The 57,671-nt window shown below is 36.4% G+C and carries 32 protein-coding genes (2 of these 32 only partly in view); 1 reads left to right on the top strand and 31 read right to left on the bottom strand.

Annotation, left to right across the window (positions count from 1 at the left end):
* From CLV33_RS08965 to CLV33_RS08835, 27 genes are all read right to left on the bottom strand, one after another.
* Positions 1 to 904 carry the 5' portion of a dihydrolipoyl dehydrogenase family protein gene (locus tag CLV33_RS08965; RefSeq protein WP_105473622.1) on the bottom strand. The gene continues 446 nt to the left of window position 1, outside the view, so the window shows 904 of its 1,350 coding nt (coding positions 1–904); the start codon lies at positions 902 to 904; its stop codon lies off the left edge, out of view.
* A 200-nt stretch (positions 905 to 1,104) separates the two neighbouring features.
* Entirely contained in the window at positions 1,105 to 1,638 is a 534-nt protein-coding gene (locus CLV33_RS08960; protein WP_105473621.1) for a lipid-binding SYLF domain-containing protein, read from the bottom strand.
* 124 nt (positions 1,639 to 1,762) lie between these two features.
* Positions 1,763 to 2,296: a DUF421 domain-containing protein gene (locus tag CLV33_RS08955; protein WP_042245916.1), complete on the bottom strand. Its 534-nt coding sequence runs from the start codon at positions 2,294 to 2,296 to the stop codon at positions 1,763 to 1,765.
* A gap of 144 nt (positions 2,297 to 2,440) precedes the next feature.
* Positions 2,441 to 3,649, bottom strand: coding sequence for a mannose-6-phosphate isomerase, class I (gene manA, locus CLV33_RS08950; RefSeq protein WP_105473620.1), 1,209 nt, complete (start codon positions 3,647 to 3,649; stop codon positions 2,441 to 2,443).
* Between the two features lie 42 nt (positions 3,650 to 3,691).
* Positions 3,692 to 6,061: a glycoside hydrolase family 3 N-terminal domain-containing protein gene (locus tag CLV33_RS08945; protein WP_211297552.1), complete on the bottom strand. Its 2,370-nt coding sequence runs from the start codon at positions 6,059 to 6,061 to the stop codon at positions 3,692 to 3,694.
* 54 nt (positions 6,062 to 6,115) lie between these two features.
* The gene (locus CLV33_RS08940; protein WP_146109728.1) at positions 6,116 to 6,865 is read right to left on the bottom strand and encodes a DUF6250 domain-containing protein; all 750 of its coding nucleotides are present in this window, start codon (positions 6,863 to 6,865) and stop codon (positions 6,116 to 6,118) included.
* A gap of 14 nt (positions 6,866 to 6,879) precedes the next feature.
* Complete coding sequence (locus tag CLV33_RS08935) at positions 6,880 to 8,526, bottom strand: GH39 family glycosyl hydrolase (protein WP_105473617.1); 1,647 nt, start codon at positions 8,524 to 8,526, stop codon at positions 6,880 to 6,882.
* Positions 8,527 to 8,544: 18 nt separating this feature from the next.
* Complete coding sequence (locus tag CLV33_RS08930) at positions 8,545 to 9,975, bottom strand: glycoside hydrolase family 30 protein (RefSeq protein WP_105473616.1); 1,431 nt, start codon at positions 9,973 to 9,975, stop codon at positions 8,545 to 8,547.
* A gap of 40 nt (positions 9,976 to 10,015) precedes the next feature.
* On the bottom strand, positions 10,016 to 11,611 hold the full coding sequence (locus CLV33_RS08925; RefSeq protein WP_105473615.1) for a sialate O-acetylesterase: 1,596 nt from the start codon (positions 11,609 to 11,611) through the stop codon (positions 10,016 to 10,018).
* Between the two features lie 267 nt (positions 11,612 to 11,878).
* Positions 11,879 to 13,039, bottom strand: a complete 1,161-nt coding sequence (locus CLV33_RS08920; protein WP_105473614.1) for a leucine-rich repeat domain-containing protein — start codon at positions 13,037 to 13,039, stop codon at positions 11,879 to 11,881.
* A 203-nt stretch (positions 13,040 to 13,242) separates the two neighbouring features.
* Positions 13,243 to 15,681, bottom strand: coding sequence for a leucine-rich repeat domain-containing protein (locus CLV33_RS08915; protein WP_105473613.1), 2,439 nt, complete (start codon positions 15,679 to 15,681; stop codon positions 13,243 to 13,245).
* A gap of 20 nt (positions 15,682 to 15,701) precedes the next feature.
* Entirely contained in the window at positions 15,702 to 18,764 is a 3,063-nt protein-coding gene (locus CLV33_RS08910; RefSeq protein WP_105473612.1) for a CBM96 family carbohydrate-binding protein, read from the bottom strand.
* Complete coding sequence (locus CLV33_RS08905) at positions 18,761 to 21,349, bottom strand: galactose-binding domain-containing protein (RefSeq protein WP_105473611.1); 2,589 nt, start codon at positions 21,347 to 21,349, stop codon at positions 18,761 to 18,763. Before CLV33_RS08905 ends, CLV33_RS08910 begins: the two co-directional genes overlap by 4 nt.
* A 182-nt stretch (positions 21,350 to 21,531) precedes the next feature.
* Entirely contained in the window at positions 21,532 to 23,049 is a 1,518-nt protein-coding gene (locus CLV33_RS08900; RefSeq protein ID WP_211297551.1) for a sulfatase-like hydrolase/transferase, read from the bottom strand.
* Positions 23,050 to 23,059: 10 nt separating this feature from the next.
* Entirely contained in the window at positions 23,060 to 24,577 is a 1,518-nt protein-coding gene (locus CLV33_RS08895; RefSeq protein WP_211297550.1) for a sulfatase, read from the bottom strand.
* Positions 24,578 to 24,659: 82 nt separating this feature from the next.
* Entirely contained in the window at positions 24,660 to 27,560 is a 2,901-nt protein-coding gene (locus tag CLV33_RS08890; protein ID WP_105473609.1) for a CBM96 family carbohydrate-binding protein, read from the bottom strand.
* Between the two features lie 177 nt (positions 27,561 to 27,737).
* The gene (locus tag CLV33_RS08885; RefSeq protein ID WP_211297549.1) at positions 27,738 to 29,186 is read right to left on the bottom strand and encodes a hypothetical protein; all 1,449 of its coding nucleotides are present in this window, start codon (positions 29,184 to 29,186) and stop codon (positions 27,738 to 27,740) included.
* Positions 29,187 to 29,206: 20 nt separating this feature from the next.
* Positions 29,207 to 30,121, bottom strand: coding sequence for a hypothetical protein (locus CLV33_RS08880; RefSeq protein ID WP_105473608.1), 915 nt, complete (start codon positions 30,119 to 30,121; stop codon positions 29,207 to 29,209).
* Complete coding sequence (locus tag CLV33_RS08875) at positions 30,111 to 31,529, bottom strand: hypothetical protein (RefSeq protein ID WP_105473607.1); 1,419 nt, start codon at positions 31,527 to 31,529, stop codon at positions 30,111 to 30,113. The genes CLV33_RS08880 and CLV33_RS08875 overlap by 11 nt, the downstream gene beginning before the upstream one ends.
* Positions 31,529 to 32,905, bottom strand: a complete 1,377-nt coding sequence (locus tag CLV33_RS08870) for a hypothetical protein (protein ID WP_146109727.1) — start codon at positions 32,903 to 32,905, stop codon at positions 31,529 to 31,531. The genes CLV33_RS08875 and CLV33_RS08870 overlap by 1 nt, the downstream gene beginning before the upstream one ends.
* A 3-nt stretch (positions 32,906 to 32,908) precedes the next feature.
* Positions 32,909 to 34,261, bottom strand: a complete 1,353-nt coding sequence (locus CLV33_RS08865; protein WP_105473605.1) for a hypothetical protein — start codon at positions 34,259 to 34,261, stop codon at positions 32,909 to 32,911.
* A gap of 59 nt (positions 34,262 to 34,320) precedes the next feature.
* Positions 34,321 to 37,074: a GH116 family glycosyl-hydrolase gene (locus CLV33_RS08860; protein WP_105473604.1), complete on the bottom strand. Its 2,754-nt coding sequence runs from the start codon at positions 37,072 to 37,074 to the stop codon at positions 34,321 to 34,323.
* Between the two features lie 20 nt (positions 37,075 to 37,094).
* Complete coding sequence (locus CLV33_RS08855; RefSeq protein WP_105473603.1) at positions 37,095 to 39,752, bottom strand: GH116 family glycosyl-hydrolase; 2,658 nt, start codon at positions 39,750 to 39,752, stop codon at positions 37,095 to 37,097.
* Positions 39,753 to 39,773: 21 nt separating this feature from the next.
* On the bottom strand, positions 39,774 to 41,180 hold the full coding sequence (locus tag CLV33_RS08850; RefSeq protein WP_146109726.1) for a right-handed parallel beta-helix repeat-containing protein: 1,407 nt from the start codon (positions 41,178 to 41,180) through the stop codon (positions 39,774 to 39,776).
* 90 nt (positions 41,181 to 41,270) lie between these two features.
* On the bottom strand, positions 41,271 to 42,797 hold the full coding sequence (locus tag CLV33_RS08845) for a sulfatase-like hydrolase/transferase (protein ID WP_105473601.1): 1,527 nt from the start codon (positions 42,795 to 42,797) through the stop codon (positions 41,271 to 41,273).
* 2 nt (positions 42,798 to 42,799) lie between these two features.
* Positions 42,800 to 45,439: a glycoside hydrolase family 31 protein gene (locus tag CLV33_RS08840; protein ID WP_105473600.1), complete on the bottom strand. Its 2,640-nt coding sequence runs from the start codon at positions 45,437 to 45,439 to the stop codon at positions 42,800 to 42,802.
* 34 nt (positions 45,440 to 45,473) lie between these two features.
* On the bottom strand, positions 45,474 to 47,111 hold the full coding sequence (locus CLV33_RS08835; RefSeq protein WP_105473599.1) for a glycoside hydrolase family 172 protein: 1,638 nt from the start codon (positions 47,109 to 47,111) through the stop codon (positions 45,474 to 45,476).
* A 374-nt stretch (positions 47,112 to 47,485) separates the two neighbouring features.
* Here CLV33_RS08835 and CLV33_RS08830 point away from each other — a divergent pair, with 374 nt between their 5' ends.
* The gene (locus tag CLV33_RS08830) at positions 47,486 to 50,413 is read left to right on the top strand and encodes a carbohydrate-binding protein (protein WP_105473598.1); all 2,928 of its coding nucleotides are present in this window, start codon (positions 47,486 to 47,488) and stop codon (positions 50,411 to 50,413) included.
* A gap of 264 nt (positions 50,414 to 50,677) precedes the next feature.
* On the opposite strand, the gene CLV33_RS08825 is transcribed toward CLV33_RS08830, so the two are convergent.
* The 4 genes in view from CLV33_RS08825 to CLV33_RS08810 are tightly spaced (at most 37 nt apart) and all read right to left on the bottom strand, a layout consistent with a single transcriptional unit that may run on beyond the window.
* Complete coding sequence (locus CLV33_RS08825) at positions 50,678 to 53,203, bottom strand: glycoside hydrolase family 95 protein (RefSeq protein ID WP_105473661.1); 2,526 nt, start codon at positions 53,201 to 53,203, stop codon at positions 50,678 to 50,680.
* 23 nt (positions 53,204 to 53,226) lie between these two features.
* A complete protein-coding gene (locus CLV33_RS08820) occupies positions 53,227 to 54,180 on the bottom strand; it encodes a family 43 glycosylhydrolase (protein WP_105473597.1) in 954 nt (317 codons plus the stop codon).
* An 11-nt stretch (positions 54,181 to 54,191) separates the two neighbouring features.
* Positions 54,192 to 56,648 carry a heparinase II/III domain-containing protein gene (locus tag CLV33_RS08815; protein WP_170063999.1) on the bottom strand — a complete coding sequence of 819 codons (2,457 nt, stop codon included), beginning with the start codon at positions 56,646 to 56,648 and terminating at the stop codon, positions 54,192 to 54,194.
* Between the two features lie 37 nt (positions 56,649 to 56,685).
* A protein-coding gene (locus tag CLV33_RS08810) for a glycosyl hydrolase family 28 protein (protein WP_105473595.1) crosses the window boundary here: on the bottom strand, positions 56,686 to 57,671 show its 3' portion. 553 nt of this gene lie beyond the right edge of the window; only the last 986 of its 1,539 coding nucleotides appear in the window; its start codon lies beyond the right edge, outside the window; its stop codon occupies positions 56,686 to 56,688.

The following is a 57,671-nucleotide window of genomic DNA, read 5'->3' as shown; positions in this document are numbered from 1 at the left end:
AGGAATAAACATTTTTATTCAATGGGTTTTGCATAAAGTGATTATAACTAATACCCGCGTTAGTATAGGCTACATTTCCTTTTTCTAAATTAAGAGTAGCTATGGCTGGAACCCTTCCAGATGTATTAATTACCATTTGGGCTTTAATAGCTATTTTTTTATCGGCTTTAATATATTGTACCTTAAAATTCTTTTTCAGCTTTTTAACCTTTACAACTTCGGCATTAAAAACGAACTTGATTCCTAATTGTTTCGAAATATCAATTAATTCTGAAACCAAATCGTCATCAAACTGATTTAAAACGGTAGCGTTATGGTCTAGCATAGTAACCTTACTTCCGCACCGTGCAGCCATATGTGCAAACTCCATAGCTATATAGCCTGTACCAATAAATATAATGTGTTTGGGTAGTTTTTTTAGGTTAAGAAAATCGTCGCTTGTTTTAAGCAAGCTATTGCCCTTAAAGTCTAATTTTCTTGGAATATTGCCTGTTGCTATAACAATTTTTTTTGCGCTTACTGTTTTTCCTTCAACAGTTAAAGTGGTCTCATCTATAAATTTGGGAGATTGATGATACAGCTCAATACCTAATTCTTCTAAATTGTCTTCAACAGCTTTGGGTATAAACTCTGTAAAAGTTCTTTTAAATTTCTGTAATGCTTTCCAATTTAATGTAGGGAGAGACACAATACCTTTTCCTTTTAAATTTTTGGAGAGCTCTAAAACTTCTGTAGGACCTAAAATAACTTTTTTAGGATCGCAGCCTCTATTTGCGCATGTGCCTCCAAACGCTCTATTATCGGCTATGGCTACTTTTAATTGTTGTTTTGCACATTTTTCCGCAACCAATCGTCCCGCTACACCACTACCAATTACAAAAACATCAAACTCTTTTTTATCCATATTTAAATGTAAAATTATGGTTGGTTTTAGGATGACTTAAACGCTATAAATGTTAACACTATACGCTGTTCAATTTTTATATAATGCCTATTACATATTAAGTAATTGCATAAAAAAAGCCATCTAAAAAAAGTATAGTTTACAATGAAACTATACTTTTTTTAAACGACTTTAATCTGTTTTTTTTAAACTACTCTATTCTATTTAAAAGCGTCGTATTCAAATTTTTGTCCGCCCACAGATATATCTGCCATAAATCCAGCCTTTGGAAGTGCAAAAACTAGTACACCGTCATCGTAATCTACATTTTTCGATTTACCTTCATCTGCAACAACTGCAGACACTTGAGCAGAAAATTCATAATTACCTTCCTTAAATTTTGCTAGAGCAGCATCGGTTTCGAAGAAAATAACTTCTATTACAGCTTGTCCACCGGCTTGAAGACCAATATTTACTTTTTTAAGACTTGTCATCCCTACAGCACCTCCGTTTTCATAAACTACACCATTGCCACTGGCTCCACCAATAATTAATCCGCCTTTACCAACATTTGGAAAAATAGCATAGCCTGATGAATTCTCGAAAAATTTTTCGATTCCAGCATCTTTTTCTATCAAGGTTGCTTTGGCTTTTTCGGCATCTGCCATTATTTTTTTGTCTTTCTCATTTTGGGCTGCTACCATAACCGTTATAAATAGTAAACATGTAGCCCACACTATTTTTAAATTTTTCATAATACTTTGTTTTAATGTTATATTTAAAAATAGCCATACATTGTGCTAAGAACTAACTCAATTAGTAAAACAATTAGCGCTATAAACCTTGTTAACAACAACTTAACACAGGTGTGAAGAAATATTAAACATTTTCTTTATTAAAAAATAGGCTTTGTGTGTTTACATCTTTAAGCAATTGTGGTTCTACCTTTTTGTTTTCATTATTATGAATCACGGAAACATCGCCAGTACTTTCAAAAATTACTGCTTTTACCTCATTAAAATCATGAACATTTGCCTCTCTTAACTTAGCTATTAAATCTGCTTCACCAACATTGCAGCGCTTCATTTTTTTATGAAGCATCTTTCCATTCCACATAATAATTTGGGGCTTATTCGTAAAAAGTTTCTGTAAGATTTTAACTTTTCTAATTAAAAATGAAAATAATGTTTGAAAGCCTATAATTGTACCTAGTGCAACACCGCCTTTTACAAGAGAATAATTGGTATTTAAAATTACCGATGCCATTACAGAGCCTACGGCAATTGTGGATGCAAAATCAAAACTAGACATTTTAGCAAACGTACGCAGCCCGAAAATTCGTGTAATGACGATAATAATCGTAAAAATTACAATTATTGATATTATTAACCAAAGTGCCTCTTGAAGATCCATAACCATTAAAGTTTACGGACAAGGTATTTTTCTTCAAGATATTAAATTAATGCTTTTGAATTTATTGCTGACTTATTTAGAAATTATACTATTAAGTATCACTAATTATAAAAACTGTTTTAGATTTTTAATAAAGAAATGGAATTATGCTTCTGGTGTTGTTGCTTTAAAAAGTATAGCTGAAGATTTAGCGGCTATAATATAACTACATTTAGCCAAAATTAAAGCCGATTGCCCTTTGCTTAAATTGATAGAAGCACCTTCTTCTTCAAATAATTCTACTTCGCCTTCAAGCACTATAAGTATTTGCGCACTATGCGAATTTGATTTATAAACATCTTGATTAGTAAGCTTAATTTGGCTCAACTCAAAATCGGGTGCTGGACTTTTATAAATGCGCTCTAAGCCGTCCGATTGTGCTTCACCTTTTAAAATATTTGGTACTGTTGCTTCAAACGTTACATGTTTTAACAGTTCTGGTACATCAACATGCTTAGGCGTTAAACCACCTCGTAATACATTATCAGAATTTGCCATAAGCTCCATATTCTGACCTTCTAAATACGCATGTGGAATTCCTGCATCTTGAAATATAGCTTCGCCTTTTTCAACTTTAACAATATTAAAAAAGTAAATAGAATATATTCCTTTATCTATTACTGAATCATCTCCTGTATCAATAGCTTTTGCTGCCCAATATGCGGGATCGGACTTACTTAATTCTCCTTTTTTATAAAGCGGCAGTATTCTATCTACTAAAGGTTTTAACGTGTTATTTGTTTCTTCTTCAGTTTGTTCCATTACCGTACGATACAAGCCTAAATAGCCTTCTTTTTCGAATATTGGTAACAGATCCGTAAACTCAGGAACTGAACTTAGCACGTTTCTTAATTTATCTTCTGTTAAAAACCCATGTAGCAACCAAAACTCGCTTAATGCCACCATAATTTCAGGCTTATGGTTATCGTCTTTATAATTTCTGTGAGACGCATTTAATGGGATGCCTAACTCATTTTCGCGTTTAAATCCTTTTTCTGCTTCTACTTTAGTAGGATGCACTTGAATAGATAACATATCGTTTACATCAAGTACCTTAAACAAAAACGGTAACCTCCCAAAAACATTAGTTACTTTAGCTCCTAAGCTTTCCTTTAATTGGTTGCTTATAAACGTATCTAGGTTAACCGACCCATTTTCACTCTCAACTACCGATGGTGCGTTAACATGTGCTCCCAACCAATATTCGGCATATGGTTTGTTTTCTGGTGTTATGCCTAATAAACTTGGGATATACTGATTACCACCCCATGCATAATTTTGAATCCTCCCCTTTAGAGCAAAAATCTTTGTCATAATCTTTATTTTCTTTTTAATACTTTGTAATATTTGAATTGATTAATGATCTGCCGCCATTACTTCAAATCGTGTTTTAAGTTTTATATCTTCTGAAGAACTTCCAACCAAAACCTCAAAATAACCGGGTTCAATCGTCCAATTCATATTTTTGTCAAAAATAGCTAAATCGTCTGGCTGAAGCGTAAAATTAATACTTTTTGTTTCACCAGGTTTTAAAGGTACTCTTTCAAATCCTCTTAACACAGATTCGTAGGTAGTAACACTGCTTACTTCGTCTTTTACATATAATTGTACTATTTCATCTCCTGCTCTATCACCTGTGTTTTTCACTTTAAACGACACATTTACATTGGCTTGAGATTTTAGTGTTGTTGGGGTTACCACCAAATCGCTATACTCAAAAGTGGTGTAACTTAAACCATATCCGAAAGGATACAATGGCCCTAAAACACGCGTATTCCCATAACCATTTGGTCCTGCTCCTGGTTGGCCCGCTTGTGAACCCGGTTTAAACGGAAAATTTAATGGAATCTGCCCCACTGATTTTGGAAATGTAACCGATAATTTTCCACCTGGGTTATAGTCTCCAAATAAAGTTTCGGCAATAACCTCGCCCGCGGCTGTACTTGGGAACCACGCTTCTAAAATGGCTGGTAAAAATTTATTTTCCCAATTAATGGTTAATGGTTGTCCATTTATTAATACTAAAACTACAGGTTTTCCGGTTGCATATAAAGCTTGTACCAATTGGAACTGACGCCCAGGCAACCCTAAACTAGTTCTAGATTTTGTTTCGCCAACGCGTTTTTCATCTTCACCTACAACAGCAATAATAACATCAGATTGTTTAGCTTTTTCAACCGCTGCATCAATATCGGCTTGTTCTTTAGCCGATAATGGCGTAGGAATTATTTCGCTCCCTGGCCAATCAGGATCCACAATATCGCATCCTTTCTCAAAGACAACATTTGCTTTATTACCTGCATATTGTTTTATGCCTTCGAATACTGAAACCGAAGGATTAAAGGCAGGACCATAACGACTATATGTAAAACTCACCTCGTTTGCTAATGGCCCTGTAACCAAAATATTATCTAATTTGTTGATGTTTAAAGGTAACGTATTATTCTCGTTTTTAAGCAGTACTAACGACTCTCGATTTATTTGCTTTGAAAAAGCCTCATCTTCAACTGTGTGTACCAATTTATCTGCCTCTTTTGGGTTTTCAACATATGGATTGTCAAACAAACCTAATCTGAATTTTACGCGTAACACATCAGCAACTCTCTCATCAATCGTGTTCATTGATATAGCACCTTCTGCAATTAATTCCCTTAAGGGCTCAATAAACGATTCTGGTGTTCTAAAAGTTGTACGCACATTAAGTCCTGCTTCAATTACCTGACGTACCGCTTCCTTATAATTTTTAGCTACTCTATGTTTTTCTGAAACATATTCCACTGCTTCACTATCAGAAACCACATAACCATTAAAGCCATATTTTTCACGAAGTAAATCGGTTAAAAAATATTTACTCGCTGTTATTGGCACGCCATCGTAATCATTATAACTACTCATTATCCCCATAGGAGCTGCCTCTTTAATTACTTTTTGAAAAGGATATAAATGTAGTTGAAACATTTCGCGAGGCGCCACATGCGGATCGGTTCGTGCATCGCCATCTCTTGCCCCTTTTGGGATACTATAAACGGCAAAATGTTTTAAGGTTGAAGCCACACCTTGGGATTGAATTCCAAGCGTAATTTGTTTTCCCATTTCAGAAATATGAAACGGTTCTTCTCCGTAGCATTCTAAAACGCGTCCCCAACGTTGGTCTCGTGCCACATCTAAAATAGGCGCATACACGTTAGTGTAACCTAGTGCTTTGGCTTCTCTTCCTACAATTTCTCCTGCTTTACGCACCAATACTTTATTCCAAGTGCTACCAATACCAATGGGTGCTGGCAATGGTGTAGCTTTTTCGTGGCACAAACCATGAACACCTTCATTGGTGAAATCTACCGGAATACCTAACCTCGTTTCTTCAACAAACCATTTTTGTACTGTGTTGATGGCTTCGGCGTGTGTGCTATACGGATACGCATATTTGGTATGTGTTTTTTCTTGATTCCAAATGGTATTTAAGTGTTCATCAATATTAGCTATACCATCTTTCCAAACGCGATTTTTCCATTTTTCGTTAGGCATTTCATCTTCTAACACTCTTGCAAACCCGTAAAGTGTGGTTAATTGACAGGTTTTTTCATTCACATTCATTAACGAAATAAGATTCTTTACTCGTGCTTCTAATGGTGCTTTGGCATCTTCATAAACGTCCTTTACGCCGTTTTTATTAAAATCGATCCATCCTTTATGATATATTGATTTTTTTCCTTTGGATAACCCCATGCTCATTAAAACACATAGAGCTAGCAAAGTAATTTTATAATAGTTCTTCAAATCTTATTTACTTAATTTATACACTTTAAAATTATCAACCGTCATATGATTATTTACGGTTCTGAACCCGAAATGACCTGAGGTATAAGGTTCTGGATCGTAAAAATCTACAAGTAATTGGTCGTTTCTGTAATACTTGATGTAGTTGTTGAATGCAATTATTCTAATATGATAGGGCTCATTGGCCGTAAGCAGATATTCGGCATCCGATAAATCGTGCTCGGGCAACAGTGGACGCTCACCATTACCTGTATATCTTCTAAAACGGGTTTTGGTATTAAAATGTCCGCCAACACCCATATAGTATAACCTTAAACTATCATAATTTGAAAATTTACCACCACGTTTATCAGAGTTGGCAAAAAGGTTTTCCATATTCTTAGGGTCTTTAGCCATCCAAAAACAATTAAGATCTGAAACACGATCTTGTGGACCGCCTTTATCGATAACCACTACATCGTATTCTATCATAATAGGACCTTCAAACTCTTGCTTTAACCAAATGGTACATCCTGAAACATCGGTGATTTCTAACTTATTATCAATTATTTCTACTTTACCCCCTTCCATTTGCTCAACAACCCAATCGTCTAAATTTTTATCAAATTTGTTTTGATAAATTAATTCAGCTTCTACTTGAGAATCCTCACTAATTGCTACGTTTTTAATATTTCCGCACCCTTTTAATAACAAGAGCATCATGAATAATATGAAACTATTATACTTTACGAAGTTGGCTAGAATTGTCATCATTTTTATATAGGTCTTTAATTTATTTGCTCAATTAGTATTACATTCCAAGGTGCAATGCTTTGATTAATACTTAAATTTCCGTCGTTATCAGCAGTAGCTATTGTAGTTTTTAAACTATTTGCTACGTTTTTCATAAGCTTAATTTGCTCTCTTGTTGGAGGTTCTGGTTTACCCATTTTTTCCCAGTATGAATGAATATTACCGTGATCTTTATCTAAAATCTCAATTTTAAATTGTGCATTTGGTTTTAAATTAGTGAATTCTAAGTTTAATGCTTTTGTTGTTCCTTTAGAAAGATATTCGTAACTTTTGTATCCTGAAGGTGCGGAATGTTCTGCCTCTTGTGGATAGTTATAAGCCAAAGCTTTAATTTTTCCGTCGCCCGAATCTCTACTTACAAACACAACATCGTTTTTAAATAATTGTTCGTCGCCCAATTGATTCAACATTCGGTAAGCATGGTAAGATGGTTTAACCAATCCTTGAAAGTTTATCATCCCGAAACCGCCGTGAAATATACTTGCGGCACCACCTTTTTCTTCAAAAATATCAGTAAAGGTCCAAAACGATAACGAATTGGTTAAGCCTATACAGTCTAAATTACTACGTACAATATATGCTGCTGCAGGAAGTAAATCGTGCATTTTATCTCTACTGCTTGGGCTTGTGTTCCATTCGGTTAAATGAATTTCTACATCAGGATACGCACTATTTTTTATGGTTTTATTTAACCACTCCAAGTCTAATTTAGTTGATCTTGCAAATCGTGTTAAACCTCTTCCCTTTCCTGTTTCTGGGTTAAAAGCATAATCGGTTGGGTATGGGTGTGTCGTTACAAAATCTACCGGTAACTTCTCTTTATTACAATACGCAAGAAAATCTTCTATCCAAACGCCTTTCCACTGCAAGCTATTAATATCATCGGCATTAAAAACAGCTTCTGACACTTTATCATTTGTAGTTTCGCCTGCAAAACGTTCATCGGGAACAAAATTACTGGTAGAAGGTCCGCCTATTTTTAAATCTTTATGAACCGATTTAACCGCAATGGCCGATTGTTTATACAACTCAAAATATTGCGATTTTGTGGCATCCCAAAAAAATGGATAAAGGTTAGGCTCGTTCCATACTTCAAAATACCAAGTTAATACTTCGTCTAAACCGTATCGGTCAACACAATGTTGTGTAAAGGCTTTTACCAAATCGTGCCATTTCTCAAAAGTATCCGCTTTAGGAGTTATATTGGCTTTCCACCAAAATACAGTTTTAGAATTTTCAGCAGCAAAAGGTTTTGGGAAAAAAGCTAGTTCTACAAATGGCTTTACATTTAAATCTAACATTCTATCAAAAACATCATCAATATATTGCCAGTTGTAAGTTATGTTTCCGTTTTTATCTACAAACACAGGGAACATATCATCATGAAAAAGCCCATGAAAACGCACGTACTCAAATCCGCAGTTTTTTTGTACCACTTCCAATTGTTCCAACCAACCAGCACGTAAGGCTTCGTTAGCTCTACCTGCACCAACACATTTACTCCAAAAACGCTCGTATTTTTCGCCTTTTTGTTGTGCATTAACGGTTATTTTGTTTTGAGCGTTAACAACAAATACACTCCCAAAAATTATACAGCAAACTAGAATTTTTAATGCTCTCATTCTTTAATTATTATAATTTTAATTATTGACTACTATTGAATTTATTGATGTAGGTTGAAGCTCTATACCAAAAGTTGTATTACCAACTTTAAGATTTACCGTTTTTATAGTGGACTCTGGATTGTTCATCAATATTAAAGCGCGTCCATCTTTTAATTTAAATGCTAAATGATTTTTTCCTATTGAAGACTTTAAAACATAATCTCCAGGTTGAACAAAATGTGAAAGGTGTTTAAAAAGATAGAACTCATCGGTATATGTTATGGATTTTGAATTTTTATCGATAACCACCATAGAGTTTTGCGGCCACCCCCAAGCGCTCTTCCCTGTTTCATCTAAAACCATGTTCCAGTACATATAAGAGCCCGCTCCGTTATTGATATAGTGTACCAAATCTTTCCATGATCTTTCAACTGAAGTCCAATCGTTTTCATGTTCTCCACATTTATTTTCGGTTTGCATTAATTTTAAATCAGGATATTCTTTATGGATTGTTGGAATAGATTTTGCGCCTCCCCATTGAAATCCTACGCCTGCAATATACTTTGACGTATCTTTATACTCTAAAACAGTTTTAACATAATTAGGATTGCCGGAATTAACTGTACCCAGCCATATTTCAGTATCAAGTCCATCTGCTTCAAATTGCGGACCTAAAAAACTATTAATAAAATATGCCATGTCTTCTGGTCGCCATGTACAACTAGGCCAGTTGGGTTGATATGCAATCTCATTTTGTGGTTGAATTGAAAACAATTCTATCCCTTCATTTTTATAAGCTTGAACAAATTTTGAAAAGTACAACGCATATGCTTTTAAGTAACGTTCTTGCATTTTAAATGCCGTAGCATTATTTAAAATTTCAGCTTCTGGGTGCATCTTGTTACCTGCTTTAGCATTTTCAAAATCCCCGCTTCTCATAGCGTAGTGTTCGTTTACTTTCATCCAAGCAGGTGGCGACCAAGGTGATGCCCAAATTTGTAAATCTGGATTTACTTTTAAGGCTTCTTTTAAATATGGAATTAGAATATACTTGTCTCTATCTATATTAAAATCACGCATTTCAAAATCTTCAGGTACATCATTACTTGAATAGTAACTTAAGGCATAATCTGAAGCGCCTAAAGGAATTCTACACATAGAAAAATTACAACCTTCTTCTGAAAATAATGCCTTAAAAACTTGGTTTGATGATTCTTTTGGTAGCGCCGAAATTGCTTCCCAACCTATTTCATTAAACGCACCACCAATACCATCAACCTTTTGCAACAAGCTATCTGTGAAAACAATTATATCTGGATGTTTAGGTTGTTTATTTAATTTTACTTTCGATTTTACCCATCGTTGTGTTTTAGAAGTGGTTATTAATTCTACTTTTTGTGCAATAAGCGAATTGATACCCAAAAAAATCATTACTAGAAAAGCAGATTTTGTTTTACTAAAGGTCATGTTTACTATGTATTAAATTTTTAATTATTTGTTTTTGGTGTTATTCTGTAGAAAAAACAGCTGCTGGCAACCCTTCTTTATTGTATAAATTTGCTCCTTCTGGATTACCAGACCAAGCGTATCTTACATGAATTGGGTTAGGCACTTCTGCACTCCATACTTTAATTTTATTATTAGAAATTATTATGGCTTCAGCGGGTTTCCAAATATTGTCTTTACCAGCAATTTCAAACCATTTTAAAGGCTCGTTAATTTCGTAAGCATCATTTAAAAGCACTTTTTTACCAACCATTAAGCCAGAACCTACTTCATTAAACTCAATTTCAATTTTATTTTCATCAATGGTTTTAGATTTGTAAAGAGGTCCGTTAACAGCTGGAATAACCAAGTTGTAATCTTTCTTTAATGCTAAAAGAGCAAGCCTTTTGCCAACATCCATTTTATTATGGGGATGTATGTCTTTAGCCTCCCCAATATCATACAACACAGCCATTCCTGTATTTGGTACTTTTAATGCTCTTCGCATTTGATCGTTTACCGTAGCCCAACCTGTATCTGCTTCTTGGTTTGCTCTTATACAGGAGGCTAACTGCACAAAATAAAAAGGAAAATCGCCCTGATTCCAATCAGCCCTCCAATTTTTTATCATAGAGGTTAAGTAATACTCGTATTCATTGGGTTTAAATACTGCATTACTTTCGCCTTGGTACCAAATGGCGCCTTTAATTTTATATGGAATAACAGACGAAAGCATACCATTGTATAATGTAGCAGGTTGCTGCCTATCGTCCTTTGGGTTAGTTATGGTTGGTTTTGGTTTTCTACCCTTTTGTCCGTTTTTTTTCCAAACCTTTAACTTACGCTCGTAATCCTTATCTACATAATTAGGAGCTTCAATAAGTGCTATTTGGTTTTTTGCCTTAGCTCTACTATCCAGAAAATACGCTTTTAGATTTTCGTCTTCCATATAAGTGGTTTCAGAAAGCCAAGGTTGTATGCGCGATCCGCCCCAGGAACATTCTACCAAGCCTACAGGTACGTTTAATAATTTACGTAACTGTTTTGCAAAAAAATAGCCTGTTGCAGTTATTTTACCTGTTTGTTCTGGGGTTACACTAATCCAATTACCAGTAAAATTATATTTTTTTTCGTGTAACGATGTAGTTTGTGGTACTTCAATATGCCTCAACCAATCATCTTTAGCTGTTGCTATTTCATTTCTTACATATTCCACTAAGGGTTGATATTTTGGTTCTCTAGAGTTATTTACAAATTTAGACATGGCAAAATCCATGTTAGATTGCCCTGTACATAACCAAACCTCACCAGATAACACGTTATTAATGGTAATTGTATTATTCCCTGAAACTACAATTTTATGTGGTCCACCAGCCTGTGGCGTTTTTAGTTTTACTTTCCAAGTTCCATCTGCAGCAGTAACAACATGGGCTTTTTCTCCCCAACTTGCCTCTACATAAATATTTTCGTTAACATCTGCCCAACCCCAAATTGGTATTTCGGTATTGCGCTGTACAACCATATTATCAGAAAAAAGCGCATTTAGCTTTACGTTGGCCTGCAACAACTGTGGTAATACAAAAACTAATGTAACAAATACTGTAACTCGTATTTTCATGTGCTTGTTTCTTAACAATGATTAAACAATTTCTAAGGTTTATTAAAAAATTACCATTTTAATACATGTTATGCAATTTGAAAAAAAAATAGATACAAAACGTATAACTAATTATGCATTCACTATAAATAATAGCTCATTTACACTTAAAAGAGAATAGTGATATTTCCATTAAGTAAATAATACAGCGAAATATTTAAAACAAAAAAGCCGTTTCAAAATAATATTGAAACAGCTTTTTAAAAAACTAGTTACTGATTATAAAAATTATTGTTTTACTATACGTTTTACAAATTCATTACTATCAGACTTTACTTTGAACAGGTAAATGCCATTAGCTAAATCAGAAATATTAATTTCTGACATTGAATTGCTTATATCTTTACTAAATAAAACTCTACCATTAATATCGTAAATAGAAACTTCAGCATTTCTTTCTTGGTTGTTTTTTATTGAAACAATTCCTCTAGTTGGGTTTGGGTACAAACTAAAGCCAAGAGCTTTTGCATCTAATTTATTTACGCTTAAGGTAGGCATAGTACCTTCTATAATATTAGCAGCTGGGAATTTACCCCAAGAAGGGTGAGCTACATAAGCAGATTTAGAACCAACAGGCACATAAATTAACTTAGTAGAATCAACAAAATCATCTCCTTCTATTCCATTTGGAAGCCATTCACCTCTAAAAAATTTAGAATCGTTTGTATGAGAAACCGCAGCTAACTGTGTAGCATCCCAATTAAGTTGAACTTGAACCAAAGCATCATTAAAACCTAAAAATAGATTATCTACATTTTGAAGCGTTGCTGGGATATTAAACTCTTTAACACCATCCATGTTATAGAAAGATCCTGCACCACAAGATTCAACAATTGGCGCATTCAATCCAGTAATGTTGTTACAGTCAAAAAAAGCATAAGCTCCAATATTTTTACAGGCAGGTAAATCTATAATTCCAGTTAACCCATCACAGTTTACAAAGGCATTACTACCCAAATCTTCAATATTTTCAAGATTAATAGATGTAAGGTTAGGATTTTCTCTAAAAAAATGCGCACCATCAAACGCTGTAACCGAAGCTGGTAGAGTTACTGATGTAATATTTTGGTTTTCCACAAAACCAGAACCTCTGTTTGCTGCTGGATTACAGCTAAAAGCGCCATTACCAACAGCTGTTACTGTATAATCAATAGGAAAGAATCCTGTGTAAGTTGCTGTACCTGGCACTACAACATCTACAGGTGCTGTCGGTAAAGTAACCCACCCAGTTATTTTACACTCATCAGGCTCTCCTCCACCTACATCTGTGCTTGTAATTTCATAAGTAAAATTACCGTCATCAAAAGATTCTCCCACGGCTTGCGCATTAATTGTTGTTGCTGTTGCTGTGACTAATAAAGCAACTAATAATTGTAATGTTTTTTTCATAATTAAATAATTTTAGTGGTTATAAATTTTAGTTATGTTGTTATTCGTCTAAAGTATTAAGAGCCATCGATTTGATTGATAAATTATTACTCAAACTATATAAATTAAAGCTCATTTAGGTGAAAGGTCTTTTTTTTAGTTTTAATTTCTTACTTATAACCAAACGCTAGTATTGTAAACTAAGGTTCTAGAGCTATAGAAATTTATTGCTTTACTATGCGTTTTACAAATTGATTGTTTTCTGCTTGTATTTTGAGTAAGTAAATCCCTTTTGATAGGCTAGAAACATCAATCTGAATTTCTGAAGTATCTATTATTTTGTTAAATAAATTACTCCCTCTTACATCATAAATCAAAATAGTAGCGTTTATTGATTGTTTGTTTTTAATATAAACCATTCCCTCCGTTGGATTAGGATATATATTAAAGCCATTTTCTAAAATTGCTTCTTTTGTGCTTAATACACCTTGTTGTATATTAAAATCTGTCCAAATTGGTGCTGCTTCATAATAAGAAACTGTATCAGGTGGTACTAATAAATTTACATTACTTAAAGTCATACCACTAAATAAATTATTTACAGTTGCATCTGGAATACTAGTGGATGTAGTCCAATTTACTTGTATATCTGTTATACCTGTACAACCTCTAAAGGATGCTACTCCCATAGTGGTTATTGTACTTGGAATGTTAATATTGGTAATTGACTTACAATCTCTTATCATTTGGTCTGGGAGTACTGTCCATTCATCAGGAATGGTAAAAGACGTAATACCTGTAGATCTTAATGCCCCAACACCTAAAATAACGCTACCTGGAACAACCACTGAGGATACTTTTCCGCAGTTTAAAAAACAGTAATCACCTACATTGGTTGTATTCGTAAAATCCAATGAAGCTAATGTTAAGTTAACACACCCGTTAAAACTATGGCTACCGTAGGTTATGATATTTTCAAGGTTTATAATTGTTAAATTTGAACAACTACGAAAGGCATCAGCACCTATATTGGTAACGCCACTAGGAAGTGTGACATTAACAATAATGGAATTACTTTGAAAAGCACCAACACCAACAGACACTATATCAAACGGAATTGAGTTATTGGTGGCTTGTTCTGGTATTATTGCGTTTGCCATATCTTGACCGGAAACAAATCCCGTTACTTCACATATATTAGGATTGGCTTCTAATACCCTGTAGGTATAAGTACCATCATCAAAATCTAAATTTTCAATCCCCTCGCAGGAATCGGTAATAACCGTATTTCCAATTCCATTATTTATAACAGCTCCTGTAGTATTTATGATACTAGAACTTGTGTTTGATAGTATTTCTACAGGCATTTCGGTACAATTATTTAAGACAACAGCAGAGGTAGCTGTACTGCCTAATGGAGAAAATGGATTTGTACCTGTAGGTCTGGTTGCACCAACTAAAATTTTATGGTCTTGTGTTCTGGTTTCATCGTTCCATTTTGTTAGTGTTACATTATGATTATTACCTGCAATGGTTGCTATTGCGTGGAGTGTTGTTGTTGGAAGTGTTGGCATAAGTTCTAATTCAACATCAGAATCGTCTCCCGATAGATATAATAATGGCCCGTTAACAGCGTCGCCACGGCTATTTTCAATGGTAACATTTTTTACATTAAAACCAGCTTCGTTACCTGTAGCTTCGCAATTTTGAACTAATAGTGGACTACCAACTTCTAACGCAAAACCAACGCGAGTATTTCTAGCTATACAATTTATAAATGTTACACCCTCAGTATTATAGCCATTAGCACCTGAACCATATGTACGAAAACCACACTCACTTAGCGACTTTGTATAACCCGGTGTTATTACTTTTTCTCCGTTATAATTAGGATAAACCGCTTGAAAACCAACATCAAATGCAGGTCCTGATGTTTCAGCAAGCATGTCATCGGTTGTTCTTGTAGCAGCCTCTGCGTAACAATCTTGAAACAGCACATTTCTACCGCCTTGAATAAAAAACAAATGCCCAAATGAAGTTGAATATATTGAACACCCAATGATGTTAACATTAAGCCCTCCAACCAATAAACCACTATGTTTTCGCATGGGCACTAACGCTCCTCCTCCTTTACCGAGCAAATCGCCATAGCCATAAGGTGATGATCCGCTCATATTAAGTGTTACATTTTCTACAGTGATATGGTCTCCAGACACGGTCATGGATTGTCCACCACTGGCTGTTGGACTATTGCCAATATCTGTAACCGTTAAGCCTTTAAAATTGATGTAATTACCTGTTAAATGAAATTCAATAACATGCCCTCCTAAATCGTTTAACAAGTCCGTATCAACATTAATTGTTACTCCAGTAAAATCAAACGTATTGTTGCTTCCACTAAAACGAATCATGGCTCTTCTTCCAAATGCATCTGCCGGTGTGTTATTAGAAATTACCGTGGGCGTTAAATAATCAGCCATTTCATAAACTCCAGGAGTCATGGTTACTGTTTGTCCAGATTGAGAAGCCGCACTTGCTAGTTCTGCAATACTTGAAACCACAATTTGTGAGTGAACACTAAATGTAAATGACATCAAAATAAAAACTCCAATAATGCTTTTTGTAAATAGTTGTTTCATACTACTCATAATTAATAATTTCATATTGTGATTATAGAATCTAATTAGTTCTTAACTATTTTTGTTGTTGTTTGGTTTCCATGTTTCTTTACTCGCACAAAGTAAACTCCAGATGTTAAATGATCAATATTTACTGATTGATTATTTTGAGTGATATTAGTTTTTAAAACTTGGTTACCAAAAAGATTATAAATAACGACTTCTGAATTTAAACTATTACTAACTCTAAAAGTATTTGACACAGGATTTGGATAAATATTTATTGTGTTTAAATCTGAATGCTTAGAAATACTTAAGGCACTATAATCTACTTTATTAATTACAAGTTCTGGGATATTATTTGTCGCTTCTTTACTATTGATTAAAACATTTACATTGGATGCTCCAAAATCTTCAATTGAAATGGAAATAATTTTATCATCATCAAATTGGTTCTTCACATAAGCTGTAACATCTAATTCATAAAACCCTGTAGTATTAGAAATATCTATTGCTCCTATATCACTCCCAGATGAGGGAGCGGAATTCCAAGTAACAGTTGATTCTGACCAACTATCAGTTATTTCAGATGCTGTTATTGTGCATGGATTTGCTTGATTTACATACAATTTAAGTACAGCCCTACCAATGTTATCGTTTACAAGATCTTCACTACTCAAATTAAACTTTAATAACGATTTTCTGAAAAAACTACTATTACTACCCTGTTTCACAATAAGGTTAGTATCTCCACCAAAATTTAGCCCTGCATGATCACCACCTCTTACATAAGCGTCTTCAGTTGTATTAAAAATTAAGGTTTCGTAATCTGTATTGAAGGTGGTTATAGGCAACTCTAAGGAATAATTAGTGCTTCCATCTGTATAAGAAGCCTTTACCCGATACGTGTAAGTAGATAAAGGATTAAGTCCAGAATCGCTAAAGGAAAAAACATTTGGCCCCAAATTTGCAATTTCCTGGTAAGCGCTATTGCCTTCTTTTCGCTCCACCAAGAACCCACTTTCTACTTTTTCTTCGTCTGGCCAACTGAGGTTAATTTCAGTATCAGAAATAGCAACTCCAGTTAAATCGAATTCAAGATCCGTTGGAGTGCCTTCAACCCCCTCTGAATTGGTTACTGTAGACGACTCATCAATGGCTTCAACCCAATACCAATATGTTGTATCATTGGTCACCGAAGTATCAATATAACTGTTTCCTGAAACATCGGCTACCAATAATGAACGTGTACCTATATCAGAACTTGTATTTCTATATATATTCTGAGTTCCTAACTGAACATAACTCGTTGTCCAATTTAAAGAAACAGACTCATCACCGGCAGTTATATTTAAACTTATTGAAGGCGGAATAGCCTCTAACATAATCCAATTGAGATTAAAAAGACTACCTGTATTACCAGTAAATACCAAATACAAATCTTGTACACCACTCTGTCTATTAAAATCAAAAGTCTGTGTTGTCCAAGATTGCCAACCACCCGTATTACTTACAGACAGTTCGCCTATTAAGGTCCCTGAAACACTACCCATACGCATTTCTATGGTTCCACCAGATGTATTACTAGCAACACGCGCACTAAATTTGTTTAACCCAGCGCTAAAATCGATGGCGTTAAATTTAATCCAATCGCCGTTCTCTATTAATGTTACATTATCGGTACCTTCGGTACTTACTTCTGTAGACACCCCTTGCATATCATCATAACATTCTGCTTCATACAAGATTGTTTGAGGCAAACTGCAAACATCCACAGCATCTTCAGTTACATTAAAAATATAGCAATTCATACTTTCTGCTTCTACGATAGGAATAAACGTATTTCCTGAAGCTATATATGAAGTTTCCTTACCTTCAATTGGTGTATTGTCTGTCCAGTAATGAGTAGCAATTGCACTTGTTATACTAGAATTATCCATTGTTATAGGCAATGTATATTCAGTATTACTTTCATTAATTACCCAAAGTACTATGTTATCATCTTTTCTAAAGGTTATTGTATATACATTTGATGCACTAGTTACCGAAGCAGTAAGGTAATTATAATTTAAAATATTATTTGAAAAATGTTTCATGATATAATACCCTCTAAGTCTGGTACCTATTCCATTTGCCGGAAAATAAATGGCGCGAGTTTCTTTATCTATGCCTCTAGACCAAATTTCAAAATAAACTTCTCCACTTAACCCAGCTTCATAGCGTTGCGCTTTTTCTTTATACTCATCGATTTGTTTCCACATTGGTCTTTCTTCACCGTATGTTGGAGACCCACTACCTGTACTGGTTTCATCATCGTACATGGGTTTACCCAAACTATTTGCCTTATTTGAAATTTCAGCCCATTTTTCAGGTCCTAGGTTTGAATAGTTATGACTACAAAAACCCGAGTATAAATCTTTTGTTCCCAATGATTGTACATCATTTAAATAGGTTAACCCTGCGGTAATACTCCAAAACCCTTGATCTATAATTATTGGTTTTTCTATACCTCGGTTATCTAGTTCTGTATTTAAAGTATTTATAATATTTTCGGCTTCTGAGGCTCTAACATGCCACATCCATTCTTTTGCTGTAGAAAGTATTGCAATGGGTACCCCTTGATTACTCATATATTCACAGTAGTCGGCTAAAAATATACCATATTTTACCACATTGGTTGCTTTGGTACTGTAGGTATGAATCCAATCTGGCATATTGTTATCATCGCCATAGCCATCATAATCTGAACGCATGGTAGCAAAAAACTTAATATTTGGGTTTATAGCCTTAATAGCTTGCATAGTTGCAACTTGCTTATCGTAAAACGCCCAATTTTTAACGCCTTCAACTAATTCTTGGTTTTTATCGTATTGTACACGACACACATTAAAATTAATGTCTCCAAAACTCCATTGAAGTATATCTTCTTTATTTTGGGCATTTTGAATGGCTTTGGAACTACGTTCCATATCGCCACCTATCATATCTATAGTTTGTTTATAATTGGTAGAATTTACAGTTATAGATTGCCCAATAACCTCAAAACTAGAAGCAAATAACACTACAACAAATAACGCTTTAGATATTTTAAAAAAAATTATTTTATGGCTTATTGTAATTCCTATCATTTTTTAACCATCTTTTTTGTTAGAGTATTTCCGTTGGCACTAATTTTTACAAAATAAATACCTGTATCTAAAAACCTTACATCCACTAACTGTTTATTATCTGCTACAGTAGTTTGTAAAACCTGCTTACCTAACAGGTTATAAATAGCAAGTTTAGATCCAACACAATTCTCTATTGTAAATGTATTTTGAGTAGGGTTTGGGTATAATTTTATTTTGCTCTTAAATTCAACATCTTGGTTAGATAGTGTAACAGGAGAATTAACACCATAAACTTCTACTTCGGCTAATGCTAATGCTGTAGAAGAGGTCTTTGATATTCTTATTACACGACCAACTACATCTCCTGTGGCAACAGTAAATATGTTACTAGGAGCTGTTGCGAAGAATTGACTAAAAGTTACATTACCTTCACTATCTATAACTTCTACAGTAAAATTGTTTAATCTCCCAGCACAACAACCATCTGTTCTATTATAAATTTTTATAGTTTCTATATTATAGTTATTTCCTAAATCTACCTGCCACCATGGTTCTGGGTCTAAAGTAGCATTTCCCCCTGTATGTGTTACAGAACCACCACTCCACAGTCCATTGGTATTTCCATCAATAGCATTGGGAGCAAAACCATCACTAGGTCTATTTGTTGATTGCGTTGCTACCCCATGAGCAATTGCCAAATTTATAGGATCTGGATCTGCCTCTACCAAGGTTACGGTTATATTATTAAGTTCAAATGTATTGTTTACCCCACTAAACAATACTTTCATAGCTTGTACGCCTTGTACTAAACGAACCTCATTGGCTACTTCTAAATCTTTCCAATCTGTTAATCCTGTTGAATTTGGTGTCCCAAATGGCACAGCAACTTCTGAGGTTATGTCTTCCCCTCCAAAATTAAATTTTATTTTTCCGTTTGAGTTTACCGAGGCATAACGAATACTAATATTATATATTCCATTGGAAGGTACATTTACGGTATATGTTAGCCATTCACCATCTTCTATATTAGTTACACAATACCCTCCTTCACTACATATTTTTAAATCTACCCCTTCGTCGACTCTGTATTCGCCTCCGTCATTACTTACTGAAGTATCATTATAGGTTCTACCTTGACCATCTAATACAAAATAATCATAATTTTCTGCCTCAACAGGTACGGACAAATCATTTATGCTATAAGTTGGTAAACCATTACCATCAAAACCGCTTATAGGGTCTCCAGGACTTACTCTATGAAATTTCAAACCACCCCAACCATGAAATTCTGAAGGACGATGTTCTCCTTCAAAACCTATTACGTCTTGGTAAATCTCCAGACCTTTTAATGTCCATTCATAATTAGTAGACGGCAAATTTATACGGTCTTTATAATGCCCAAGCACCATTTCATACCAAGGATCTAGCACATCCTCTCCTCTACTATCTCTAGTATAATCGCATACGACATGAGGGTTTATTTTTTTTGCTAAAAAACGTCCAGTTCGGTCACGTCGTTCTATAAACTCACCAGAAGCAACAGTAGGGTTCCAATCTGGGTGCCCGTAATCACTAAACTGATCTGCACCTACATTATACCTGAAAAAAAACTCAATCCCTTTTAATAGACGATTATCTAAATGCCCATACAAATTATCCCCTTGGTTCCAAGCTATTTCTGCCATACAAGCAATAATTTGAATACCAACAGAAGAATGTACTTGATCCCTAGCAGATTCCTGACACTGTCCATTTTCATAGATATAGTTACTCATAACTTCATTGTAACCATAATCTTCTATTGTAGTACGTCTACCTGATGCATTACGTTCTTCTATAAACTCACAATTATTGTATGGGGTATTTGTGTTAAAATTTGGAGGCCCTGAAGGGTAAGCTAAGTCATCAGCTCTATGCGGTAACCCTTGCAAATAACGAAGTGCCCTATCATACATTATTTCATTATCTAAAAAAATAGCCATTGCCATTAATGAACGATATGCGAATAACCCTTGATTACCATAACGACCCGGATCGCCTTGGTAAAGATTCCAGTAAAACGTCTTATTGCCAGAAGGGACCGATGTTGTGGAATACCCCGGATAAACCAACATATCTGCAAATTTCTGCTGGTCTGCCAAAGACCATCCATTGTAAGTATACTTTATAATTTCTGCACCTTCACACATTTTCCAAGGGCCTCGACCTTGATTTAGCGGAATACCAGTTGTATTTGTAACATTTACCCATGAATTAAATATTTCTACAGCCTTTTCTGCATGACATTCATTTCCTGTTATATACCACATGAGCGCGTTATAATATGCTGCATAACCATCATTTTGAAAATCGCCATGATTAGTTATCTCTGTAATACTAGTATTACCTTTTACTGTGTAGCTACATAACGATTTGCTATTGGAACTAAAATTTGCGAACTCTGAAGCCCATGGTTCTTCACCTGTTTCTACCATGGCTTTTATTCGTTCTAAATCAGACATGCTATGAGATATACCTGGATGTACTAATTGAGCTATAACCGAGGTAATAGGTAAAATTAAAAAGATAAAAAAAACGTAAAACCCCTTTTTTTGATGATTCATATGTTATTTAGTTAAATTAGTTGTTGTAATATTATTAATAGATACTTAAAAAGAGTGTAAATTATGATGCTATGACTTAAACTTATTACTCATAATCATCCACACATAACAGCCAACAACAAAAAGTGCTGTATTCGAATATTAGAATACAGCACTTTTTAAAACTAAAAACAACTTAATATTTAGTTTATTTGAGGCTGGTTCCACAAACGATAAGGATCGTCATGCTTTTCCATTTGTTCTAATAACAATGCTTCCATTTCTGCCAACTTATCGGCATATTTTGGATTGTTTGCTAAATTGGTTTGCATCTCTCCCATTTTGCCGTGTTCTGGTAGATATTCGTTTGGATTTTCAGCTAAGTTAAAGAGTTGTGTTTCTCTCACTTCACCATCTAAAACATCGTATTTAATAAGTTTCCAATCGCCTTTTTTTACGGTACGCATACCCGGTTTTGTTCCGCCTGCGTAAACGCCATACATTACATCTCTAACCGATTCTTGTTCACCTTTTAATACAGGTACAAAACTTTTACCTTCAACTGTTGGGGGTGTATCAATACCTGCCAAATCGCATAATGTTGGTAATACATCTAGTAAATATATATTGCCTTTTACACGTTTTCCAGAAGGTAAATTTGGTCCTTTTACTATAAAAGGCACACGCCATGTATGTTCGTAAAGGTTTTGTTTACCTTGTAAACCATGTCTACCAATGGCCATACCATGATCTGCCGTGTAAATTATATAGGTATTGTCTAACTCGCCCATGGCTTCTAGTTTATTTAAAACTTTATTTATTTGAATATCGATATTTTCAGAACAAGCAAACTCTCTTCCTAACTCATTTCGTATGGTATTTTCGTCTCTATTTTCCCAAACACCGCTTACTCTAACTTCGTCTCTTAAATTAGGATGTCCATGATGAAATGGATGAGCTTCTAAATAATTAGGTGGTAATTGTGGTTGTTTTTCATTTAGCGGTGGTAGGGTAGTTTTATCTTTATGATTTACAGCACCATACTTCTCTAACAATTCTGGTGTACCATCGCGAACATCATGCGGGTGCGAAAATCCGAAATAAATAAAAAACGGATTGTCTTCTTTAGTTTGTTCTCTTTTATTTAAATATTCTAAAACTTGTTTAGCATGCCATGCACTACCTGTTTCCTCGGTACCTCCTCGCTTTGTAGCATCTTTTACCACACTAAATTGTTTGTTGGCGCCTGGGTACGAATTGCCTCGTTTACAAGTTCGCATGGTTTTGTAGCCTGCTCTGTTAAAAACTGCACCAATAGTTTGTTCATCTATTTCATGCGGGTCGGGTTGTTTTTGAAATTCTGCGCTTGGTGGTAAATGCCATAATGTGCGACCACTCATAATCATATGTCGTGAAGGTGTACAAACGGCTCCATTCATAGACCCCATATGGCGTGCTTGTTCAAATACAATACCTTCTTCTGCCAATTTACTAATGGTTGGTGTTTCTAATATTGAATTTGGGTCGTAGGTTTTTAAATCGAAAGGAGATTGATCATCTACCAAAACAAACAAAAAATTAGGTTTTTTAGTTGCCTCTTCAGATTTCGATTCTGTGTTACCTTTACAATTACACAACACCACTAATACCAAACATAATAATGTGTATTTATTTGAAATTAATTTGAAGTTCCTCATTTGCTCTATTTGTTTAAATTTCATTCGTCTTAATTTATTTTTTATTTTGCTTAACATCCCAACTAAAAGCCAGCGGACCTAACTTTTCTTCAAGTTGATGTTTAAGTGTGTTAACTAATTCTTGATTTTCGTTGGCAATATTCTTCGTTTCTTTTTCTGTTGAATTATGATTATACAGTTCAACATCACCAATTTTATGCTGTATAAATCTGTAATTAGGAGTTCTAAGTGTTGATGCATTTGTATAATATCCCGCTACAGAATGACCCTCTGCTTCTGGGTTATCTAAAATGGGTTTTAATGAAACACCATGCGCAAAATTGGGCACAGGAAGTTCGCTAAGTTCGCATAATGTTGGAAAAACATCTATAGTTTCTACAAAGGCGTCACTTTTTTTTCCATTTTGCTCCATTTCGGGAGCGTAAATTATTAGTGGTGAATGCAACGATTCATCAAAAAGTGCATGTTTACCCCAAATGGCATGTTCTCCAAGATGCCAACCGTGGTCTCCCCACAATACGACGATAGTGTTTTTATCGGCGCCCGTTTCTTTTAATTTCGATAGAATGTCGCCTACATGTTTATCGGCATAACTTACACAAGCTGCGTAGTATTTTTTCAATTCCATTGCAAAATCAACATCTTCATTCGGGTTTCTACCTCCACGATGATAATTCATAAATTCTTTGGATGCATGCCACGTTGTTTTGCCTTCGGGTTTCTCTGGATGCGGAATGGGTGGGATTTCAACACCTTCATACATATCTAAATACGTTTTTGGAACACCAAAAGGCAAATGTGGCTTAATTAACCCTATTGCCAAAAAAAATGGTTTATCTGCGTTTGCAAGCGTTTCAAGTTGTTTTAGTCCTTCTTCCGCTATTAGGCCGTCTGGATAACTATTATCGCCATCATCCACCGTTTCAATTACTGCTCTATCTGTATCTGTTCTAATTCTCCCGTGCGCCAACCCGTGCATACTTCCTCTAGGTGTTTTCCACGCTCCTACTGGCATTATATGTTCATCCCACGCATCTGGCATTTCTGGAATAGTATTATCATTCCAATTTTCTCCACCTCTACCGCCTGGGTGATGCGACACTTTACCCACCGAAACCGTGGTATATCCGTGTTGTTTAAACCACTCTGGCATGCTCGGTGGAACACTCCCCGAATTTGAAGTTTTATTCTTTGCGCGAAAAAATAATGCTCTATTACCATTTTGTCTGTACTGTAACCCATATTGACCTGTTAATAAGGTATATCTCGAAGGTCCACAACTAGGTGCATTAACAAAATGGTTGTGAAATGCGCGACCTTTTGAAGCTAATTCGTCTATATGCGGTGATTTAATATAAGTGGCGCCGAATGTATTTAACTCGGGGCGTAAATCATCTACACAAATTAAGAGGATGTTTTTAGGTGATTTTGTAATTTCGTTTTCCTTACAAGACATCGTTAAAACTATAAGCAATAGAAATAAGCTTGTTTTTATAAACAGTATGGGATTCGACTGTATATTTTCTTTATTAGAACAAGCCTTATTCATCATGCAATTAACGTTTACGAACAACATACAATTCACCTTCTATGAAGTACTTTTTGTTTTCTAGTATTGTACTATTAGTTTAATTTTAAATCTTAACTATCTTTTTTGAAGCTATTTTATCACCATTTTTAACCAACAACACGTACACTCCAGCGCTGAGTTTTGAAAGGTTTAGAATTGCCTTATCGTGCTCAGGACTTACCTCCATTACTTTTTCACCTTTTAAGGTGTAAAGTGATAATGTTGTCTTTCCTGTATTTGTAAAGTTTCCTAAATACACATTCAACTCTTTGGTAGCAGGATTAGGATATAATTCAATTGGCATCTTAATTTCATTAACGCTAAGTGCCTCACTCGAATATTCCACCACAAGCTCTGGAGCATAATCAGGTCCGAATTCTTTACTTCGGAAATCAATACCTGTGCCGCTATTCGCTGGATCTTTTACAGCAACCGTAATTATTTTATCACCGTTATACTCTTGCGCGGCGTATGATGAAATATCCCATTCGCTCCAAGTAGAAGTTGTTGTAACGCTTGCCCGTTCATTATCAAAAGCTGGCTTATTGTTCCATGTTATGCCATTTTCCGTCCAACTATCATCTTCAACATCATACACCGCACGAAGGTCGCGGAAGCCTGTTCGTTGATAAATTCTAAGTGTCGCCGAAACTATAGGTCCCGGAATACTACTTAAATTGAATTTTAAAAACGCGTATCTCCCTTCAACTTTAGTAACCAAAACCTCAGCAGAACCATAGTTATTATTAGGGTTGGACTCATGTACATAGGCGTCAGCATCGGCATCTAAACTTAAAGTACCCTCTACAGCATCAACTACTCGAAGTTGTTGGTCCACACTTGGTGCAGCATTAAAAAACTCGTTACCCGATTGATTAGCTATAATGGTTGTTGTTCCTGCTCCCACTATATGTACTTTTCCATTCACTATAGTGGCCACTGAAGGGTTTGAGCTTGAATAGATTACTTCTAAATCAGAGCTAGCTTTAGCCTCAGGATCAAAATCTGCACTTCCCACTACCTTATCTGAAATGGTAAAAAACTCTATGGTCTGATCTGATTTAGCAATACCTGTTTGTACTATTGAAAAACTATCAAGTTTAAAAGATTCAGAAGTACCATTAAACATTATTTTAAAACTCTGTACGCCTTTTTCTAACAAAATATCTTCAGCAATTGTAAAAGATTTCCAGTCGGTAGCACCGGTTGAATTTGGCACTCCAAAAGGCACTTCTACATCAGTGGTTTTATCTTCGCCTCCAACATTAATCTTCATAGTACCACCTGATTGTAAAGCCGCATAGTTAATGGTAATACTATACAAAGCGCTTTTGGGAACTGCCACAGTGTAGGTTAACCATTCACCTGCTTGTATAGAAGTTATGTTGTACTGATTAGCTGGCGTACTTTCAATATCAACTCCATCAAATATTCTATATGCTCCCCCTGTGTTTGAAGTGCTTAGATCGTGGTATATTCTTCCTTCTCCTTGGTGTATTGGATCGTAATCAAAGTTTTCAGCTTCTATCGTACTTTCAGTAGTATTCATATTATAAATAGGCAAGCCACTACCATCAAACCCAGAAATAGGATCACCATAACAATACGCAGGACGGCGAGCTGTAAGCGCACCCCAACCAATAGCATCGTTAGTCCAACCAGCGGCTTCATATCCTGAAATTTCTATAGCTTTATCACGTGCTCTTTTAGTCCATAACACATCATTTTCATTTTTTAAACCTCTTCCTAAATAATGGGCTACAGGCATTTCGTAAACAGGTCTTACCCCTGGAAACTCTCCTCTTCCATCTGGACTAATAGCTTTTGAATACCAGCGTCCGGTTCTATCGAATCCTTCCTCAAATTCTCCCGATGTTACTGTTGGCTCCCAAGGTGTAGTTTGGTCTGGGTACGATTGAATGGCAGACACATTATACCTCATATTATATTCTAAACCTGACAGTAACCTATCATTGGCATGACTGTATAAATCGTCGCCTTGGTTCCATGCCATTTCCGCCATTGACGTTAATAAACCGATACCGAAAGCTGTATGTTGTTGATCTCTAGAACTTTCTTGACACTGCCCATTCTCGTAAATATAATTGGTCATAACTTCATTAAAGCCATAATCTGGAATTGAAGTTCCTGAAGTGGCACGATAGGTATCTACATATTCAGTTGAGGAAAGTAATTCTCCTATTGTAGGCGGTCCTGATGGGTAAGGCAAATCGTCTGAGCGGTGAGGTAGCCCTTTTATATAGCGCAATGCGCGATCATAAATTATTTCATTATCTAGAAATATTCCAATGGCCATTACCGTTCTCCATCCAGACAAACCTTGGTTGCCATGGCGCCCAGAGTCACCTTGGTAAGATTGCCAATAAAACGTGCCGTAGCTTCTAGAAACACTTGCAGGAACTTGTGTATTGGAGTATCCTGGAAAAACCAACATATCTTCAAATTTTTTCCGGTCGGTTTCAGACCAACCGTTATAGGTATGTTTTATAATTTCTGCAGCCTCTATCATAATATAACCAACTCCTCCACTCAGTGCCATAGTGCCGTTACTGGTTACAGCTTCTAAATTTACCCAAGCATTAAAAATTTCAATAGCCTTTTCTGCATAACGGGTATCGTCCTCAACATACCATCGTAAAGCATTGTAATACGCTGCACGTATATCACTGTTCCATGCACCATAATTCACTTTATTATTTCTTCCTAATTCTGTGAATGAAGGGTCTCCCTGTACTACATAGTCGTAACTTGATTTAGGATCTAAAATCATTTCTTGGTAGGAAGTATACCATGGGTCAACTTCAGCTTCAACCATGTGCTTAATTCTATCAAGATCGGATTTTTTGTGGGTAATTCCTGGATGAACGAATTGTGCCTTAACGGTGTTTACAAAGGAAAATGAAAGTATGAATAGTAAAAACAATTGAAGTGTAAGCTTATTCATATATCTTATTTAGTTTTAATATTATAGCCTAAAATTACACTACCAAAAAAGCAACATGTATAAACCATGTTTCCTTTTATATAAATTATGTTCTTTTACTCATGTATGTTTAGTTTTATATGAATAATTGAAAGTGTTTTCTATGTTAGGTTTTTCATTTTATAAAAAAAACTTCACCTAATTTTCAATTTGTTTTATACTATTGCTTTTGTTTAAATCTGTAATGATACCAACACTTTTTATGTGATTATCATGCGATTTAGCTCCTAATATTACAGGGTACTCCGTATCGTTTTTAATGGTTATGTTAATTGCCGTGTAATCTTTATCTCCGAAATGTTTCTCAAAATTTTCTTCGTAACCCTTAGGTACACCCGGATAATCGGTTGTTAAAAACTCAAACCTTGCTGGATAGCCTACAACAATTGGGCGAAGTGTATTATCAATTTCCCCTTTGAAATTGGCGCGCTTGATATGTATTTGATGCCCTGTGCCTTTTATAGCTGCAAACACATGATTACCCACCGCATGTGGTGATGGCAACACCGTTAAGTCTATTTTTTGATTGGACACCTTATCGAAATGCATGTAAATTAATGGGCCGTATGCAGCATTGCCTTTACAGTTTATCATTTCACCGCCGTTGTTAAGTGAATAGCCTTCCACCACACAATCTAAAACCGTGCTATTGATTACTTTTACCTCACCTTTTGCCATGTAAAGTTTTATTCCACCACGGCACTTAACTACCGTGCAATTTTCAACTGTAACAGAGCCTGGAATATTATAGGCTCTAATACCGTCTTCTGTTAAATTGAACATCACATCTTTGGGAATAGGTAAACCTTTCATAGCACCTAAAGGCATTTTATAATTGAAACGCTTGGGCAAATCGCCATCATTGGTTTCTTTATATGTATCGTTACTTGGGCGCACGGCGCCTTCAATGTAAGTGTTTTTTATTACGGTTTTATCGGCGTTTTTTTGCATGTATATCACATGGCCAAAAGCTCTGTGCTGAAATTCGCAGTTATCAACCGTGTTACCAACACCCGTTATCAACATGGCGCATCGTTTATCCAGTCCTGTGGCATTTCCTCTTCCAATACCATACATATTTCCATAACCATACGGAAACGATCCTCTTACGGTTAGCTTAATCCCCTCAATGGTATTTCCATTTCCAGATAATCTGAAACCTGCCCCACCTTTAAGTCCCTTTGCCAAAGTTTTCCTATTTTGGTTATAGCTTCCAAAATCGGTCACTTCCTTCATTCCATTTTGATAGGTCTCTTCAAAAACGCCACCACTAAGCTTATTATTAGAGCCTGTGAAATTAAAATGAGCATCCTTACATGTTCCTACTGGAAAATCAATATAAACCCCTGAAAGGTTTATAATATTATTAGACCCCGAACAAACAAAACTTCGAGCATCTTCTGGTAGTTCGGTGATAATATAGTTACCAGGCTTTAGGGTAATAACTTGATTGCTTTTTGTTACTGCTTCCCTTAGTTCAGCAAGATTAGAAACCGGTAATTCTACCTGCTTTATTTCAGTTTCATCTTGAAACGAAACAAACAGCAACATAGGTGTGAATATTATAAAAAGTATTGTAGCTTTCATATCCTTATTTAATTCTTAAATTATTTTAGAACAGGATTTTCCATAATTTCTTTAGCAAGTTCAGGACTTGTTTCTTCCACACCTGTGAGTATGTATACAACCATACCCGCATCCGAAGGGTCAAAATCACCTTTTTTAACGCAAGTTTCCATTCTTGAATAAAGCCATTCCCAAGCGCCTTTTTTGTAGGCTTTACTATTTTTAGCTTCTGAAGTTTTTATCCAATCAAATTTTTCTTTCGGAGCTTTTAAGCCATCGTAACCTTTTCCTCCATTCTGATTAGCAATATGAATACATTCTAACCCTCCACCTTCTTCTCCTGAAAAAGCGGCTTTTATCTCATTAAAAGTCCACCCCGAATGGGTATCCCAAAAATCTTTATGTGGTTTATCACTGTGGTTATCGTTCCAACCAGAATGCGAAATAAGTTTTACATATTGACGTTTAGAAACATCGGCACGCTTAATAGCCTCACCTACAACCTGCATGGGGCCAGCGGCTATAATAATTAAAGGGCTTTCTTCTGAAGATTTATTGATTTCATCACGCATGGCCGTATAAGCCACCTCTGCATTATCTACTGCACAAACAAAGTTTGTTTTCTTAAAACCAAACCATTCGCCACCTTTCAAAGCACTTTCACGCATATGCTGATATGAGTTCAATCCAGATTTTGAAGTTGGATGTTCTTGATTGCTTCCCCAAATGTGATCGCTATAGGTAAAAAGCACCAAATTATCTTGAAGTCCCTTTGCCGCAAGTAGAGCCAAACTTAAAGGTGTTGCAGCCCAATCGTCATGATCGTGTTCATTACCATCTGAACTAATTGCTATTCGTCCTTTTCCTTGCCAAACTGGTGCTTGTGCAAAAACATTTCCCATATTCAATATGGAAATCAATAAACCGATAGTAATAATAAACTGTTTATTTTTCATGTCTATTAATTTTTTTAATGTTATTGTTAGTTCCTAGATCCGAAATTTCACCTATAGATTCACCAGCTACGTGATTACTTTTAGCTGATAAAAATATTGGATAATTAGTTAGGTTTTTTATCTGAAAACTTCCGCCTTTAAAATCATTTTGATGTGGAAAATTACCGTTTAACAGACGAATATTGTTCTTATCGCCCCCAACCTTAATGGCTAAACCTTTTTCTATAACTTCATCTGTACCACGTAATGTAATATTATGACCGCTACCTCCTATATAAGCCACACTTCCAGAACCGTTATAATATGGATGGCTTGCAGGTAGAATAGTAATATCTGCATTGTAGTTTCTATCATTTTCATAAGTTGTAGAATACACAGGACCATAGCTACAATCTGCACTACAATTAACGGCATCACCAGAGCCCAATGAAAATCCGTTTTCGCAACCCATGGCCACACAACCCTCTACGTATTTTTTACCTCTAGCATGTGCAATCGTTACACCGGTTCTCATAAATTTAATAGTACAGTTTAGAATGGTTGGGTTAGAAGTACCTCGCCTGTATTCTTTACCATCAATAATAGTTTCACCTGCATTATACGCTCGAATACCAGCCTCCCCCGTACTTAGCATATAACCTTTTGGCAGTTTATAGCCCCATACCGTCATAAAATCGACATCGAAAGCAGGACCCGATGTTTCTTTCAACATATCGTCGGTTTTACGAACTTCACCCTCAACGTAACAGCCATCTATAATTGGGTTACTAGCCGCTTGCATAAAAATACAGTGCCCGTAACTCTTATGTATAAATTTGGAATCTTTTAAATGGTTAGACTCCCCTCGAATTAGGCACGCACTGTGCTTTCGGTGCGGAATTACCACTTTTCCACCTTTACCAAAAGCATCGCCATAGCCGTATGGGTAAGACCCTTTTGTAGTAACGTGAAAGCCTTCAATTCGATTATTTTTTCCATCCATAACAATATTGGTAGCACGTCTTGTTGGGGCATCGTGTACAGAACCGTCATCTACCATCGTTAAGTTTTTAAGCACGTTATTATTGCCTATTATTTGTAGCTCGTGAACCTGATATTTACCAAACGCCTGTAAAACTTTAGTATCAATATTTATGGTAACACCTGTAAAATCGTAAGTACTATGATTGCCTTCAAAAAGTAATAACACCTTACTCGTATTTTTTAATTTTACTTCTTTTTGATATAGGCCTTTCGCCACATCTTCCGCTTTTATGGAATAAACGCCCGGTTTTAGCTTTACCGAAACATGGTCGTCATCTAAATATGGTAGCAACTCACTTATAGAATTGACTTTAATTTGAGCAGAAAGTGAAGTTGTTATACAAGTAGCTAAAACAATTAGCTTTAAAATTATGTTTCGTTTCATTATTCTTGACTTATTAATACGTTATTATCTCTACCCTTATCGGTAACCTCGCTATTGGTAATAATTTTACACAAACTTGTTTCAGAATTTAATTCCACAGGCATTCCTGTTGAATTATTTAAAACAATCCCTGAAGTTTTAGCCGTTCCCAACGGAGAAAAACCATTATTTGCTGGCGGACGTGTTGCTCCTATTTTGATAGGGAGATGTTGTCCTCTTTTCATATTTCTCCATTTGGTTAATATGATATTATGATTATCTCCAGCAATTGCAGCCAATACATGCACTTTAGTTTTAGATGCTGTAGGCAACAATGCCAGTTCTACCGTTGTCTTTTCTCCTTTATTTACATATAACAAGGGTCCGTTTGCTGCATCTCCTATACTATTTTCAACCGTTAATCCTCCTACATTGTATCCTAATTCACACCCTATGGCTTTACTATCTTTAATCAGAACATCTCCTGTAATTTTAGCAAAGGCAAAACCAATACGGGTATTTTTAGCGGTACAATTAATAGCGGTCACTGCTCCGGTTTTGACACCGTTTACACCACCTTTTCCATACATACGGAAACCACACTCATTTAAAGATTTTGTGTACCCAGGAGTTATTTTATTTTCACCAGCATAATTTTTATAAACCGATGCAAAATTCACATCAAATGCTGGCCCTGAAATTTCAGATAGCATATCGTCTGTAGTTCTAGTTACACCTTCTGCATAACAATTTTCAAAAAGCACATTACGACCACCTTGCACAAAAAAGCAGTGTCCGTAAGCTTTTGAATAAATAGAACAATCGATAATTTTATCATTTAAACCTTCTATACACATTCCACTGTGCTTTTTTAAAGGTACCAAAGCGCCTTTGCCTTTTCCTAATAAATCGCCATAGCCATAAGGAAAAGATCCGCTCATATTTAAGGTTACTTTTTCTATTACAGCATGATCTCCAGCCACTGTAAACGAATGCCCGCCTTTTGCCGTTGGATGATTTCCGATATCTGTAACGGTCAATCCTTTAATATGTATATGACTTCCTTCTACATAAAACTCACTTACTCGTGCATTAAAAACACTTAACAGTTTTGTATCAACTTCAATGGTTACTCCAGTTAAATCAAAAACATTATGGTTTCCAGAAAACTTTATCATGGCAAACCTTCCCACTTTATCTGGTTTGGTGTTTTTAACAATTTCTGAGGTTAAATAATCTTCCATTTGATAAACCCCTGGTTTCATTACAATGGTATTTCCACTTTTAGCAGCATAGGTTGCTAATTCTTTTAAGGAGTTTATTTTAATTTCTGCTGCATGAATAAAATTACACAACAACAAAAACCCTAAAACGATAACTGCTTGACGTTTTTTCATAAATTATTTTTCTAGTATTTGATTATTCTTACCCTTGTTTTTTATCACCTCACCATTGGTTTCAATAGTACAATTTGATACCATTTGGCCAACAGATACCGGCATTCCTGTTTGGTTTATTAAATGAAGTTTATTTACTTCGGCTTGACTATAAGGAGACATAGATTCACCGTGCATAGGAGGCGTATACCCTACCAAAATTGGTAATTCTTGTGTTCTCTTTTTTCCATCGGTAGCTTTTAATACTACTTTATTATTATCTCCTAAAACAGTAATTAATGAATGTACTTTTCTATCAGATTCTGCCGAATCAACCATCAACTCAACCTCTACATTGCTTCCCTCAACAAACAATAGAGGCCCGTAATTAGCATCTCCTTTACAGTTAATCATTGTGGTGTTATCTCCAATCCAATACCCACGTTCTGTTCCTATAGTAGTACAATTTTCTACATGCGCTTTGTTAAAACGAAGTTCAAATCCGCCACGAGTATTTTTGGCGGTGCAATTTTTAAAAGTGATGTTTTCGCATGTTCCATAGGTTCTAAATCCATCTTCGCAAAGCGATTTCATATAACCAGGCGTTACAACATATTCACCTTCACGATTTTGAGTCCATGTTTTAAAACTCACATCAAAAGCAGGCCCTGATGTTTCTGCCAAAACTTCATCTGTGGAGCGTACTTCTCCTTCGGCATAACAGTTTTCAAAATATACATTTTTAGGATGTTGCTGAATGAAAAAACAATGCCCGAAAGAACGACTAAATATTTTACATCCGTAAAGCTTCGTTTCATCTCCCGTTACTAAAAGTCCGCTGTGTTTTCTGTGTTTTACAGTAGTTTCTTTTTGTTTTCCTTTTCCAAATAAATCGCCATATCCATAAGGATAAGAGCCTGCTACATGCAACGTAATATCTCTTAAAACATTGGCCTCTCCAGCAACTTGTAATACTGTACCTCCGGGTGAGGTCCCGTTGCCCACACACCTTATAGTAAGTCCTGAAAACGTATTATTTGAACCCATAACCAAAAACTCATCAGAATGAATAGGTGGTTTTAGCCAAGTCCTAATTTCCGTATCTACCTGAATTTCTACGCCTTTTAGATTGAAAATATTATTACTTCCGCTAAAAGTGATGTATTGATATTCTTTATTAATTCGTTGGTTTTCGACAATATCCCGAGTTAAATAATCAGTTAATTGATAGACTCCCGGAGCCATGGTTATGGTATTGCCACTTTCTGCAGCATATTTAGCCAACTCTTTTAGGGAATTGATTTTTATGTCTTTGGCTTCTATTATGTTACTAACCAATAGTAAACCAAATAACGTAGCTCTTAATATTGTTTTCATTTGTTTATGATGTAGGTTAAAATCAATCTTGTATTTTAAATCATTAAATAAACTTGCTTTTAACTGAATTCAAACCGTAATTTAGACCCTTCACTGAAAACCAAATCGGAATCGAAACTTAGAATATATCGGTCGGCTTCCGCTTTGAATGAAGCATCAACTCGCTTACCATCCAATTCTACCGTGGCACTCGTTACCACAATGTTTTCTACTTTATCCAATGCAAATTCTTTTAGCTTTAATTTACCATAGCGCAAATCGATTCCTGCTACAAGCTTGCCAGCATCTATTTTCTGAGTGAATTGTCCCCAACCTTCGGCAGTGGTAAAACCTGCTTTAAAATAGTCTTGTTTCATACGCGGTCCGAAAGCCAATTTCCCTTCTGGCCCGTTATATCGGTATCCACAAACCGCCATAAACGCGCTATAACTTGCCATCGCCCGAGCGTAGTGATCTCCACACTCTACTTCATTGTACGGGTTACGGTGTTTGGGTTGATAGCGATCATTAATAGCCTTACCAACGGCCAAACCTTTTTCGAGCATGCCTTCCCAAATCATGTGTGCGGCTACCTGCCACTCAAATCCAGACATACACTCATTGTAGTATTTATGGAAATTCGTTTTTTGGGCATTTTCCTTTCCAAACGGCCATGTACACATCACTAAACCAGCATCGCCTTCGGCAGCATACCAACGCCCTTTTGGGTTATCTTTTCTGAAATCTCCAACGTTAGGCGAGAAATTATAAATCCAAAGTGATTCTAGGGCTTTTCTAACTTTATCCCTTGGCAAAATAGGATCAAGCCCAAGGTTATGTAACCAAAATTCGCCAAGCACCTGATCGATATGACAACCCGTTGTTGAACCTCGTGTTTTTTCGGGTTCGAGTTCAGGAATATGAATAAAGTAACCAAACTCTTCTTTCCACATGGTATCAACCATGGCTTTGGCACCTTTTGAAACAAGTGTTTCATAACGTTTGGCTACTTGAGGTTGATTCATTTGTCTTGCCATTTGAGCCGATGCTTTTAGTGCGGCATGATACATATTTGTTAACCAGTGTACTTTTCCAAACCAATTTCCGTCTAATGTATTATGCTGAGCACCAGTCATTACTCCATCCCTGTCTTCGTCCCACGTTTCGATTACATAATCCATAGACAGTTTGGTACGTTCCCAAATACTTTCAAGAAAACTGTAATCTGTGGTCATTTGGCTTTCCCTTAACACTCTTAAAATTGTGCCACACTGTCCGTCTGGCGCTTCTTTAAAAGCTTTTGTAGAACAACGAAAATTCATCGCCCCTGTATCTTCTTTAAAACCAAGATCATATTCTACTTGCTCACGACATTCTCTTTCAATTACTGGAAACATGCGGGCTAAACCTTGGGCATAGTGCCATACATGGGTGCAGTTTCCTTCGCAACAAGTTACGCCTTCATCAAGACTATACCTTCCTCCTTGCAAGGCCATACGTCCGGCCACTTGCGTTTGCATACAGTCAACAGGAATAAAAGCGCGCTCTAATAACCAATAAGGCAAGGTAGAATCGTACCAGGTATCTACCCATTTTTGTGTGTTTGTTCTTAGCTCTTTTTCCTTTGAAGCCACTGCTTGAGCCGCATCACTGGCACTAATCCATTGGGTCGCATAGTAGTTAATATCGCGAGACCATTCCTTTTTTCCAAAACCTGTAACAAATCTTGCATTTGGAAAACGCCAAGACAAAGTAAACGATATGGTTTTTTGTTCTCCCGGTTTAAGTTTTACGCTACTTCCAATTGAAGCATAGGCTTTTTCATTAAATGGGCGTTCATGAACCGTTTTTGAATTTGAGTTAGGTTTTTCACCCTCAAATAAACCTACCTCTCCGGGTTGGGAGCGTAGAGTATCTACCATATCAGGTTTTTCTACTAGTAAACCTAGTGCAACTGCTCCGAAATCATTTGCATGATCAAACGGAATACCTTCTCCTGAATGTGTATCATTAAGCGGTTTTGTCCAACATTCTACAACCGACAAACCATTGTATTCTCGATACTGACTTAAACGTACGCCGTTACTATTCTTTTTACCTGTTCTGTAATTTGAAAAATTTTCAATCCATCCTGCAATAGCTACCTCTTGTTCTTCATTGGAAGTGTTTTCAATAGTATATCGCATAACCGTTACTGGGTAACTGGAATCATCACGATTTAATGGAATAAACGGTGTATAGGCTTCGAGGTGAACTTTAACAGGACATGCTTCATCCGAATAACGCACATCTCCCATTGGGTATTTGTTAGTAAACACTATATCCTTAAAACCATTGGAATCTAATCGAAATACTCTTTTTTCTTTACCAGCACCAACTTGCAAAGCAAACCCCTGATCCATTGGGCTGTAAGGTGTAATTGGTTTCATATATTTATGTCCGGAGCCCATCTCTTCCCACACATCATCTGGCTCTCCGTCGAGATTCCAATACCAAAGCCTGCCATCGCCCCCCAAATACACCTGACCGGTACCAATACCGTTAATGGGCATACCAATATATTTCAAGTTTTCTCCAGTGGCATTTAGCGCTTCGCTTCTAGCATATAAACTTTCTATCCATTCTTTGGATAGTTTTTTATCTTTTGGAATACCATGTTTAAAATCTTCCTGACTAAATGGTCCTGCCATAAGTTTTACTGGCCCGATAGCAAACATAGCTGCCGATAAACTAGCTTTTTTAATAAAACTTCTTCGACCATTCGTTACAGGATGTTTTGGTTCGCAACAACCAGAGGTTGGGCAACAGTTATTTTGAATGAGTTTTTTATCCATGGTATAGTAAAATTGTTTTGTTAATTAGAAATGACAAATGTTTCGGTATCGCCTTTTTTTAAGGTCTTTTCACTTTTGAACGATAGACCTCCAAAGTCTTTAAGCTTTATTGACTTTAAAGACAGTTCGCCGCTATGCACCATAAATGTTACGGATTTCGTTTTGCCCTTGTCTTTAATATCTACGGTGCCGTATTGGGTGCCGTTAGACCAAAAATAATTTCCCGGAGTTGCTGTAAATTGAATGGATTTTTCAACAGCTGAATAATGAAACCCTGAAAGCGCAATGACTGCTCCCCAGCTTGCCATGGCTCTAGCATAATTGTTTCCACATTCGGCTTCGTTAAACGGGTTGCGTTTTAAACCATCGTAGCGGTCTCTGATATTTTTAATATTTGTTAACCCATTTTCTGTTTGTCCTTCGTACATCATACCAATAGCCGCTGTATATTCAAACCCGGTCATGGCTTCCGTAAAATAAGGAAAAGGATACAAAGGTCTTTCTCCAGGATAACTAGCCATCACCAATGATTTTTCATCACCCAACACAAACGAACGCATATTGTTAAAACCAGAGCTACTATCGTCTCTATAGTTGTATTTCATGATGCTATTTAAGGTTGTTTTTATGTTTTCTTGATTGGTTAAATAACCCAAGTCGCAAATATGAGCCATAAATTGACCTACCAACTGATCCACCAAACAACCTTTACCCAATTGATAAGCAGGATTTTCTAAATCTTTAGATTCCAATCCTTTTAGTAATGGAGCTGCAATATCCTCTCTGCTTTTTGGAGGTTCAATATGATGCACATAATATTCTCCATTAAACAAATTTTCATCCATCCACTTGCTTCCTTTTTTAAACAGCGTATTACAAGTTTTTGCAAATTTTTTATCACCAGAAAAGTCGGCCATTTTTGAGGCTGCTTTTAAAGCTCCTAAATACCAAATTCCCATTTGAGGGTTGGGTCCAAAGTACTGAACATCCATCGTGTTGTGTTGGCAACCATCCATCACACCATCTTTATTAGGATCCCAACCTCCTTTTATCCAACAGAATTCCATGGCTTTTTTTACCTTAGGCCAGAGTTTTTTCAACAACTCATTGTCTCCACTCATTTGCCAATCTCTATACATCTTCATAATAGCTCCCAACTGACCATCGGCAGCAGGTCTACCAAATTCGTTCGCACGTTCTAGTGGTAAATTCACACGAAAACTCATCATTCCTTTGTCATCTGTAGCATGAGCAAATTCTATTTCGCGCATAGAGCGTGCTAATTCCCCAAACAAAAAAGGTGTTGCCTGATCGTAATTCCACACATGTGTACAATTTCCGTGGCAAACGCCTTTGGTATTACTAGTTCCTTCCCATCCGTAAAAATGCCCATCGGCAGTTCTAAAACAAGTTTGGGTACGTAAGGTTGATGTGTTGTACAAAGCCGCTTCTTTTACAACCTTTGGCAAATCGCTATTTGCAAAAGCATTCACAAACTCTTTTGTTTTGTTTTCAAGGTTTGGTAGTTGTGGCATTGTTTTTTCAACCACATCCCAAGCATCTTTGTACTGAGTGGTGTAATAATTGGTTAACATGTTATCCAAACCATCATCGGCAGGAGTCCAAGTTTCTCTATTAGGAAAATGCCATGTGAGATAAAAAGTGACTTCACGACTTGTATTTGCTGGCACCGATACTTCTACAGCCATAGAAGCCATAGGTCTATCTTCTCCATTATGTTCTCTATTATCTATACGACCATCAACACTATAATCGTCCCAAAAATCTAAACGTGAATTTCCCCAAACTTCTTTTCCCCAAGACGTACGGTACGTCACATTTTCGTTACTAGAGGTTGATAAAGCCATGGTTCCCCAAGCTTCAGCATTTTTAGCCACACCCTCAGAACTCATATAAATACCTTGCGCATTTTTATTTTTTCTGAAAACATTCTTATTCTCTTTAGCTCCCACAGGAATTAAAGCATTACCTCTCCCTTTAGGCTCTCTTACCGAACCATCTTCTCCAATAAAATTGGGCATATTGGCACAAACAGATGCGAACACCGGTTTATCCGTCGTATTTGTTAACTCATAGGTAATGACTGCAATGGGTATTCCACTGGCATTGGCATCTCCAGGTATTAAGGGGTTGAACGCCTTGATACGAACATCAAGTGGTACTTTTTTATCAGAAAGCAATACTTGTCCGAAAGGATAAGCTGCATTAAAACTACAAGATTCAAAACGAGGAAAACCATGATTTACAGTAGGACTCCCAAAAGCCCCTTCGTACAACGAATAATCCAAAGGCCCTTCTAGTACTCTTGTATCTTTTTTACCATCAGCAGTTTTAGTGTAAAATGCAAAAAATGGCCCGATGTATCTTAATTTTTCACTGGTGGGAATGTAACCTTTGGCGGCTGTATTCATAATTTCCCAATCGCGTAAATCTCCTCTACCACCAAGGGCAACTGTACCCGTACCAATACCACCAATAGGCATGGCTATTTTAGCAATGTGACTTTGGTTATAAGTTGTTAATACAGGCCAATCATTACTTTTAGTCTGCTCTGTTTGTTTTACAACGCTTTTAACTTTTGCATCGTTTATTGTTTGTGCTTGTGCAGATGACACCAACACTAACGCGATTAAGAGTAAACTAAATTTTATTCTCATAACTATGTTTTTTGTAGCTTCTTAACGCTTTGTGCGATTACCTTCGTTTATTACATTTTCCGAATCGGTAGCTTCACGTACTTTTCCAACACTCTTTATTTTTAAATTCTCTGTACCTTTGAACGTGATGACTTCTGCTGAAGTTTGATTATCTAATGTAATATCGGTAGCATGCATCGTTGCATTTTCGTTAAAATTGCCATAGCCTTCCCATACCGACAACTTGATTGCCATAGTATCTGGTATATAATCAGAATTATCGGTTTTAATGACTACTGAATGTCCCGTTCCATTTATTTTAGCCAATAGATTATTAGCTAATCCATTCCTACTATCCAAAATGGTCATTTCAACTTTAGCATTTTTAGCATTGGTATATGGAATACAAAACGCCTCGCCATATTTAGCATCTGCACTACAATTAATAACAACATCCTCATTTCCAATATTATAACCTGTAGCCACACAGTCGCGTACCACACAATCTATAATGGTATCACCCGAAGTACTCAAGCCCGTACAAATACCGCGTCGCATTTGGGTAACCGTACAATTTTTAATTGTGGTATTTATTGTTTTATGTCCGTTGTATTCCGGATACATGCGAATCCCGTCTTCACTTAAAGAAATGATTTCTCCAGGTAATATTTTACCATCTTCGGCCACTATAGTGCCTTCGATATAATTGCCTTTTGCCGCATAAAAATTCTTATCGAAACCGTAACCAGAAGTTTCGGCAAGCATCGCATCGGTAGTACGCAATAACCCATCTACTTCGCAACCTTCAATTAGGGTGTTTTCTGCCCCTTGTAAAAAGATAGCATGCCCCATGGCGCGCATGTGAACCTTACACCCAAGCAATTTTACATTTTTGGCTGGATAGCCAATACGAATGCCATTCATCTTACGCACATCGCCACCTCCAAGTCCGTATAGATATCCATAACCCCATGGACTTGAGCCTGTAGTGCGCACTTCAACATCTTTTAAAGTAACATGCTCCCCAACGAGATTGAAGATTTTATTCTTGCTCTGTCTACCTGGAGTATGACCATAAGTTTCAATATATAAACCTTCAAGCATAACGTGATTACCCGATATTTCAATGGCGCAATACATACTGTTGCCGTCATCACTTTTAATTAAATCGGGACGGTCAAAGAGTTTGGTATCTACCATAAATCTAGCCCCTCTCATATCGAAATAGGAATTATTCCCCGTTATTTCAATAAATCTTATTTTTTCAGCTGAATCGATTTGATAGTTCCCTGCTTTAAGTTTTACATGAACATTATCTTGGTTTATATACGCCTTAAGTTCGGTTATGGAGCTTATTTCTATAACGTTCGATGGTTTGACTGCCAATTGCGCGCGACATGAAAAAATCATCAATAAGACGGATAGCACGGTAAAGGTTTGCTTAATCATTTTGTTGTTCTGTAATATTTAGTTGATATTATTTAATGGTTGAAAGCACATTCGTTTCAACCTTTTTGATTCTAAAATCAAAAGTTAACGTCATTTAATTTCTTGGTACAATGCTTCTGTTTTTTGTCGGAGTTCCTTTAAAACCTCACCATATTCAGGATTATTAGCTAAATTGTTTTGTTCCATTGGGTCGTTCAATACATCATACAACTCTTCTATTTTAGGCGTGTGCTCGTAATACACGAAATATTTCCACCGCTCGGTTCTTACGCCGCGAGCCCTATACGATTTGTTGGCATTAATAAGATTTTGGTTAATCTCGTCTACATTTTCCTTATACCGTTCCTTAAACATATCCACCAAAAACAAATCTTCCATAAATATGGCATCGCGCCATTGCGACAAATCTTGGGTTTGATTTAATATCCCTGTAATATCACAACCTTGCATACTTTTCGGTGGCTGTAGTCCCGCTATTGAAACAATAGTTGGTGCCATATCTACTGAAGATATCAAGGCATTTTCCCTTCTGCTTTGTTCTGCAGCCGTTTTACGTCCATCGTAAATAATAAGCGGAGCTTTTACCGATTCATCATAAAGTAAACATTTATCGAAAAGGCCGTGAGACCCTTGGAAGCGCCCGTTATCACTGGTATAAATAATGATGGTATTATCGAGCATGTTTTTCTCTTTCAACTTCTCAATTAATTTCCCCACTTGGTCGTCTACCGAGTAGCCTTGTGTAGCAAATCGGCGCACCAAACGCTGGTATTGCTCGGGCTTTGAAGTCCGCTGACGATGCAAATACACTCCTCTCGCATTTTCTTTTACAACAGTTGGCAGCTTTTCATTATCGCCTTCCACATAATTCTCAGGAATCGAAAAGTCTTCATTTTTAAATTGTTCGAAATGCGGCATATACATATCCTTATTCGAATCGTGTTTAACGGCATAAAAACTTACCGACAGACAAAACGGTTGATTTTCGGGTTGTGTTTCTAAAAAACGAAGCATGGCTTCGCCCGTTCGCAAGGTTCTCCCCGTATCGGTGGGACCTTCACGGTATATTTCCTGTAAACCTGGGTCGGTTTCTGGCCATAGTACCAAACCTTTATCATCACGGGTTTCGCTTCCTGCAAAATAATCGAATGTACTGCCCAAGTTTTCTTTGTAGAAATGTTTCTTAGGGGTGCTTGGGCGTTGCGCTTCTGCAGTTACCGTAAAACCAACCTTACCAATAAATCCTGTTCTATAACCCGCATTTTTAAGTATTGCAGGGTAACTTTTTGCAAAATCGGATCGCGATAAAGTATAGTCGTCTGGCGCTACAAACCCCACACGATGATTGGAGTTGTAACGGCCTGTCATCATGGTTACACGACTTGGCATACAGATAGCCACCGCGTAAAAAGCATTATCAAAAACCACAGATTCTTCAGCTAACTTATCGAGGTTGGGCGTATAAAATTCTGGTCTGCCGTAGCATCCCATATTATCCCAACGCTGGTCGTCGGTCATTAAAAAAATGATATTAGGCTGCTTCTGTTGTGCTTCAATCTTGAAGTTAATTCCAAAATTCAATAAAACACATAAAATATATACTGAAATTTTGTTCATCTTTAAAACTGAATGGTTAACTCTTCACCTAAGAAATATGCTTCCTCTTTACTTCTTTTACCAACCATTTGAAAAGCGAATTCTATCGGCGTGGTTTCAAAATCGTAATAAGAACCGTCGCCCTTTTTAACCGTTAGCGTTTTCGTAGCTTCGGAATAAGAAAATTTGATTTCAGAATACGTGCCTTGTTCATAATTATAAGATTCTCCATCATCTAAATACATAGTATATTCAGCATCTTTACCTGGATAAACTACTATAAAAATTGGCTTTTGAGTTCTAACGTTAACGTTCTCAACTTTAGGACCAATAGGCAAAATGCTTCCCGCCTTTACAAAAATGGGGGTTTCATCTAGTGGTGCATCTACCATAATGTTTTGGTTTCCTTCAACTTGTTCATCCGTCCAAAAGTTATACCAAGTCCCTTCTGGAAAATACATATCCATAGTTCGTTTCTTGTATTCGGTAACGATACCCACCATCATAGATTCTCCAAATAAAAATTGGTCTTTTATGCCCCAGGTGTTTTTATCGTTCGGGTATTGATACGTTAATGGCGCCATAATTAATTTACCCTGTGTGGTGACTTTCCAAGCTTCGGAATAAATGTAAGGCATGAGTTGGTAGCGTATATCAATGAACTTTCGAGCAATATCTTCAAACTCTTGGTTGTATCGCCAGATTTCGGTTTCTGATTTATACCCGTGAATTCTAAAAATAGGACTAAAAGCTCCAAACTGAAACCAGCGGGTTAGTAACTCAATAAATTCTGGATTGGTGTACTGGTTGTCGAATCTTGGATTTATCGATTTTGAATCTCTGAAGAAACCACCAATATCATGTGTCCAATACGGAATTCCAGCCATGGTAAAATTAAGACCTGCTGAAATCTGTTCTTCCAACTGCTCCCATGATGCTTCCACATCGCCCGACCAAGAAGTCGCTCCGTAACGTTGCTGTCCAGCATAGGCTGAACGTGTTAAATTAAAAACGCGTTGATTAGGAAACTCAGCTCTTCTGCCTTCGTACATTGCTCTAGTAACTTCCAACGAATATGGGTTTTGAACCTCTTCAAATCGACCAACGGCAGTCATGGCTTTTGCATCTTTTACACCTTCTGGCTCTGTACCATCCAACCAAATGGAACTCACCCCATAATGGAACATCGAGTCGCTCAACATGCGGTAAAAGCGTTCGCTCACGCCTTTATCGTAAATATCAATATAGTTGCTGCTATTTATTTTTTTAAGATTGTATTTTTTCTCTAGCGCTTCATTTTTTACCTCAGGCCAAACCGATACCATTAATTTTAAGTTCAACTTGGTAAGTTCTTCAACCATAGCTTCTGGGTCTGGATATTTCGCTCTATCCCACTCAGGTCCTTTGGTACCTTTGGGCCAGTAAAACCAATCTTGCACAATATTATCAACAGGAATTTCTCGCTCACGCATTTCATGAGCATTTTCTAACAGCTCTTCTTGATTGTGGTAACGCTCTCTACATTGCCAAAATCCGTAAGCCGTTTTGGGGAACAACGGCGCTTTCCCGGTAAGGTTTTGGTACTCTGAAATAACCTCGGCTGGATTTCCTCCTTGAACTAGATAATAATCGATGGCATTACCATGCGTACTACTGAATACCGTTTTGTTAAAATCGGGTTCGTTATAAAATAATCTTCCAGGAATTTTAGCCCCCGTATTTTGAAACACGACCTTATAAGTTTTTCCTGCTTCTAAGCGTTTTTTTCCTGAATAGCGTCGTGGCATCCAAATAGTTTCGTAATTGATGATATCGTCGCCATCGATTGTAACTTTTATTTCACCTCGCATACGTCCGCCATTATCACTCAACGCTAAAAAGGTATATTCACCTGTTTTTGTTGGTGTAAATGTGGTTTCGCGAATATTTTTTCGTTCTGCTTCGGTTTTGGTAATATGCGCCGCTACATCTTCTTTTTCACCTTCAACCGATGCTTCTTTATTATTTTTTTCTGTTGAAACAGTTTCGGCTGAATCAAACTCAATTTCGTTTTTTGGTTTATTGAAATCTGTAAGGCTGTAATTGTGCCAGTAAATACCATAGCCTTTAGTTGACACTAAAAACGGTACAGCAATTTCCTGATTGTATTGTTGCAAACGGATGGGTACATTTTTCCAGTTCATGATGCCACTTTGAAATTGCCCTAAGCCATACAATGCCTCATCGCCTGCCAAAAACGCTTGCGATACTTTATTTTTTTCGGAATTTGGTTTGATGTAAGTGAGCTCGTTAGTTTCAGAGACTAAGTTCAAGCTATCTTTCGTTTGGTATTCAATAACACCATTGGCATTCACCAATACATTTAATGAATCTGTGCTTATGGTCAAAACATCTTCTGCATCAATAACTTCCCAATTTACTTTTTGAGGCTTTAAAACCGTAACATAATCTGGAAGTGTTGATGGCTTATCGCCCAACCTCATTTTATTAATGTGGATAATCGATTCGTTAATTACTTCTATGTTGATAATGGTACTGTCTTGTTGAATAGTAACTCCATTATCACTTTTGTCGAATTCGTGTTTAAATTGAGTCTGACAGCTAACCAATAAAAAGGTTAACGCTACTAGGTGGATAAAAGAGATTTTCTTGATGGTTTGCATTAATTGTTAAGTTTAGTTTTGATTGATTGTTGATTTAGTTTTTAGGAAACCCTTTAGGTAATGGCGGCACATTTAAAACTTCCTTTTCATCTGGAATTCTGTTCGATGTGGTTTGCTTATCACCATACCAATACATGCCTACACCGTAACCCATTTCGCAATCGGTCCAGCTCCAAATTTCCATATCCAACTGCAACGAGCTACTAAACGGCATTATATCAAGTGCTCTACTTCTCGTTTCGGTGCTATAACCTGAAGTATTTCTTTCTTTGGTTGTTTTTCGGTTTAACTTATTATAAACGTAGCATTTTGGTTGCGCGTGGAATGGATGCTCGTAAAAATCGGTGCTTCGTCCTCCCCAAGAATACGCGTAATAATCTTCGGTTCCTGTGCCGAAAATAGATGGAAAATCTTCGCCATCTACCCAGATTTTTTCGTCGCCTTCGCCCCACCATTTTTCAACTGGGTTCATTATAGTTAGAGCATCGCCAACATATACACCACGCCCTTTAAGCGTTACATAATTCCAGTCTGAATACGGACGTGTAGATACTGGATACTGCCCTCTCCAAGCAGCGTTAAAGTACATAGTGTCGTCATCCCATTGCCATGAGCCTACTGTAGCTTTCACATTTACTTTTACGGATTTTTTACCTAAGTTTACAACTGATATTTTTCCTGATTTTTGATACGGCATTACCCATCTGCTGGTCATAGTTCCGTCTTCGTTTACCGTTCTATACCAACCTTGGTATGGGTTTAAACCAATACCACTACCAAAAAAATCTCCTATGGGGCACCAAACCGTTTCTTCTCCATCAAACTCTATTTTTAAAACTACGGTACGGGTTACTTCAGGGTTTTTATAATTGTCCAACGTCACACTTAACTTACGGATGGCACCAGTGCCATTTGGTAATGCTACCGATTTTTCTTTTTTGGAACCTAATCTCGCACTAAACGAAACCTGTTCTCCATTTTCTACCTTTTCAGGATTCAACAATAACTCGCCAACCTTTTTAGTAAGTTGCATAGCGTTTTTGAAATCTTCTTTCGTTAAGGTTTTTATTGGCGTATAATCATCGTATGCTCTATAGGTAAATTGATAAAAGAATGGCATCGCATCGGTTGTTATTTTACAACTTTTAGCATACGGAATAGGGAAAAAAGACACCGCAGAACGTAATGATTGATGCGCCAACGGATAAGGGATGTCACTTGTTCCATCTAACAAGCCCAACATATTGCCTTCAAAAACGGGTTCATCATTACCGTCTAAATATATTTTTATGGTGATATCGGTATCGGGTTTATCGGGTTTTAAAAACGGCATCCAAGTTCGTACAATGGCGCCAGGACCAATATGCTCCATTAATACCCATTCTTTTTTACCATTTTTTTCCTCTGTTCGTATAAAATTGTGGTCGGTTTCTTTACTGTTGAAATCATGATTTATAAACCAGCCATCTGTGTCCTCGGGAGTTTTAGATGCCCTATTGTAACTACTTTCCTGTTTCAACCTAAAGTTGGTTGTTGGAAATCGTGCAATGGCGTCTCTATCAACCATGTCTTTTAGAAGACTTTCTACAGTAATTGATTTAGTGTTTTGAGCGAAACATGACAATGCAAGTGAAAAAAAAACAATACTGTATATAGTTTGATACAACTTCATTTTTATGATTTAATTTGAAAAAACATTAATGTAACAATAATACAAAATTCGTTACTCAGACTATATAAATCATAGGCCATAGACTATAAACTATGTTGATTTTTAGGAATAAGATTTTACAGATATATTATTTCAATAAATTAACAAACGACCTCTACTATTTTTTAAACTGAAAGGGTGATTAATGGTACTAGAATCGAAAAATAAACACATTTGTATTTTTAAAGCTATTTCTTTTTCAGAAAAATAAATTCTTCTTCCATGGCCTACTTATCTCAATAAATGGAAGATAATTTATATCATCCGCACTTAAATTTATAAGTTTCTTGCCTATTATGAATTTATTTTACAAAAACTAAAATAAGAAGATTGGCATGAAAAAAACTACTTTACTTTTATGGCTAATTTGTTTAGTAGCCTTAGGTTTTGCACAGGCACAAACAGCCATAAACTCACTTGCGGAATTAAAAGACCGATTAGATGATAGCAATGGCAACTTTGTAATGACTCCTGGCACCTATTATTTCAACACAGATAATTGTGGCCCAGGAAAACTTTTTGACGACCCTAGGCTCCTATTGTTTACGGGAAACAACAGTACCTTCGATTTTACTGGGGTAAAATTTGAAATAGACACCAAAATTTTCACATTATACGGAGGCGTAGATATTATTGAATTCTGGCCTGTTGGGAGCAACAATACTTATAAAAACCTTACCCTTGAGGATATCGGCATGACCGTACCAACTAAAGGAGCCGGATCAATCCACCTAGACGGTGCCGACAACCTTATTGAAGGCTTTAAAACTACAGTTAGAGGCTCATTCCCTTATGGCTATGGAGACACCTTTGGCAAAGGCGGGGGAAGTGTGATTCGCCACAATAAACACGCAGGTATTTTAGTAAGAGGCGATAGAAATCATTTAAAAAATTGCACGGTTATTATGAGAGCGTATGGACATGGTATTTTTATGCAGGGGTCTCACGATGCTATTGTTGAAGGCTGTTATATTGAAGGCGAATTACGAACTGTTGGCGAAATGCTACAGGAAGCAGGTACAGGGTCTCCTGCTGATAATGTTGATTTTGAAACCGTTTGGGGTTTCAACTTAAAAGACCATACAAGCGATTATACCTTTAGCCTTCAAGAAGCAGGAATTAGAGCATACTCTACAGGAAAAGTATTTGATGCACAAGGCAACAATACAGGGGTAGACAGACAAACATTGAATACAACTGTTATTGATTGTACTATTATAAAAATGCGTGTTGGTGTAAACACTGGTGCAGAGGGCGGTAATAATAAACGTATTGAAAACTGTACAGCGCTAGCCTGCGAAGGTGGTTTTTGGTTAGGCAACAATGGTGATGTCATCAACTGTTTTGCAGATGCATCGGTAGGGCCAATATTATCTGAAGACATCCATCGTTCTAATGCTACTTACGAGGTAACTATTTTAGATAACTATATCCCTAAAATTGGAGACACTCCGTATTTCTTTGCAGGTGGAACCAACCATAATCTTACCATTCACGATGGCACCACTTACTTTAACCTCGATATTAAGATTGTTCTTGGGGGAACACGAAATGCCAATAGGTTTTTAGCAGGTTCAAGCGGAGATACGCCACCATTAAGAAGAGCAGACAACATCACGCTAATTAACAATACAAAATACCCTCTTTATTTAGAAGATGCTACAGGCTGCACTATTTACTCCTGTGGGCCGGTAACCGATAACGGATCAGGAAACACAGTTACAAACCTAAGTAGTTGCAACTACAACAGACCATGCAATAATAGAGCAGACAACCTACAGGCAGAATGCTATGATAATATGACCGGTATTAACGTACAAGCTAAAACTGGTAATAACAACGAAAATGAAGTATTTGATATCAATTCAGGAGACTGGATTAGCTTTAACAACATAGATTTAACAGGAATGACATCTATAAATGTTATTGCTTCTGGAGACAAAAACAATGTTGAATTAGAAGTTAGAACAGGAAGCCACACAGGAACATTAATTGCAACTATTCCTATTACAAGTACTGGTAATTATGCAACCTATCAAGAATTTTCAGCCAACTTAAATCAAATGGTTAACGGTTTAACTGATATCTACTTCGTTGCTAACAGTGATACCGAAGCAGGTTGGCTATTTAACATCGACAAATTAAATTTTATTGCTAATCCTTGTTCAGTTGCTACTTTTAATCCTTTTTTACCAATTAGCGCTGAAGATTTTTGCGATTCGGCTGGTGTTTCTATAGAAAGCCTCTCAATATTTAATGATGTTGTTGGCAATATTGAGAATGATGACTACATTAAATTCTCTAACGTCGATTTTGGTTATAATGAAATTTACAATTCAATCGATATTTTAGCATCTTCTACAACTTCAGGGAGTTTTATTGAGGTAAGAAGCGGTGCAATTGATGGCGCTTTACTAGCAACAGTTAATATTACCAATACTGGAAACTGGGGCAATTACCAAGTATTCTCTAACTACACAACTACCAACATCGAAGGAGTTCACGACCTTTATTTTGTGTTTAAGGGAGGTAGTGGTTCACTTTTAAAAATTGATAACTTCTCTTTTTACTTCAATAGTGCTGCAAACAATCTAGCACTAGCTTCAAACGGCGGGGTTGCATCACAATCATCTACGGGTTACGGTGGTGAAGCTAGTAGAGCAAACGATGGAGATACTAATGGAAACTATGGTGGAAATTCCGTTTCTCATACGGAACATGGTACAGAAGGCTCTCTTAAATGGTGGCAAGTAGATTTAGGTGAAAACAAAATCATCTGGGAAATAAAAATCTACAATAGAACTGGCAGTAATTACAGTGCAGATCTAAACAATTTTACAGTAGAAGTTATTAACGCAAGTGGCGATGTAACCTTCTCTCAATTTTATGAAGACTATCCCAACCCAACTTTAACAATAGACACTGGTGATATTATTGGTAAGGTTGTTAAAATATCAAAAACTTCAGCTCGTGGGATACAACTAGCCGAAGTTGAAGTATATGGCACTAGCACGCTAAGCGCCAACGATTTTTTATTAGAAAAAATAAAACTGTATCCAAACCCCACACAAGAAAACATAACAATAAGTAATGCCATTAATTCGATTGTGGAAATTTATAATGTTAGTGGAATATTAGAATTAAAAATTCCAATATCAGAAAACCAAAAAAATATTAGCCTAAGCAATTTCAAATCCGGTATTTATTTTTTAATTTTTTCAAATTCTCAAGGAACAACTGTAAAAAAACTAATTAAACTTTAAACGGATGCGATTACCTCGACTAGAAAAATTGTTCTTGCCATAACAATTTAGCTCTTTTCGTTAACTGTAGGATGCCAATTAGAAATATATCTAAGTATTCACAAACCTGCTTTATATTGCTTTTGGCATAAGTTAACTATAGAGCTTATTGCTTAAACTCTAATAATAATGTTTGAGTTTACTTCTTATAATTGCTAAATTAGTAACCAACAAACTTATTCACTTAACGTTTTGTTCAATCTAATGTAGTAATTATAACTACTGTTATTTCTGAATTACGATTATCTCATCACCAATTTTCGTTTCCACATCATACAAATACGTTGGCTTTAACGACACCTCTTCAAGATTGGCTGCTTTTGAAATTAGTGGCCGCTTAACTTGAGGAACCTGATAAAACACATTTGGATTTTCTCCAGTTGCTTGTTTTAGTTCTCCTTCATCTTGAAGTTTCAGTTCGTTATAAGAGCGAATTCGAAGATTTCCTCCTAAAGTTGATTTAATGATGGCCTTCGCCACTTTACCATCTCTCCACTCCAATTCTACAATTTCAAAGCCTCCTCGTGCTCTTAATCCAGATACCTTTCCGTCTTTCCAAACATCTGGTAAGGCTGGAATTAAATGTATAGCCCCATCATGACTTTGCACTAACATTTCGGTTAAACCGGAAGTAAAACCAAAGTTTCCATCAATTTGAAATGGTGGATGCGCATCGAGCATATTGGCATAAGTACCACCACCTTTTGAACCTGGTCTTCCTACCAATTTTATTTGATCGCCCATAAGTTTATAAGCATGGTTCCCATCCAACAAACGTGCCCAAAGATTGATTTTCCAGTTCATAGACCAACCCGTTGATGGGTCGCCCCTCTGAATCAACGTATTTTCTGCTCCTTTAAACAATTCTGGGTTTCTGTAAGGTGAAATTTGATTTGATGGGTATAACCCGTACAAATGCGATACGTGACGGTGGTCGTCTTCAGGATCATCTAAATCTTCCAACCATTCTTGTAATTGGTTGTGTTTCCCAATTTGCATTGGTGGTAATTTAGCTAGTGTGGCTTCCATTTCCATAACCAAATCGGCATCTTTATTCAATAGTTTAGCTGCTTTAATGGTTTTTGTTAGCATATCAAACACCAACTGATTATCCATAGTTGTAGCATCAGCAATATTGACACTTTTCGCACGACCTTTTGGACCATGTTCTGGAGAAATTGAAGGCGAAATAATCAACCATCCATTTGTAGGCTCTGGCGTTAATACACTTAAACAGAATTGAGCAGCACCCTTCATAGCTGGATATACGGTTTCTAAATATTCTAAGTCACCATTAAACATATATTTATCCCACACATGTTGCGCTAACCAAGTGCCACCTGTTGGCCACATACCCCAAGTAGCACCGTCTACCGGCCCACAAATGCGCCACAAATCGGTGTTATGATGTGTTACCCAACCATCGGCACCGTACATCACTTCTGCGGTTTCCTGACCAGTAACAGAAAGCTCCTTTACCATTTCTATAAGCGGTTCGAGCATTTCGGTTAAATTGGTTACCTCTGCAGGCCAATAATTCATTTCTGTATTGATATTGATGGTGTACGCACTTTTCCAAGGCGGTGTTAAGTCTTTACACCACAGGCCTTGTAAATTAGCTGGTTGCCCTCCTGGTTGCGAAGAGGAAATCAACAAATATCTTCCATATTGAAAATACAAAGCTGCCAATGCTGGGTCGAAACCATCTCTAAATTCATCAATTCTAACATCGGTTGGCTTTTTAGCAGCTTCTGAAGTCCCCAAATCTAACGATACTCTATTGAAATATTTTTTATAAAAATCAGTATGGTCTTTTACCAAATTCTGGTAATCTTTCTTTTCTGCTTTTGCTAAATAATTTGCTGCTCGTTGATGCGCATCGGCACTTAAATCTTGGTAGTTTACAAAGTTGGTGGCTATAGAAATATACAAGGTAACACTATCTGCATTTTCAACCTCCAACGCATCTTTTGATGCCGTTAGCTTCCCACCTTCTGGTACAATTTTTACACGAGAATCGAACTCTATTTTACCTTCAATAGCAGGTGCTTCTTTTGGTAAACGTTTGTTTTTGTTATCACTTCCAAAACCAGTCATTACTAACACATTATCATTTTCAGTAAATATTGAAACCTTTGCAGGCTCTGGGCGATCCATTGTTGCATTGAAACTTATTTTTCCCTTTTCATTGGCGGTTAACTTCATAATAATGACTTCATCTGGAAAGGATGTGAAAATTTCACGCTTAAATTCCACACCATCAATGGTATATTTGGTGGTGTTGATAGCATTTTCAATATCTAATTCACGGTAATAGTTAGAAACACTATCTTGATTTTTAAAATTCAACCTTAAATTTCCCACAGTTTCATAAGGCATCCCGTGGGCTACTTTAGAAATAAACTTTTCGTTTGCCAAACGATGTGCATCTTCATATTTTTTATTGAATAATAATTTTCTTATTTCTGAAAGTGCACCTTTAGCTAATGGGTTGTCATTTCTATGAGGTCCGCCTGCCCAAAGTGTTAATTCGTTAAGTTGAATATTTTCATTTGTAGGATTACCAAATACCATGGCTCCTAAACGACCATTTCCTAATGGTAAAGCTTCATTCCAGTTGGCAGCCGGAGCATCGTACCACAATTTTAAAATAGAATTTTTGCTTTGGGTTTTCTGTTCGTTATTCGCGCAAGAGTTTACAATTAGTATAAGAACTAAAAATGTTGCCGTCCATACGGTTTTAAATGTCATATATGTTGATTTTTGAGTCACTATTATTTTATTGGTGTTACGGGTTTATTGGTTTTAACTCCTTTATCTAAGGTATATTCTATCGGAATTATAGTACCATCGTCATTAAACTCCAGCTTTTCAAAACAAGCTGACCGCCTGTGAAATGTTCCATTATTTACATCTCCTCTTTGATAAAAATAGTACCATTGATTTTTAAATTCTATGGCCGACATATGCGTGGGAGCATCTATTTGTCTCTTGGTAATGTAGCCTTTAAACTCTGCATAAGGTGTTGTAGGTAGTGGTGAATCTGCCATCCAATAACCCGTTCTCCAGCCTTTACGTGCCATAAAATAGTATTTACCATTACGCTTAAAGCAATGCACTGCCTCTGCAACGGTTTCTTCACTTAACCGCATCCATGGACCATCAAGCTCTATCATGTTATCTTTTAGTTTTGCTCCCATAACATGTCTGCCTTTGTCTCCTATATCTTCTTTAGAATCACTTCCAAAAATATAGGCTTGTCCATCATCATCAATAAAAACGGTTGGGTCAAAAATGGTTGTTATTTTATCGGTAACTGCTTCTTCCCAAGGACCTACTGGAGTTTTACTTTTAGCTACACCTATATAGGTTTTGTTATATGGAAAATAGAAGTAATACCAACCATTTTTATACGCCACATCTGGAGCATTCATTTGTCCGTGTGCCCAACTGTATTCACGTGGTTTTAAAACTACACCGTGGTTTTTCCAGGTTTTTAAATCATCAGATTCTAGCACGATGTAATCTTGCATAGTACTATAATTCACAGCGGTATCTTGATCGTGAGAACAATACACATAAACTTTATCATTGTAAACTTCAGCAGCAGGATCTGCTGCGTAAACAAAATCTTTATCTCCTAGTCTTAAAATTGGATTTTGACTCCAACTCCATTGTACTAAAAAGGAGAACAGTAATACTCCTATTATTTTTTTATTTTCAAACATTTTTAATGCTATTATTTTATTATCTCTTTTCTTACTATTTTACCATTCAAACTCTCACTAAAAAGCACGGTAACATTGCCTTCTTTTAAATTATTTATAGCGTATTTATGTTGCCTACCATCTTTTAAATACACCACCAAATCGTTTGTGTTTTTAGAGGAGGTCTTAGAAATTACACTAGTACCCTTATAAGGTTCTAAGACATGTAAAAACGCGGTTTCCTTTTCATTTACACGCACTCCATAAGTGCTTCTATCTGGATTATTTCTCATGATTCTACGTTTTCCTCCGTTAGGATAATCAGAAATAAAAGCTTGTGCTTTTTTAGGCCAAAGTGTATATACATCCAATATATGGCCTTCTTCATTAAATTGAGCTACAGCACCTTTGTTAATTCTATACCACTGGGCATCAGCAAAGTACTTATAAGGCGAATCTTTTTTATGGCTCAAAGTATCCAAAACCCTTCCTTTCTTTTTCGCTCCTTCTAATGTTTGAAAACCAACAGGGTGAATTAACCAATCGTAATTATGTTTTTTGTTTGATGAAATGTAATCTGAAATAACTACATAATCGTCCGTAACAATAGATAACCGTCTTTGTAGAATGGGTTCGAAATTCTCGTCGTAATCGGTATCCTCCCAAGGTGGAAATTTTTCAGCATTCCATATTGGTATTTTTCGCCATCTAGCCTTTGTTTCCACTACGGTAGCCTGCATATTTTCGCCATTGTAAAATAATGTTTGCTTTGAAGGTACCGCTTCTTGTTGCAACTCATCTACTATAACCATATTATGGGTGGCTGATGTTTGCACACATTCTTTATACCCTGGTTTACCGTACCCAAACCATACCATTTCTGCTCCAAAATATTTATGCCCATTACGGTCCAATCCAATCATATTAGTTCTATCGAAATGCCCATGCCAACCGCCGTGGGTTCCGTATTTAAAATAGGCCTGTATTTGTTGTTCTGGGCTAGTCGCCTTTCCTTGCGATCTTAGAGCAACCAACCCTACATTAGGGGCAAATGCCGAAGTTGTTCTAGGGTCTTCAACTTCTGGTATCTCAGGAACACCGTACATTAACGACAACCAAGAATCTCTTTTGGTTTTACTTATCACCCAAGCTAAATCGTTTAATTTGTAGGCTCTATACGCCAATTCGTAAAACGAATCTGGAGTTTTTAAATTAGAATCGTTAGTAGCAACCACATTAGCGTTTTCATCCATAAACGGAATGTATGGTGTAACCATATCTTTCAATCCAATGGTATTCTGTGTTACGGGTCCCCAATTATCAAATTTCATACCTGTAAACCCTTCTTTAACGTTTTCAAAGTCTTTACTTTTAAATTTTACAGGAAAACGCCTGTGGTATAAATCCCATCCGTAATTTTGAAATGCCTGTGCCACCAAACTATACCGTTGCACTACTAAATAGCAATAATTGGCAGTGCCTTCAAACCACCAACCATCGTCCATAACACCTTTTCCTATTTGGTCTGCCATTCCTCCGTCGGCCTTAGTTAAATATTCCACTTCGGCTACATCTTGCAAAAATAATGCCGACAGAATTGCTCCCGCATTGGCACTTGCCTGATGATTCATAATACCCAAAGGGTCCATATGCTTTCGGTTTAACTCCAAATAATACCGAAAAGTTGCTTTTATATGCTTTCTATCTTCAGCTGAAAACTCTGGCTCATTAAAAAGGATATCACAGGCTGCGGCTAAATGCAAAAAGAAATTACCTTCATGAACTTGAACGCCATAAGTAGCTGCTCCTATTGAAAGGTAGCCTTCTTCCTTATCGCAAACCTCCTTTATAAATTGAATGGCTTTTGCTTTGTAGCTTTCCTTACCTGTTAATTTCCACGCTAAACACAAACGAAATACATCTTCACTATCGTTAGGTCTGTAATTAAAACTAGACCAAACTTTTACAGGTCTAGGCTTAGTCACAATCTTTCTTTCAGGAACCTTGTAAGCATCTAGTTCCTTTAGCATAGCCTCTAAATTTGCTTTTGCCCACGGGTAATTTTTCACTTTGGCTTGGGCTTCTTTAATAATTTCATTTGTTACTAATAAAAAAGGGTGTTCCTTAGCCCTAACCGATATAAACTCTAGCGTTTCATTGCAATTTTCTGATGGATTTTCAAGACTAATAAAACAAGATTCTTTGCCTCCTTTTGGCATTCTATCACTAATGATAACTCTTAATTTCCCAGAATAACTTTCGTGTGGCTGGATAGTAACAATGCTATCTGATACTATATATGCGCACGCTAAAGTTCTAAGATTAGTTATTTTTAAATGAAATGTTTCTGCTTTTGCATTTTCATTTTTAAATTCAAAATTATAATAAATGGTATCGTTAGCTTTTGCCGATTGACATTGTATGCTGCTTTGAGCAAAACCCATAATTGAGGTTAAGCCAACAATCACAATGAGGAAAATACTTTTCAATTTTATTAATTCGAATTTTGAATGAAATAGAGTCATTTTAATTTATAAACTGAATATCTTTAACAAACTCATTTGCTTTTACCTGGCTAGCTTTTACTGGTGTTCCATCTAGAATAACATTATCGAAAACAACGCCTTCAACGGTGTGTGTTTCATCAAAACCAGTAAGCAGCATACTCGCATGATCTCTAATAATATATGGTTTCCAATCTGAACCATCCTGAAATCCAGTAAGGGTAGTATCAATTGGGGCTGAAGTTGCTGTTATATCTTTAAACACTACATTTCTTACATTACCACGTTCGGGCGTTTTCGTCCATCGGGTTTTTCCAATCCAAACCGAAATAAGTCTACGCCCTTCTTCAACCCTAATATTTTTAAAAGTAACATCGCGGATCACTGCATCATCACAATGATACACACGTAGTGCAGTTTCGCGTCCCACATCGTGAATAACATCGCAGTCTTCAAACAACACGTTAGTTACATTTTCCCTCACTTCAGCGCCAATACTCAAGGCATGGGCCAATTCGTTCCAAATCACACAATTTCGTGTATGAATATTTTTTACTTCACCTCTCCCTTCAAACGATTTTACAACCACCGCGTCATCTAATGTTCGGAAAAAGCAGTTTTCAACCAGTGCGTCTCTACTATTGGAAATATCTACACCATCTGAATTTCCTCGCCAACCTAAAATTTTAATATTATCAACATGAATATTATCTGAAGCTTGCAAAGGAATTGTCCAATGGCTAGGGTCTCGAATAATTATGCCTTCAATTTTTATATCATTAGATTTCTGAGCGAATATGGTGTATCGTCTTTTTGGTCTTGGAATAGCGGATTGATCGATAATTCCCCTGCCTCGAATGGTAATATGGTTTCCTTCTAGGAAAAAGGTAGGTGGATTTCTTTTTCTGCCGCGTAATTCAACTTCTTCTTCCTCAGCATCCAATCCTGCTTTTATATAAGCGCCGCCCGCAATATATACCGTTGTACTATCTTCAACCTTTATACTTT

Source organism: Jejuia pallidilutea (assembly GCF_002973595.1).
In the GTDB taxonomy this organism is placed as follows: Bacteria; Bacteroidota; Bacteroidia; order Flavobacteriales; family Flavobacteriaceae; genus Jejuia; species Jejuia pallidilutea.
Note: the sequence above shows the minus strand (reverse complement) of the source record. Positions and strands in the feature narration are given on the sequence as shown.

What these genes read in the sequence shown, in the direction of transcription:
- CLV33_RS08960 (WP_105473621.1), bottom strand. Translation starts at nt 1,638, where the DNA reads ATGAAAAATTTAAAAATAGTGTGGGCTACATGTTTACTATTTATAACG.
- CLV33_RS08955 (WP_042245916.1), bottom strand. Translation starts at nt 2,296, where the DNA reads ATGGATCTTCAAGAGGCACTTTGGTTAATAATATCAATAATTGTAATT.
- manA (WP_105473620.1), bottom strand. Translation starts at nt 3,649, where the DNA reads ATGACAAAGATTTTTGCTCTAAAGGGGAGGATTCAAAATTATGCATGG.
- CLV33_RS08945 (WP_211297552.1), bottom strand. Translation starts at nt 6,061, where the DNA reads ATGGGGTTATCCAAAGGAAAAAAATCAATATATCATAAAGGATGGATC.
- CLV33_RS08940 (WP_146109728.1), bottom strand. Translation starts at nt 6,865, where the DNA reads ATGATGACAATTCTAGCCAACTTCGTAAAGTATAATAGTTTCATATTA.
- CLV33_RS08935 (WP_105473617.1), bottom strand. Translation starts at nt 8,526, where the DNA reads ATGAGAGCATTAAAAATTCTAGTTTGCTGTATAATTTTTGGGAGTGTA.
- CLV33_RS08930 (WP_105473616.1), bottom strand. Translation starts at nt 9,975, where the DNA reads ATGACCTTTAGTAAAACAAAATCTGCTTTTCTAGTAATGATTTTTTTG.
- CLV33_RS08925 (WP_105473615.1), bottom strand. Translation starts at nt 11,611, where the DNA reads ATGAAAATACGAGTTACAGTATTTGTTACATTAGTTTTTGTATTACCA.
- CLV33_RS08920 (WP_105473614.1), bottom strand. Translation starts at nt 13,039, where the DNA reads ATGAAAAAAACATTACAATTATTAGTTGCTTTATTAGTCACAGCAACA.
- CLV33_RS08915 (WP_105473613.1), bottom strand. Translation starts at nt 15,681, where the DNA reads ATGAAATTATTAATTATGAGTAGTATGAAACAACTATTTACAAAAAGC.
- CLV33_RS08910 (WP_105473612.1), bottom strand. Translation starts at nt 18,764, where the DNA reads ATGATAGGAATTACAATAAGCCATAAAATAATTTTTTTTAAAATATCT.
- CLV33_RS08905 (WP_105473611.1), bottom strand. Translation starts at nt 21,349, where the DNA reads ATGAATCATCAAAAAAAGGGGTTTTACGTTTTTTTTATCTTTTTAATT.
- CLV33_RS08900 (WP_211297551.1), bottom strand. Translation starts at nt 23,049, where the DNA reads ATGAAATTTAAACAAATAGAGCAAATGAGGAACTTCAAATTAATTTCA.
- CLV33_RS08895 (WP_211297550.1), bottom strand. Translation starts at nt 24,577, where the DNA reads ATGATGAATAAGGCTTGTTCTAATAAAGAAAATATACAGTCGAATCCC.
- CLV33_RS08890 (WP_105473609.1), bottom strand. Translation starts at nt 27,560, where the DNA reads ATGAATAAGCTTACACTTCAATTGTTTTTACTATTCATACTTTCATTT.
- CLV33_RS08885 (WP_211297549.1), bottom strand. Translation starts at nt 29,186, where the DNA reads ATGAAAGCTACAATACTTTTTATAATATTCACACCTATGTTGCTGTTT.
- CLV33_RS08880 (WP_105473608.1), bottom strand. Translation starts at nt 30,121, where the DNA reads ATGAAAAATAAACAGTTTATTATTACTATCGGTTTATTGATTTCCATA.
- CLV33_RS08875 (WP_105473607.1), bottom strand. Translation starts at nt 31,529, where the DNA reads ATGAAACGAAACATAATTTTAAAGCTAATTGTTTTAGCTACTTGTATA.
- CLV33_RS08870 (WP_146109727.1), bottom strand. Translation starts at nt 32,905, where the DNA reads ATGAAAAAACGTCAAGCAGTTATCGTTTTAGGGTTTTTGTTGTTGTGT.
- CLV33_RS08865 (WP_105473605.1), bottom strand. Translation starts at nt 34,261, where the DNA reads ATGAAAACAATATTAAGAGCTACGTTATTTGGTTTACTATTGGTTAGT.
- CLV33_RS08860 (WP_105473604.1), bottom strand. Translation starts at nt 37,074, where the DNA reads ATGGATAAAAAACTCATTCAAAATAACTGTTGCCCAACCTCTGGTTGT.
- CLV33_RS08855 (WP_105473603.1), bottom strand. Translation starts at nt 39,752, where the DNA reads ATGAGAATAAAATTTAGTTTACTCTTAATCGCGTTAGTGTTGGTGTCA.
- CLV33_RS08850 (WP_146109726.1), bottom strand. Translation starts at nt 41,180, where the DNA reads ATGATTAAGCAAACCTTTACCGTGCTATCCGTCTTATTGATGATTTTT.
- CLV33_RS08845 (WP_105473601.1), bottom strand. Translation starts at nt 42,797, where the DNA reads ATGAACAAAATTTCAGTATATATTTTATGTGTTTTATTGAATTTTGGA.
- CLV33_RS08840 (WP_105473600.1), bottom strand. Translation starts at nt 45,439, where the DNA reads ATGCAAACCATCAAGAAAATCTCTTTTATCCACCTAGTAGCGTTAACC.
- CLV33_RS08835 (WP_105473599.1), bottom strand. Translation starts at nt 47,111, where the DNA reads ATGAAGTTGTATCAAACTATATACAGTATTGTTTTTTTTTCACTTGCA.
- CLV33_RS08830 (WP_105473598.1), top strand. Translation starts at nt 47,486, where the DNA reads ATGAAAAAAACTACTTTACTTTTATGGCTAATTTGTTTAGTAGCCTTA.
- CLV33_RS08825 (WP_105473661.1), bottom strand. Translation starts at nt 53,203, where the DNA reads ATGACATTTAAAACCGTATGGACGGCAACATTTTTAGTTCTTATACTA.
- CLV33_RS08820 (WP_105473597.1), bottom strand. Translation starts at nt 54,180, where the DNA reads ATGTTTGAAAATAAAAAAATAATAGGAGTATTACTGTTCTCCTTTTTA.